Genomic DNA, 57,493 nt, shown 5'->3' on the forward strand with positions numbered 1-57,493 from the left:
GTGGCCCTCGTCAGAGGGCCACGGCGGCGGGGCCGTCGGGACCTGAGCGGTCAGTACGCTCCGCCGAGCGATTCCTTGGCGTTCGTGTCGTCGTACTCGCGGTCGCTGATGATGACGTTCTCGGGGATCTCCTCGCCGCCGTAGAACTTCTGGGCGGTCGCGAAGGCCAGCGGGCCGAAGCGGGGGTTGGACTCGATGACGGCGTTGTACTCGCCGTTGACCAGGGCCTGCACGGCGTTGCGCGTGCCGTCGACGGAGACGATCTTGACGTCCTTGCCGGGCTTCTTGCCGGCGGCCTTCAGCGCCGTGACGGCGCCGAGGCCCATCTCGTCGTTCTCCGCGTAGACGGCGGTGATGTCGGGCTTGGACTGGATGAGCTGCTCCATGACCTGCTGGCCCTTGTCACGGGCGAACTCGCCGGTCTGCTGGGCGACGATCTCGATGCCGGGCGCCTTGGCCTTGATCTGGTCGACGAAGCCCTTGGTGCGGTCGGTGGTCACGTTGTTGCCGGAGGCGCCGAGGAGGATGGCGACCTTGGCCTTGCCGCCGGTGGCCTTGATCATCGCGTCGGCGGCGCGCTTGCCCTGCTCGACGAAGTCGGAGCCGAGGAAGGCCACGTAGTCCTTGCAGGCCGTGGAGTTGACCTTGCGGTCGATGGTGAGGACCGGGACCTTCTTCGCCGCGGCGGCCTTGAGCGCCGGCTCGAGACCGTCGGAGTTGAGCGGGGCGACGATCAGGAACTGGGCGCCCTGGGAGAGCATGTCCTGGATGTCGCTGATCTGCTTGGAGAGCTGGGACTGCGCGTTGGTGACGAGCAGCTTCTTGACACCGATCTTCGCGGCCTCGTCCTTGATGGACTGGGTCTCGGCGATACGGAAGGGGTTGGCCTCCTTCTCCGACTGGGAGAAGCCGACCACGGCGTTCTTCAGGTCCAGTTCGGGCGCGCCGTAGGTCTTCAGCGAGCAGCCGGCACCGGAACTGGCCTCGGGGGTCTTGGCCGCCTGGGCTCCCTGGCTGCTGTCACCGCCCGCGTTGTCCGAGGTCTCCGACTTCGAGCAGCCGGAAACGGCCAGCGTGGCGGTGGCGGCGAGCAGGCAGGCCGCGGCGAGGGTACGGGATCGACGCTGGGTCATCATGCGCGGGACGCTCCTTGGCGGGATGACGGCACGCCGTTCGGCGTGCGGTCGGGCATGGCGGGACGGTGGATCGGCCGCTCGGCGGCAGAGGGTGCCGCTTTCCTCACGACCTGCGTCTGAAGGGGGCTCCAGCTGCGCAAACTGTGGTCGTGAGAGCCTGTGCGGCCTCTCGGCGGCTCCGGTTTACAACGTTATATAGGCGGGGTGGCGCAGGCGGCAAGAGAGTTGTCGATGCGTTTCCAAAATGTGTCGCCCCGGGTCGCGGTCTCCGGCGCGCGGCCGGCGGGGCGGGACGGCATCAGCTGTTGCGCCACCTATGGACACCGGCTTGACGGCGTGCTGTCATACCGCCGACATCAATTTTCCAACGTTGCAAGTGAGTTGGCGCGTCGGCACCCCCGTTCGCGGCAGCCGACTTCGCCATGCGCCGGCGCGGTCCGGGCCGGTCGCATCCCCTCCCTGTCCTGCAGAGCAGAAGCGGAGCCCCACCGATGCCCCTGAACCGCAGACAACTCATGGCCGGCGCCCTGGTCACAGCTGCAGCGACGACCGCAGGCGGCCGCTGGGCCACCACCGCGACCGCCGCCGGTGGCAAGGCACCGGCCGCGCGCGGCGGCCACTACTCCCCCAACGCCGCTCCGCTGCATCCGACGGCGTTCCTGAAGTTGCCGCCCGGCCGGGTCACCGCACGCGGCTGGCTCGCCGGCCAGCTCCGGCTCCAGCTGGACGGGCTCTGCGGCCGCTACGAGGAGTTCTCGCACTTCCTCGACTTCGACGCGTCCGGCTGGGTCCGCCCCGACCGGGGAGGCTGGGAGGAGGTCCCGTACTGGCTGCGCGGATACGCCGACCTGGCGATCGTGACCGGTGACGCGACGGCGCTCGCGGCCACCCGCCGCTGGATCGACGCGATCCTCACCACCCAGCAGTCCGACGGTTTCTTCGGCCCGAAGTCCCTGCGGACCTCGCTCAACGGGGGTCCGGACTTCTGGCCCTTCCTGCCTCTGATCCAGGCCCTGCGCTCCTGGCAGGAGTACAGCGACGACAACCGGATCATCCCGTTCCTCAGCAGGTTCTTCCGCTACATGAACGCCCAGGGGCCCGGCGCTTTCAACACCAGCTGGATAGCGCTGCGCTGGGGCGACGGCCTCGACAGCGTCTTCTGGCTCTTCAACCGCACCGGCGACACCTTCCTGCTCGACCTCGCCGACAAGATCCACCGGTACGGTGCCGACTGGGGCGACAGCCTGGTCAACCTGCACAACGTCAACATCGCGCAGGGGTTCCGGGAACCCGCCCAGTACGCCCTGCGCAGCGGCTCCCCGCAGGACACCCAGGACACGTACGGGACCTACGGCAAGGCCATGGACCAGTACGGGCAGTTCCCGGGCGGCGGCTTCGCCGGGGACGAGAACGCCCGTCCCGGGCACGGAGACCCCCGGCAGGGATTCGAGACCTGCGGAATCGTCGAGTTCATGGCGAGCCACCAGCTCCTCACCCGGATCACCGGCGACCCGCTGTGGGCGGACCGCTGCGAGGAGCTCGCCTTCAATTCGCTGCCCGCCTCACTGGACCCCTCGGGCAAGGCGGTCCACTACGTCACCAGTGCCAACAGTGTCGATCTGGACAACGTCCCCAAGAGCGGCCGGCAGTTCCAGAACGGCTTCGCGATGCAGGCGTACCTGCCGGGCGTCGACCAGTACCGCTGCTGCCCGCACAACTACGGGATGGGCTGGCCGTACTTCGTCGAGGAGCTCTGGCTCGCCACTCCGGACGGCGGGCTGGCCGCGGCCATGTACGCGGCCTGCGAGGTCACCGCCAAGGTCGCGGACGGTACGGAGGTCACCTTCACCGAGGAGACCGGCTACCCGTTCACGGACACCGTCTCGCTCTCCCTGAGCTCACCGAAGAGTCTGCGCTTCCCCCTGGTGCTCCGCGTTCCCGCCTGGTGCACCGAGCCCGACATCAAGGTCAACGGGCGCAGCGTAGCGGCGCCGGCGGGCCCCGCCTTCACCCGTATCGACCGCACCTGGGCCGACGGCGACAAGGTCACCCTGCGCTTCCCGCAGCGCACCGGCGTGCGCACCTGGGCGGACAACCACGGCTCGGTGAGCGTCGACCGCGGTCCGCTCACCTACTCGCTCCGTATCGGCGAGGACTACCGGCGCACCGGTGGGACCGAGCAGTTCCCGGAGTACGAGGTCCACGCCACGAGTGCCTGGAACTACGGGCTCGTCCTGGACGGCAACAGCCCGTCCTCCTCCCTGCGCCACCACACACTGCGCGCTCCAGGGGACAACCCGTTCACGCTCGAAGGCACCCCGCTGACCATGACCGCCCGGGCGCGCAGGATCCCGGAGTGGACCGCGGACGGCGAACACGTGGTGGCGCCCCTGCAGGACAGCCCGGCACGGAGCGCCGAGCCGGTGGAGGAGGTCACCCTCGTCCCGATGGGTGCCGCCCGGCTCCGCATCACCTCCTTCCCCACCGCGGATCCCCAGGGGACGCCGTGGCTCGCCGACCGCTGGTACCGGATCGGCAATCTGCACTCGGGCAAGGTCCTGGGCGTGGACGGCATGTCCACGGCCGACAGCGCCCATGTCGTCCAGTTCGGCGATACGGGCACCGACGACCACCTCTGGCGGCTCGTGCCCAACGGCGACGGCTGGTACCGCGTCCTCAACCGCCACTCCGGCAAGGTCCTCGGCGTCGACACCATGTCCACCGCCGACAGCGCCCACGTCGTCCAGTTCGCCGACAACGGCACCGACGACCACCTCTGGCAGCTGCTCTGACAGGCATGTCGGACGCAGCTGACGCACCGCTCCCCCGCACCGGTCCGGTGCGGGGGAGTTTCCCCCTGTGAAGGAGATCAGACCGATGAACTCCGTACGAGTCCCGGGCCGCGGGCCCTGGTGGCGCAGATTAGCCTCCGCAATCGGGCTGCCGGCCCTTGTCGCCACCGCACTGGTGGGCGTCGGCGCGGCTCCCTCCGGTGCCGCTGCCGCGGCGTGGACACCGAAGCCCTCCCCCATGACCACGCCCTGGACCGACCAGGTGCCCGTGGACAACCCGCTCCCCGAGTACCCGCGCCCCCAGCTCACCCGCCCGGACTGGGCCAACCTCAACGGCATCTGGGACTTCGCCGTGACCGGCCGGGATGCGGGGCAGCCCGCGGCGTTCCCCGATCAGATCCGGGTCCCGTTCGTCGCGGAGTCCGCGCTCTCGGGCATCAAGCGCAGGATCACCGAGAACGACAAGCTCTGGTACAAGCGCAGCTTCACGGTCCCGTCCAACTGGAACGGCCGCCGCGTCGAGCTCAACTTCGGCGCATCCGACTGGGAGACCACCGTCTGGGTCAACGGCACCCGGGTGGGAGCGCACAAGGGCGGGTACGACTCGTTCGCGTACGACATCACGCCGCAGCTCAACGGCGGTTCGAACACCGTCGTGGTCTCCGTGTACGACCCGACGCAGACCGGCGGCCAGGCCGTCGGCAAGCAGCGGATCAACGACGTGAACCCGCACCCGGGCGGCGGCATCTTCTACACCGCCGCCTCCGGCATCTGGCAGACGGTCTGGCTGGAGCCCGTCGCCACCTCGCACATCACCCGGCTGGACATGACGCCGAACCTCGGCAGCAGCACCCTGCGGGTGAAGGTCCAGGCGGCTTCCGCGGGCGGGCGCGGCGCGCGGGTCACGGTCTCCAGCGGGGGCACCGTGGTGGGCAGCGCGACCGGAACACCGGGCTCGGAGATCTCCGTGCCGGTGCCGAACCCGAGGCTGTGGAGCCCGGACGACCCGTATCTGTACGACGTGCGTGCCGAACTGCTCGACGGAACAGCCGTGGTGGACACGGTGGGCAGCTATGCGGGCATGAGGTCGATCGCGGTCGCGAAGGTCGACAACATCCTGCGGCCGGTCCTCAACGGGAAGTTCGTCTTCCAGAGCGGCACGCTCGACCAGGGCTACTGGCCCGACGGTATCTACACGGCGCCGACCGACGCCGCCCTGAGGTCGGATCTGCAGGCGCACAAGGACCTCGGGTTCAACATGGTCCGCAAGCACATCAAGGTCGAACCGCAGCGCTGGTTCTACTGGGCCGACAAGCTGGGGCTCCTCGTCTGGCAGGACATGCCCGCGATGGACACCGGCAAGACACCCGACGGCGCCGCCCGTACCCAGTGGGAGGCCGAGTACCACGCGATCATCGACCAGCACCGCAGCTCGCCCTCCGTCGTCATGTGGGTCAACCAGAACGAGGGCTGGGGACAGTACGACCAGGCCAGGATCGCCAATGAGGTGAAGGCGTACGACCCGTCCCGGCTGGTCAACAACATGAGCGGGGTCAACTGCTGCGGTTCCGTCGACGGCGGCAACGGCGACGTGGTCGACAACCACATCTACGTCGGCCCCGGCAACACCGCGCCCACCGCGACCCGGGCCGCCGTCCTCGGCGAGTTCGGCGGTCTGGGATACAAGGTCCCGGGCCACGAGTGGTATCCGGGCGGTGGCTTCAGTTACGAGGACCAGGCGAGCGTCGCCGCGCTGAACAACCGATTCGTCGGGCTCCTGGACGCCATCAGGATCGGTCAGTTGCCGGCCGGTCTCTCCGCCTCGGTCTACACGGAGATCACGGACGTCGAGAACGAGGCGAACGGGCTGCTCACCTACGACCGCCAAGTGGTCAAGGTGGACACCGCCCGGGTGAAGGCCGCCAACCAGGCCCTCATCCAGGCGTCGAAGAGCCCCGCCCCGCCGGTCACCCTGCCCACAGGTCAGTACAGGTCGCTCCGGGTCACCACTCCGGGGCACACGACCAAGTACCTGCGCCACTCCGAGGCACTCGCCTACACGGCGGTCGTCGAGAGCGGCAGCAGCGCGCTGCTGAAGAGCGACGCCACCTGGAAGGTCGTCACGGGCCTGGCGAACGGCAACTGCTATTCGTTCGAGTCCCGCAACTATCCCGGTGAGTACCTGCGTCACCGGGACTTCCGGGTCCGCCGCGACGCGAGCGACGGATCGGAACTCTTCAAGGCCGATGCCACCTGGTGCGCGGTCGCGGGTCAGGGCGGGGTACGGCTGTCGAGCGTCAATCTGCCCGGCAGCTACATGCGCCACATCGGCTCCGAGGTGTGGCTGGCCACTCCCGGTGGCGGTCACGCGTGGGACAACGCGGCCACCTTCACCGAGGACACGACCTGGGCGGTGGACGGCCCCTGGGCACCTTGAGGTGAGCCTCTGGGCCCGGCGGCCGGCCTTCTCCGGACGCCGCCGGGCTCGGGGCATCACGCGTCACCCATGACCAGGCCTTCGATGGTGTGCTTCTGGACGATGGGAGTCAGTTCCTCCACCACCGGGCAGTGCAGATGGGCCCGTACCCGCCCGGGCAGGGAGGCCCAGTACGCACGGGTCACCGCCATGTCGTGCTGGGCGTCGTTGCCCGCGCCGGGGGCGTCGACGCCCAGCACCAGGACCGGCCTGGCGTCGGACGAGTGGTTGGCGGTGCCCCGGTGAATCGTCAGGGCGGAGCGGGCCGAGATGTCTCCGCGCCTCGGGTACTTGCGCTCGGCGAGGGCGGTATAGCGCGGGTAGGCGTCGCGGGGCGGGAACATCCCGTGGGCGAAGCGGGGGTCGTCGTCCCACTGGGTGCCGGGCGCAATCTCGAACGGGCCCATGTCGTCGCGCGTGTCGACGGCGGTGAGGTTGAACGCGAGCGAGGTCAGCCGGCGCCGATGCCGGGTGGCGTCCGGCATGGGGAAGTCCCGGTGCCAGGGCTGGTTCACCGCTCCGGCCAGCGGGACGTCGAAGCCCAGCTCGACGATGCGGTAGTCGGGCCCCAGTACGGCCTCGGACACCGCACGCACCCACGGATGGTCGACCAGGTCCACGAAGCCCCGAAGCTGCTCGGGGTGGATCTCCACGTAGAAGCGGTGGGGCCCCCGTCCGACCGCTCCGCCTTCCCGGCCACGCGCCTCGGCGAAGGCCTCGTCGATGTCCTCGCGCATCGCGTCGGCCCACTGCGGGGCAAAGGCGCCCCGGCACGCGGTGATGCCTGCGGTGTACAGGTCCTGAACAGCTGTGTCGAGGTGCGGGGCGAGGGCGGCGGCGGTCGCGGCCTCGGTCATGGCAGCGGTCCTTTCGTCGGTGGGCGGCGGGGACAAGACACGGACCGGAAGGGTGCGTTCCTCTCGTCCCTGTCTGTCGACACTCATATTGCAACGTTGCAAGCAACGAGGCAATAGAGAGAACGCACCGTCCGGAACGGGGACTGTTACCGTGCTCAGCGCAGAGGGCGCGGCCACCGGCCGCCCCGTACGGAGGAACAGGAGCTCACCGACCTTGGCAGCGAGACTCAAGGACGTCGCCGCGCTCGCCGGCGTGTCCGTCCGGACCGTCTCCAACGTCGTGAGCAACGCCGCGGCCGTCGCGCCAGGGACGCGCGCCCGGGTCATGGCGGCGGTCGAGGAACTGGGCTACCGCCCCAACCTCGCCGCCCGCAACCTCCGGCAGGGGCGCACCGGACTCATCGGGGTGGTCGTACCGGAGATCCACTCCCCCTACTTCGGCGCACTGGCCGGTCTCCTCATCGACGCGGCGCGGGAGCGCGGATGGACGGTGCTCCTGGAGAGGACCGGAGGGCGGGCGGATCTGGAGCGGCGCCTTCTCGACGGCTCGGAGGGACACCAGGTCGACGGGATGATCATCAGCCCGTGGTCGACGTCCCCGTCCGAACTGGCCTCGCTCGCGGGTGATCTGCCTCTCGTCGTCCTGGGTGAGCTGGAGCCGGACGGGCCCATCGACCATGTTGCCCTGGACAACGTGGAGGCAGCGCGGGATGCCGCTCGCCATCTGGCCTCGCGGGGCCGTCGGCGCATCGCGGCGATCGGCCTGCAGTCCGGGCTGGGCCACGGTACGGCCGAACTGCGCGCCGAGGGTTTCCGGCAAGGGCTGCGGGAGGCCGGTCTGAGTCCGGTGGCCGAGGTGGAGGTGGCCGATCTGCACCGGGCGGAAGGAGCACGGGCTCTTCGTGAACTGCTGAAGGTGCCCGGTTCCGTCGACGCCGTCTTCTGCTTCAGCGACGAACTCGCCCTGGGCGCACTGCGTGCAGCCGCCGAGCAGGGTGTCCGGGTGCCCGAGGACCTGGCGCTGATGGGCTTCGACGACATCGAGGACGGCCGGTTCGCCGCACCGTCCCTCACGACGATCGCCCCGGACCGGGAGCAGATCGCCGAACGCGCGGTGCAGTGTCTGACCGAGCGCGTATTCGGCCGGCTCGACGCGCTGCCCGCCCGCCGCATCGTGGTCCCGCACCGCGTGGTGGCCCGGGAGAGCACGGGAGCCGCGGTCTCCCCCGTGTGACACGGTCGGAGTGCGGCCGTCGCGTACGACAGGGAGCTGCCCAGGTGGTGGCGATCACCGCACGCCTTCAGGGGCCACCGATCGACAACACGGGCGCTCCCGGCGGCGCGGACTCGTGCGCGCGCCGCCGGGAGCAGTCCTGTGTGGCCTTTCCTACGGCTGTTCGCCGTCGTGGAGCGCGGTCACCTCCTGGTCGGTGAGCGCCTTGTCGTAGACCTTCACCTGGTCGACGGAGCCGTTCCAGAAGTCGGTGTCGGCACCCGACCACTTGGCGCGGCCCACGGACAGCGCGCCGGTGCTGACATCGGCGGTGCCGGCCGCCGCGGTCGCGGCGAGCTTGCCGTCCACGTACAGCTTGATCTCGTCACCGCTGCGTACGCCGACCACGTGGTACCAGTGGCCGAGTTCGGGCTTCATCTCCAGCCGGGCGCGGTTGCCGCCCGGCGTGGAGAAGGCGAACGCACCCTGTCCGTACTGGAGGTAGAACGGGTTCTCCTGGCGCCGGCCGTCCTGGCTGACGAGGGTGGCGTAGTTGCCCGGGAGGGCGTCGAGCGAGGCCCAGGCCGACACGGTGTAGTCGCCGGTGGTGTCGACGACCGGACCGCTGGTCTCGGCGTACTGGCCCTCGCCGTTGAACTTCAGCGCCGAGCCCTGCACTCCGGGCGCCCAGGACGTCCCCTCGGAGAGGGTGAGGTCCTTGTGGTTCGGTCCGCTGTCGGCGGCCTTGGTGCCCGTGTTCTCGTCGAGGGACCAGCTGCCGCCGCCCTTGACCTGGTCACGCTCACCGGCTGCGGCGCCGGCCGCGATGACCTCCTGGTTGATCTTCCGCACCTTGGCCTGGTCGACCTTGATCTCCCGGCGGTCGTACGTCCAGAGCCCGTTGAGCTCGTTCTCGAGGTCGGTCACCTGGGTGTAGATGGAGCCGGAGAGTTCGGCGCCGGCTGCCGCCAGGTAGTGCGTGCGGGTGTTCTCGACGTACTTCGCGGTCAGGGCGTCCTTGTCCGCGACACCGCTGTAGATCGCGGTGGGGGCACCCGGCCACATGTGTCCGGGCATCCGCAGGGTGAAGCCGCCGTGCTCACCGTCCATCGCGGCGCGGGTGTCGTCCGGGAAGGCCGGGTCGGTGTTGTTGTAGTCGTGGTGGTCGATGATGTCGCCCTTGCCGGAGTCGCCCTTGGAGTTGCAGCAGTTGACACCGCTGTGGGCGTTCACGACACGGGAGGGGTCCGCGGCCTGGACCTTCTCGGTGATCTTGCCGGTCTCGGTGCGGTCCCACTCGCCCCAGCCCTCGTTGAAGACGATCCAGGCACCGATCGACGGGTAGTTGTGCAGCTGCTCCATCATCTCGGCACCCTGGTCGAGGAAGGCCTTCTGGCCCTTCTCACCGGTGATGTTGCCGGAGACGAAGTCCTGCCACACCAGGAGACCCAGCTGGTCGGCGTGGTAGTACCAGCGGGCGGGCTCGACCTTGATGTGCTTGCGGACGGAGTTGAAGCCGAGGTCCTTCTGCGTCTTCAGGTCGAAGACCAGGGCGGAGTCGCTGGGCGCCGTGTTGAGGCCGTCGGGGTAGAAACCCTGGTCGAGCTGGGCGAGGGAGAAGAACGGCTTCCCGTTGAGCACCAGCTTCTGGTAGCCGCCGACCTCGGCGACACCGAAGGAGCGCATCCCGAAGTAGCTGTCGACGGTGTCCTTGGAGCGGCCGTCCTTGAGGGTGACCTCAAGGTCGTACAGGTACGGGTCGTCCGGCGTCCACAGGTGCTGCTTGGCGACCGGAAGGCTCAGCTCGCTGTTGGCCGGGCCGGTGACGGTGCCGACGACCTTGCCCTTCTTGTCACGGGCGACGGCGGTGATCCGGGCGGCCTGCGAGGCGTCCTCGGAGTTGACCTTCAGTGCGAGCCGGCCCTTGTCGATGTCGGGCGTGGTCGTCAGGGAGTCGACCGCGGCGGGCGCGACGGGCTCCATCCAGACGGTCTGCCAGATGCCGGAGGAGGCGGTGTAGAAGATGCCGCTGGGGTTCGCGGACTGCTTGCCCGTGGGCTGGTCGGCCCCGGTCGTGTCGGTGACCGCGACCACGATCTCCTGGGGGCCGCTGCCCTTGAGGGCGTCGGTGATGTCGGCGCTGAAGGCGGTGTAGCCGCCGGTGTGCTCGGCGACCTGCTTGCCGTTGACCCAGACGCGCGCCTGGTAGTCGACGGCGCCGAAGTTCAGCTTCAGACGGTCGTCGCTGTTCCGCTTGCCGACCGACCAGCTCTTGGGCACGGTGACGAGCTTGCGGTAGAACATGTGGTCTTCGTGGCGCTCGAGTCCGGAGAGCTGGGACTCGACGGGGTAGGGCACGGTGATGCGCTCGTCGAGCGACTTGCCGAAGACGGGCTGCTCACCGGCGGTGGCTCCCGCGAACTCCCACGGTCCGTTGAGGTTCTTCCAGTCGTCGCGCACCTGCTGCGGGCGGGGGTACTCGGGCAGCGGGTTCTTGCGGTCGACCTTCTCGCCCCACGGGGTGATCAGCCGGTGCGTGGAGAGGTTCTTCGCCCTGCGGCTGATCTCCGGGACGGTCTCGTCGCCGGCCTTCAGGCCGCCCTTGCCGTCGTACGCGAACCTGACCTGCTGGTTCTTCTGCACGGCCGCGTCCAGCGTGACGATGAGCGCCTTGGGGTTGCCCTTCACCGCGGACACCGACTTCACGGGCATCGGCGTCGTGTCGGCCTCGACGGTGAGGTGCTCCTTGACGCCCTCGATGTCGCTGACAGCGTTGTCGAAGGTTGCCTGCAGCTTCCGGCCGTCCTCGTTGACGCTCAGCGCGACGGGGTAGACCTCGAAGTCCGCGGGCGGCGTGAACGCGGACTCGGGCACGATCTGCTTGGCGAGCTTCGCGCTCGACCAGCGCAGGAACATGTTGGCCCCACCGATGTCCTGGAACATCTCCAGGCGGAAGGTGTGCGGCTCGCCCGCCTTCAGCGCGACCGGGGAGCTGGTCTGCTCCTTGTCCCAGTCCGGCACCCAGTGGTCGATGACGGGCTTGTCGTCGATGAACAGCCGGAACCCGTTGTCGCCGATGGCGGAGAAGGTGTAGTCACCGGTCTCGGGGGCTTCGATCTGTCCGGTCCAGCGGGCGGTGGTGTGCTCGGTCCTGCCGGTGGCCGACTCGAACGCGCCGGTGAGCCCGGGGAAGTTGATCTCCGGGTCGAGCGCCACGGCACCGAGCTGGGCGAAGTCCCGTGCGCCCGGGGCGGACATGGCGAAGTACTCGCCCTTGAGGCCGTGGACCTCGGTGGACGGCTGCTCGGCCGTGAACGCGGAGGCTGCGGCGGTGCCGGCATCGGGCGCCGCGGCGGCGGCCGGGACCAGGGTGGCCCCGACGGGGAGCAGCAGCGCTGCCGTACAGGCCAGCGCTCTGAAGAGCGTGCGGGGGCGGGCTAGTTGTCGTATCAAGGCGTCGTCCTCGTCGAAGAAGCCGGAGTGCCCCGAACGGCGAGGCACTGCACATAGTCGAACATTGAGCCACAGCCTCAAACACTTAACAACGGTCGTGCACGCATAATTTTCAACGATATAAAAATCTGCTCCCCGACCGCCCTCCGAGCGCCCGACCGTCCGCCCCGCCGGTCCGTTCCACCCGGGCACACCCCGATCGCAAGGGATCCGGGTGTGCCCGGGCGGCGGCTACTGCGGCAGACCCGCAGGTCCGGTGGCCCAGCCGGTGTTCGGCCGGTCGGCGAGCCGGTGGTTCAGCGAACCGCCCCGGGTGACCAGTCGCGCGTCGGTCCACGACCGGTCGCTCGGACGGCCGTCGACCTCGACGGCGTCGATGTACGGATGTGTCGCATCGGCGGCCGGGGCACTGATGGTGATGTCCTTGCCCTGCGGCCGGTCGATCACCGCGGCAGGGAAGAGCGGGGCGCCCAGGAGCATCGTGGCGCTGCCCGGCGTCTGCGGGTAGAGGCCGAGGGCGGAGAACACGTACCAGGCGGACATGGTGCCGAGATCGTCATTGCCCGGCAGCCCGCGTGGACCTGTCCCGTACACCGTGTTCACGATCTCCCGCACGGTCTCCTGGGTCTTCCACGGCTTCCCCAGGGCGTTGTAGAGCCAAGGGGCGTGGATGCCTGGTTCATTGGTCGGGTCGTAGCGCAGCGCGTCGCCGCCCTTCACGGACCAGGAGCCGTCCGCCTTGTGGAAGAAGGAGTCCAGCCTCTGCGCGGCGGTGTCCCGGCCGCCCATCGCGTCCGCCAGCCCCTGCACGTCCTGCGGGACCATCCACGTGTACGTGGCGCTGGTGCCCTGGGCGAAGCCGCGGTCGCTGCCGGGGCTGAACGGGGTCACCCAGGAGCCGTCGAGGTTGCGTGCCTGGATGTAGCCGGTCGTCCCGGCGCCGTCGCCGGCCTCGGGGTTGAAGACGTTGCGCCACCAACGGCCGCGCGCGTCGAAGGCGTCGGCCTCCGCATCGCGCCCCAGCAGCCGGGCCCAGCGGCCCAGCGCTGCGTCGGCGACCGCGTCCTCCAGTGTCTCGGCGGCGCCGCCCCAGCAGTGGCAGACGTCCTGGGGTGCGTAGTGGGACTCCAGGTACTGGGCGAGGTTGGGCCGCTGGCCGGTGCACTGGCCGGGACATCCTGCGTCCGAGAGGCCGTCGGGGTGGGGCACGGTGGCCTGCCGGGCCAGGGACTCGAAGGCGCCCTCGTAGTCGAAGTTGCGTACGCCCATCGCGTAGAACGTGGCGAGGGTGGCCGCCGTGGGATCGCCCGTCATCACGTGCGTGGCGCCGTTGACGTGCACCCAGCGGTCCCAGACCCCGCCGTTCTGCTGGGCGAAGTTGTACAGGGACTGGGCGAAGTCGCCCGCGATCTGCGGCTTGAGGAGCGCGAGGAGCTGGATCTGGGCGCGGTACTGGTCCCAGCCGGAGAAGTTGCTGTACTGCGCCCCCTGCCCGCGCGTCACACGGTGCGGTTTCCCGTCCATGCCCGGGTAGCGGCCGTCGGTGTCGCTGATCAGGTTGGGCTGCATCAGCGAGTGGTACAGCGCGGTGTAGAACGTGGTGCGCTGCGCGTCGGTCCCGCCGCCCGTACGTACGGAGCTCAGCTCCCGGTCCCAGGCAGCGGATCCGGCCCGGGCGACGTCCTCCACGTCTGCCTTCGGCGCCATCTCCTTGCGGAGGTTGGCCTCCGCTCCGGCCTGACTGACGTACGAGATCCCGATCCGCATGCGGACGTCGTCGTCGGCGGCGGTGTCGAAGCCGACCCATCCGCCGGAGCCGCGTCCCGCCCGGTCGGCCCCGGTGGCGTACCCCTCGCCGCCGCTCGCGGTGGTCGCGCCGGGTGCGAGGGTGCCGTCCTTCCAGGTACCGGTGGAGGCGAAGTCCCGGTCGAAGGAGGCGCTGAAGTAGAGCCGGTAGTAGCTCTTGCGGTTGTTGGTGCCACCGTTGGCGCGCCGTCCGCAGAACGCACCGGTCAGCACCGAACCGGTCACCTTGCGGTGCGCGGTGTCGATCTCGACCTCGGCGTCCTCGCTGCCGTTGAGGGAGTTGGACACCCGGAAGAGCAGGTTGGCGGGCTTGCCGGCCGGGAAGCTGAAGTCGGCCACGCCCGCACGCTTGCTCACCGCGAGGTCCGCCGAGGCGCCGGAGTCCAGGCCGAGGGTGTAGCGGCCGGGCACGGCACGCTCGTTGTCGTGCGAGAAGTTCGCCGCGTACACGGCGTCCTTGGTGTCGGCCGACGGCGACGAGGTGACGTCGCCGACGAAGGGCATGATCGGCACATCGCCTGCGGCGCCCGGATTGCACCCGGCGCCGTTGACATGGGTGAGGCTCAGTCCGCGCAGACGGGTGGCCCCGTACTCGTAGCCGTTCGCCGCCCCGGTGCTGGTCTGGTCGCCGGTCGTACTGGTCGGGGACCAGGCGATCATGCCGTACGGGAGGGTGGCGCCCGGGAAGGTGTTGCCGCCGTTCGCGCTGCCGATCAGCGGGTCCACGTAGGCGGTGGGACGGGTGACGAGCGCGTCGGCCTGGGCGACCGGCGGCATGACGGCAGCGGCCAGCGCACCGGTGATGACGATCGCGGCGGCTCGCGCACCGAAGCGCCTGGCCGTGGGCGGTCTGGGGGGCATGTCGTACCTTCCGCAGTGTGGACAACGTTGTCGGACTCCGTTCCCCGGCGCCCACGTTGATCGTTGCGCGGCCGAGCGTAGGTCCCCGCCACACCTGGGGGAAAGCCCTGCGCGGACTCCCACCGGTGAACGGGTGGTGAACGACCGGGCGGGGCGGGCCCCTGGCACTATGACAGCACCGGCCATGGAACCCGACCTCGCTAAGGAGCAACGTGATCCGCTGGACGTACGCCCTCATCGACCGCCCGACAGCCGCCGCCGACCGCGCACGCGCATTCTGGACCGAGGTCACGGGGACGCACGAGTCCGTGCCGTCGGGCGACCGGGGCGAGTTCACCACGCTGCTCCCCGACGGGGCCGATGGGGCGGACGCCTGCCTGGTGGTGCAGGCCGTCGATGGGGCGGGCGGGGCCCATCCGGATCTGGCGGTCGAGGACATGCCGGCCTTCACCGCACGGGCCACCGGGCTCGGCGCCGTGGTGGAGGCACGGAGGCCGGAGCTGACTGTGCTGCGCTCCCCCGCCGGTCAGCGGTTCTGTGTCGTCCCCTGGCGCGGGCAGAAGGTCCGCCCGCCGGTCCTCGCCGCCCGCGGCGGTCCCGAGAGCCGGCTGGACCAGCTCTGTCTCGATGTCGCACCGGCCGCGTTCGACTCGGAGGTCGCCTTCTGGACAGCCCTGACGGGATGGGAGTCAACTCCCGGTGATCACAAGGAGTTCCATGTGGTGCGTCCGCACCTGGACCTGCCGGTGCACCTGCTGCTCCAGCGCCTGGACGAGGCGCGCCCTGCCTCGGCGCATCTGGACATCGCGTGCCCGGACCTCGACGGGGGGCAGGCCTGGCACGAGCGGTGCGGCGCCACGTTCGTCCGCAAGGGCCCTGTGTGGACGGTGATGCGGGACCCCGCGGGCGGCATCTACTGCCTCACCCGGCGCGACCCGGTGACGGGCGACTGACCGCGCGCCACCGGAGCCGGGTGGGCGAACCGAACGCCGGTCAGCAGCGAGTGGCAGGTGCTGGACGGATCGGCAGGGGAGACAGCCTCGCGCCGGAAGTCGCGGAGGTGCTGAACGATCCGAAGCAATGGACGTGCCGCAACCCTCCCGTGGGGAGGACGGGAGGGTGGCAAGCCCCGCCTGACTCGCAGCTACCCGCGGAGGCCGAGTGATCGCACCTCGGCCCGGGGACTCCCAGGGGGTGAATCACGTGAGCAACGATGCACCTGAATCGGCCACATGGCTAGATGTGCGACCGAGAGACGTCAGGGACATGCGCCCAGGTCGGCAGTGACCTGCGTGGGAGATTCCCTGCCTGTTCCGGCGACAATGAGCCCTGTGGACCATCTGCTGCACCTCGACCGCACGCTCGATGAGCTCGACCCACCCCAATGGGGGCCTCCTGCCTCCGACGCGACCCATCTGGTCCGCAAGGTCCACGAGTTGCGCCGTGTTCCGCTGGGCGAACTCGGGCCGGCGGATCTGCGCACCCTCATCCCTCAGCAGGTGGCGCTGCCGTACGTCCTTCCGCTCGCAGTGCGCTTGCTGCTCGACGAACCGCTGCTTGATGCCTGCTTCTACGAGGGCGACCTTCTGCTTGCCACCGTGAAAGCCCCCGCTTCGACCTGGTCCCTGTTCCCGGACCTCGGCGCGCGGTTGCGCACCGTGATCGCGGCCTTGCCGGAGGCCGAGATCGCCGGCCTGCCCCGCGGCGCCGCCGAGGACCTCGCCCGCTTCGTCGCCCGCCCCGATTCGCTCCGCTGACCGAACGCGACCTCTGCTCACAGGGAGATGGGGCCGAGATCCGCGGCAGTTCGGGCCAGCGCGCGGATGACGGGGCTGTCGTTGTCGGAGCGCCACGTCAGGGCGAATGCGACGGTGGGGGCGTCGTGGACGGGCAGAAAGACGACGCCGGGAGGATTGTTGTAGCGGGCAGCGATTTCGCCGAGCGGGTGGACGCAGTGTCCGGCGGTGACCAGGGAGAGAATTTCGTGGAAGGTCCGTGCGACGGGCCCGCGGGGGACGCGGCGGCCGAGCGGTGTGCGGGTGGGAACCATGCCCGACACCCAGTACTCGGGCGCCTCGGGGCCGAGGTCGACGACGCGGTTGTCGGCGAGATCCTCCAGGGACACGGTGCCGCGATCGGCCAGGGGATGGTTGGTCGAAACGGCCAGCACGCGGCCACCGGTGAGCACGGTGGGACCGACGGTGAGGTCCCGTTCGGCAACGGGCAGCCACAGCACGTGCACGTCATGGTCTCCGGTGCGCAGGGCGCCGAACGGGTCGCTGCCGTTGATTTCGCCGAACTGGACGTCGCAGCCGGGGTGACGGGCAAGGAACGCGTCGACGAGCGGACGTAGTTCGTGTCCGGCATGGCCGAAGACGCCCAGCCTCAGGGTATGGCCGGCGCCCAGGGAGGACGCTTCGGCACGTGCCAGTCCCGCGTGGAGGAGGTCGAGGGCCTGCTGGAGGTCTTCACGGAGGCGGCGGCCGACGGGAGTCAGGCTCACGCGCCGGCTGGTGCGGTCGAACAGGGCCACGCCGAGGCGTCGTTCCTGTCTGCCGATGGCCTGACTGACGCGGGCCTGGGACACGTGGAGTCGTTCGGCGGTCCGGCCGAAGTGCAGTTCCTCGGCCAACGTCAGGAAGATCTCGATGTCGCGCAGCTCCATGGATAACTCCCATGTTATGGATCTCTGCGCGAACCTTACATTGATCCACCGCTGAGCTGCATCGATGCTGAGTACACCACCACCGGACGGGCTGCGCATCGCCTGCCGTACGCATCGACAGGACAGGGGAATCCGATGAGCGATATGCAGGCGATTGCCGATCGCGTCGAGATCGAGGCACTGCGCGCCGAGCTCACCGACGCGGTGATGATGCGTGACTTCGACCGCGTTGCCTCGCTGTTCACACCTCGGGGCGTGATGCGGTGGCCGCACATCGACAAGGAGTTCACCGGCCGCGAGCAGATCCGTGCCGGGGTCGAGTGGGGGCAAGGCCTCTGGGAGTTCTTCGTCCAGAACGTTCACCCGGGCGTCATCCGGCTGGACGGCGACGCCGCGACCGGCCGCGCGTACATCCAGGAGTTCGGGCGCATGCGTGACGGCACCTCGCACCTGAACTACGCCCTCTACCACGACCACTACCGGCGCACCCCGGACGGCTGGAAGTTCAGCGAACGCGTCTACGACGTCAGGTACGTGGACTCCACCCCGCTGGCAGGCGCGCCGCTGCCCGCCGCGCCCCGGGGCTAGCGCTCCGCGCCACCGGCCCCGAACCGAACGATCAGACCCCCCTCTTCCACCGGATCAGGAGTACCTCATGAACCTCGCACTGTGGATAACCGCCGGGCTGCTGGCCACCGTTGCCCTGCTCGGCGGCATCACCAAGACGTTCGTCCCCAAGGAGAAGCTGGCCGCGCAGCATGGCGGCGAGTGGACCGGAAATGTCGGCGCCGGCTTCGTGAAGGCTCTCGGGATCCTTGAACTGCTCGCCGCGGTGGGCCTGATCCTGCCGGCCGCACTGGACATCGCCCCGGCGATGGTTCCGGTGACCGCCCTGTGCTGGGTCCTTCTGATGATCGGCGCGATGGTCACCCACGGCCGACTCGGCCAGTACAAGCTCGTCATGCTGAACTCTGTCTATCTCGTGCTCGCGGCCTTCGTCGCGGGGGGACACCTCGCCGCCTGAGCACGGACCGAGCGCCGAGAGACGGGGCGCCGCCCCTCCCCCACCTCTCCGTCACAACTCTGTCACTACCGGAACATCTTGCTCCCCCTGTCGCATAACGCACCGCTACGGTCATGCCTCCACGAACCACCCTTGGGGGACCATGAACACCCGCGCACTCACCGCCGCCCTGGCTTGCCTTGCCGCCGTGACGCTGGTCGCCTGCGACCCTGCCACCACGGATCCGAAGCCCGCAGAACCTGCCGCCCCCGAGTCCTCCACCGTCGCCTCTACCGCGCCGCCGTCCCGGAAGTCCGACAGGCCGGCCGAGCCCAAGGCCGTCCCGGACTTCGTCGGCATGGGCCTGCAGTCGGCGCAGGACAGGGCCCAGGCGGAGGGGTTCTACCTGCTGACGTCCCACGACAGTGCCGGCCGCGACAGACTGCAGGCACTCGACCGGAACTGGAAGGTCTGTTCCCAGAGCGTCAAGGCGGGGAAGACGGTGTCCACCGGAACCGAGTTGGACTTCGGCGCGGTGAAGCTCGAGGAGACCTGCCCCGCCGGTGACGCCGAGGCTCCTGAGGTGGTGGGCGGAAAGATGCCGAACCTGGTGGGGAAGTCCGTCAAGGCAGCCCGTGGCGCTCTGGACTCGGGTACGTCGATCACCACGACGGACGCGGCGCAGGATCGCATGGTTCTGCTGGAGAGCAACTGGCAGGTGTGCACCCAGTCGCCGGCCCCGGGAGCGGCCCTGAAGGGACAGCCCGTCACGTTCACAGCCGTGAAGTACGAGGAGAGCTGCCCGTAGGAGGGGAAACGCAGCGTGGGGTGCCCGAGATCAAATCGGCTGGGGAACAAGGTGCTCTGCCACTGAGCTACGGAAGCCCTGAGGCTCCGACGGGATTCGAACCCGCGACCACCCCATTAACAGTGGAAGTATCCCCTGCCTGCGCACCGGGCACCCCCGACGCTGTGCCTCCCGAGATCAAGACGGCTGCGGCTCTGCGGGGTTCGATCCCCGCCCACCGAAGTGGTTCTACCCAAAAGAAGTAACCGCCGCCTGCGCACCGGGAGGTGCTTGACGTTGTGGCCTCACTCTAACCGGTAGGAGCGGTACCAGCGTTTCGATTTATCGGCCCGATCATGGATTCGGCGGCTGCGAGGAACGCCCTTGCAGCCGCCGCCCCCATGAGCGGGTGACTACGTCTTCTACGGTGTGGTGATCGTCGGCCGCGGTGCGGTGGCCATTCCGCTGCCGATGGCGAAGCTGGGGTGCGGCGGCTGGTTGTAGGCGGTGTTCTGCCAGGCCAGCGCGGTGCGGTACATGGTGTCGTGGAGCAGCGTGGTGATCTTGGTGCCGGTCTCGTACGGCGTCGAGTAGATCCGCAGCGCCGTGTTGTTGGTGGTCGGCCAGACGACTTCCTCGCGCCAGTCACCGAAGATGTCGCCGGAGATCGCCGGAGTGGCCTTGGTGCCGTTGCTGCTGTGGACCGAGGCACCGGTCAGCTGGCGTGTGTCGCCCGAGGTGCCGTACTTGTCGATGTGGGTGCCGTCGAGGAGTTCTCGGGTCGTGTCGCCGTCCCACCAGGACAGGAAGTTCGAGCTGGACGGTTTCCGGCTGGAGACCTCGGTGCCCTGCGGGTTGCGCACTCCGGAGACGGCGGAGGACCAGGATTCGGCTCCGGGGCTTCCTGACCAGATGTCACCGGACACCCCACGGCCGTTGTCGCCGCTCGCCGGGGTGGACCAGAGGATCTTGCCTGATTTCGCCTCCGCCATCCAGGAGGACGGCTTCGAGCTGTCCTCGTCGACCTTGAACTCCTCCAGTCCCGCCCGGGAGGGGTCGAGGTCCCCGACATGCATGGCGTCGCCGTGGCCGTTCTTCGTCGTCCACAGTCCATTGCCGTTGTCGTCCACGGCCATGGCCCCGTACACGATTTCGTCCTTGCCGTCGGCGTCGACATCGGCGACCGACAACTGGTGGTTGCCCTGACCGTCGTACCCCTTGCCGGAGTTGGTCGAGCTGTTCGTGTCGAAGGTCCAGCGCCGGGTGAAGGCGCCGCCTCGCCAGTCCCAGGCGGCGATGACACTGCGCGTGTAGTAGCCGCGCGCCATGATCAGGGAGGGTCTGGCCCCGTCCAGGTAGGCGGTGCCCGCGAGGAAGCGGTCGACCCGGTTGCCGTACGAGTCGCCCCACGAGGACACCGTGCCGCGTGCGGGAACGTAGTCGACGGTGCCCATCGCGGCGCCGGTCCTGCCGTTGAACATGGTCAGGAACTCGGGTCCGGACAGGATGTATCCGGAGGAGTTGCGGTAGTCGGCGGAGGAGCTGCCGATCACCTTGCCGGTTCCGTCCACACTGCCGTCGGCCGTCTTCGTGGCCACCTCGGCCTGGCCGTCGCCGTCGTAGTCGTACACCTGGAACTGGGTGTAGTGCGCGCCGGAGCGGATGTTGCGCCCGAGGTCGATCCGCCAGAGCCGGGTGCCGTCGAGCCGGATCCCGTCGATGATCGTGTTGCCCGTATAGCCGGACTGGGAGTTGTCCTTGGCGTTGGTGGGCTGCCATTTCAGTACGAAGTCGAGTGCGCCGTCGCCGTCGAGGTCGCCGACGGACGCATCGTTGGCCTCGTAGGTGTAGGCGACCCCGTCGGGTGTCGTGCCGCCCGCGGGCGGGCTGATGGGCACGTCCTTGTAACCGGTGCGGAACTGGATGGCGTTGACCGAGTCGCCCTGCTCCGTCCCGTTGACGACGGCCCGCACGGTGTAGTCGGCGGTGGCGGGTGCGCCCGAGTGGAAGTAGTTCGTCGAGGCGGTGACGGGTGAGGCGTTGACCTTCGTACCGGCCCGGTAGACGTTGAAGGACACGCCGTCGGGGTCGGTGCCCAGCCAGCGCCAGCTGATGAGGTTGCCGCTGTCGGTGTGCACACTGACGACGCCGCGGTCGAGCGCCTCGGCCTGCCGGGCGGTGGCGGCGTGCGAGGTGGGGCCGAGGGCGACCAGTCCGGCAGCGGCGAGAAGGCCTGCCGTCAACGAGCCGAGCAGTGCCCGGCTACGGGTGATCCGCCGTCGCGTGCGGGGGGAGCGGGGATCGGGGTGGGGGAGCAGAGGGTCCACGGTACGCACCTTCTGGCCGGGGATGGCTTACGTCACGTCAGTTGCTCCCGGACGCCGAAAGGTTGCCGCTTCATCGGCCCGTTTTCCGCCCCGCGTCCCCAGCCCGGCGGCGTGCGCGGCGGTGTGCAGCGAGCGCAGGGCCAGCAGCAGGAAACCGATGTCGTCGAGGTACACGGGATCCGGCAGCAGGTCGACGGGCGACACCGTGTAGATCACCGCGGCCCACATCAGGGCCTTGCTGCGCAGCGGGACCCCCGCATCGAGGAGCAGCTTCCTGGCCCGGAACACCCGTACCAGGAGAACGACGGCGACGCCCGCCGCGAGCAGGGCGAGGAGCCCGCCGAGGACGAGCCAGAAGGAGGTGTCCATGACCTATCGTCCGCCTGTCCGGCCGCCGGAGCTCCCGGGCACGCCGTCCCCGCTCCCGGCCCGACGGCTCGTGGGCGTGCCTCGTTCCGGGGCACGCTGCCTGCCCGACTCGTTCAGGGGCCAATTGTCCATGTGTCCTTCTCCTCTGCTCCGGATCGTCCTATGGGGTGGTGCCGGACAGTGGCGGGTCCGCACAGCGCGGGTGACCGGCATCGGGCGTCCGAAACCAGAGGGGACCCTGCCCGTCGGCCCGTCGGCCCTCATCGGACCTCCGGCAGGGGGGATCCCGGGTGCGGAGCCGCCGCGCAGGCGGCGTCCAGCCTGATGCGGAGGTCCATCACCGCTCCCGGCTCGTCGATGATGTCCACCCGGCCCCCCGGGGCCTCGAGAACCGCCCGGTCGCCGATCTCGGGAGCGGACACCCGCAGGAGGTGCAGCGGCGGGACAGCGGTCATGGGGTGCGGCGGGGAGTCGAGGGGCATCACCTGCACCGTGAGGTGCGGCCGGTGCGCGGCGTCGGCGAGCGCCGCCCACTGCTCTGCCATCACCTCGGGACCGCCCACCCGGGTGTACAGCGCCGCAGCCGGGACCAGGGCCCACAGGGCCGCGCCGCGGTCCTCCAGACGCCGCTGCCGCTCCCGCAGGAGCTCCAGGCGCCGGGTGAGCTGCGCCCCGGTGTCCGCGGGGTACAGGGTCCGGTCCAGGGCAGCCGCGTAGGCCGGGGTACGCAGCAGTTCGGGGATCAGCGCGGGATGCCAGGTACGGACGAGTGAGGCCGAGGACTCGAGGCCGATGACCTCCTGCCGCCACGGCTCCATCGCGTCCCGCCAGCGGTGCCACCATCCGGGCAGGTTCGCGGCCCCGAGGCCCGTGATGATCGGTTCCGCCTCCGCTTCGGGAACCTCGTAGCGGTCCAGCAGGACCCGGACCTGGCGGGCGTCCAGCCCGGTCTCGGCGCGTTCGATGCGGCGCACGGTGGCCGGGTGTGCGTCGAGGGCCCGGGCGGCCGCCTGCAGGCTGACACCCGCACGTTCCCGCAGTATCCGCAGTCGTGCCGCGAGGACACGGTGCTCGACCGTGGGACCGGATCGGGGCCTCATGCGCCCGCCTTCCTCATGAGAGCTCCGAAACAGAGCAACCCGGACATTCTGTCACTTGCAAAGTATGCACTTTGCGCCGAGAGTACATACATGCCGGAAATAGACACCCGCTCGCGCCTCGCTCCGGAGGACCCGAGCGGGAGGAGCGCACAGAGCTGGTGGATCCCCCGTCTTCCCGAGGGGGTGCCCGAAGCGCGCCACCGTGTCCAGGAGGCGATGCGGGACTGGGGAGAGTCCGACGAGCGTGTCGAGACAGCCGCCCTGGTCGTGACCGAGCTGGTCACGAACGCGGTGCAGCACACCTCGGGCCGGCGGGTCCGCTGCAGACTCCTGCGTTCCTCCGGCGGGGTGCGGATCTGCGTGTGGAACCGCGGCCGGGCCCGTGTGCCTGCTCCGACGCGGCCCATGGACGCGAAGTCGGCCTCGCACGGTTCCCACGGTTCCCACGGTCCTACGCCGCGCCGCCCCGAGCTGTCGCACTCACCCGGGGACGGACCTCATGGCCAGGGCGCCGGGTCCGGCGCGCACCACCGGGACCTCGCCGGAGCCCTCGACGGCCCCGACTCCCCCGACATCACGGATATCGACTCCCTCGCCGAGGACGGCCGGGGTCTGATGCTCGTGGACGCGCTGGCGACCCGATGGGGAACACGCACCAGCCTTTCCAGCCGGCTGGTCTGGGCCGACATCTGAACCGCTCAGGCGGCGGCCGTCCGGCACTCCGGGTGGCCCCAGCCCTTCGGGTTCTTCGCGATCATGTCCTTCGCCGCATACGGCTTTCCGCAGTGGCACCGGCCCGAGAACTTCGCCCGGATCGTCGCGGTGGGGCGTGAGGCAGCTCCCTCGGTGCCCGCACTCGAGGTCCTGCCCTTCGTCGAGCGGGCAGGAGCCGGCACCGGCACGGCCGAACCGTGCGCGCTTCCCGCGACCTGCTGCGAAACAGCGGCCTCGCTCGCGGCCTGATCGGCGAGCGCGTTGAGCGGATCACCGTTCACCTGGTGCGCGGGCACGTAGCGAAAGGTCACGCTCCGGCCGCCGAGCAGCGCATCGATGCCGACCACCAGCTCACGGTTGGCGACCGGCTTGCCCGCCGAGGTCTTCCAGCCGTTGCGCTTCCAGCCCGGCAGCCACTTGGTCACCGCGTTCATCGCGTACTGGGAGTCCATCCGCACCTCTACCGGCACGGCCGGATCGGTGGACTTCAGCAGCTCCTGCAGGGCGGTGAGCTCCGCGACGTTGTTGGTGGCGGTACCCAGCGGACCGGCCTCCCACCTCTGCGGGCGGCCCTCGGCATCCGCCACGACCCATGCCCAGGCAGCAGGTCCCGGATTTCCTTTGGATGCCCCGTCACACGCGGCGATGATGCTCTCGTTCATGCCCTTGATCATGCCAGCACAGGGGCTCAGGGCACGATCGAGTCGATGTAGCCGCCGTCCACCCGCACCGCGGCACCCGTGGTGGCCGATGCCTGCGGAGAGCTGAGGTAGACGACCATGTGCGCGATCTCCTGCGGCTCGATCAGCCGCTGCAGCAGGGACTGCGGGCGGTGCAGCCGCATGAACTCGCGCTGCGCCTCGTCCCACGGCAGGCCCTTGTCGACCAGCTGGTAGACGAAGTCCTCGATGCCGCCGGTGTGCGTCGGACCGGCGATCACGGAGTTCACGGTCACCCCGGTGCCGGCGGCCACTTTGGCGAAGCCCCGGGAGACCGACAGCAGCGCCGTCTTCGACATGCCGTACTGGATCATCTCTGCGGGGACCACGATCGCGGAATCGCTCGCGATGTTCTGCACGCGCCCCCAGCCCCGCTCGGTCATTCCCGGCAGATAGCCGCGGATCAGCCGTACGGCGCTGAGGACGTTGGTGTCGAAGTAGGTGCGCCACTCCTCGTCGGTGATCTCGAGCGGCGGCCTGGCACCGAAGATGCCGAGGTTGTTGACGAGGATGTCGGCGGCCGGCACGGCCTCGTACAGCTCGGCCGCTCCCTGTTCGGTGGTCAGGTCGCAGGCGAGCGTGAGCACCGTCGCGTCCGGTACGGTCCCGCGCAGGACGTCCGCGGCCGTCTCCAGACGGTTCTGGGCACGGCCGGTGAGGACGACGTGCGCCCCCGCGTCGGCGAGCCCGGTGGCGATGGCGAGGCCGATGCCCTGTGAGGAGCCGGTGACGACCGCGGTCCTACCGGCAAGATCGATGCGCACCTTGCGCTCCTTCCGTCGCCCGTCAACGGTGTACGGGGCCGTATCCACCCTGGCACCCCTCGGACCTGGACGCCTTCCGGGGCGCGGCGGTGTATCAGCCCGCGGCCGCCGGGCGCCGACGTGCCCAGCCGAGAAGCACGACCGAGCACACCGCCGCGAGGGCGCACCAGGTGGAGATAAATTCCGTGCGCCACAGCGCGACGCACACCGCCGCACCCACCGCGACCAGGACGCCCAGCAGCACGAGCCACCGGTCTCCCGAGAGCAGGAGGGCACCCACGGTGGCGAGCAGGTATCCCGCCACGAGCAGTTCCGGGAGGGCCAGGTCGAGGACGTAGCCGAGCGTGTGGCCGCGGATGTCGGCCGTGACGGGACGGGTGGCCAGGCTGTACGACAGAGCGGCGGCGGTCGCGATGCCGGCCGCGAGAGGGACCGACAGCCGGCGACGGGCCGTGGGCGGTGCCGCACACAGCACTCCCAGCGGCACCCACAGTGCCAGCAGGGGCAGCGCGATGACGGCCCAGACGAGGGTGGCGGTCCCGCTGCCGCCTCCGGAGCGCCAGATGACCGATTCGACGACCTGGTGTGCCCCGAGCAGCAGCGGTAGCGAGGCGAGCGGCAGATCGCGGGCCCTTGGCGGTCGCGCGACGCAGGCCACCCCGATCGCGATGACTCCCGCGCCCGCGACGAGATCGGCGGTCGCACTCCAGCACATGGCGCCACCCCGGTCCGGAACCGCACGCGTCAGCGGTTGCCCGCGCCACGCTACGGTTCCGCGGGCCCGCGATCGGGCCGACACGGCGGCCGCGCCGTCTTCACCGGCGGCGTGCGGGGCCCCGGCCTGCGGGAAGCGCGGCCGGGAGCCCCGTTGCGAGTGTCAGAGGACCCCGGACGCGGAGACGGCGATCTGGGCCTTGGTCCGGCCGGTCGACGAGCCGTACGACTCGATCTTGCGGACCAGCTCCATGCTGGGCTCGTCGGCGACCTCACCGAACACGACGTGCTTGCCGTCGAGCCACGGGGTGAGGACGGTGGTGATGAAGAACTGCGAACCGTTGCTGTTCGGGCCCGCGTTGGCCATCGAGAGCAGACCCGGCTTGTTGTGCTTCAGGGTGAAGTTCTCGTCGGCGAACTTCTCGCCGTAGATGCTCTTGCCACCGGTGCCGTCACCCCGGGTGAAGTCGCCACCCTGCAGCATGAAGTCGGGGATGACACGGTGGAACGGCGAACCGGCGTAGCCGTAGCCGTTCTCGCCCGTGGCCAGGGCGCGGAAGTTCTCCGCGGTCTTGGGCGCCACGTCGTCGAAAAGGTTGAACACGATCCGCCCGGCGGGCTCGTTGTCGATGGTGATGTCGAAATACGCCTTGATGGTCATGAGGCCATCCTGACATCACCGGCCGTCCCCCGATGCACAGCCCCCGCCCGACGCGGCTCGCCCTCCGCCGAATGCGGGTCGCTCCCCCGCCCGTCGCGGCTCGCCCCTGCTGTCGCCGGTGGAACGAACTGCGGCGTACCACGGCCCCGAAGCCGTGGTACGCCGCATCAAGCCGTCGGATCAGCGGTTGCCGCCGCCACCGTTGTGGTGGCCGCCGCCGTTGTGGTTGCCACCACCGTTGTGGTGGCCGCCACCGTTGTTGTGGCCGCCACCGTTGTGGTTGCCACCACCGTTGTTACCGCCGCCGTTGTGCCGGCCCCAGGACTTGGAGTCGACCCTGTGGCCACGGTTGTCGCGCAGGGTCGCCGTGTCCCTGGAGTCCCACACGTAGTGGCGGCGGTCCTGGTACACGTCGTGCCTGCTGTCGCGGCCCACGCCGGTGTGGACCCGGACGGAGGAGCGGCCGGGCAGGCGGAGGTCGAAGCGGTAGGAGCGGTTGCTCTCGTCCGTGAGCGTCCAGCCACGGAGGTTGACGGCACGGCGTCCGGTATTGGTCACGGTGACCCACTCCGCGTTCAGGCTGCGGTTGGACGCGTTGTCCCGGCCGGGACTGTCGTACTGGATCTTGCCCAGGACGACAGCCGAGCGCTGGGCCGGCCTGTTGTTGCCGTGGTCCCGGCCATCGGCGCTGGCAGGGAGTGCCGCTGCGGCGAGCAGTGCGCCTGAGGCGAGAACGGTAGCGGTGATCCGTCGTGCGGAACGGGACATGGAAACCCCTCATCATGCAGGCCCGGAACGAAGTGCCGGGCGTTGTTCGGCCCCGGCGTGGTGCCGGGAACGCAAACTTTGTCCCGCTTTCGCTCTGGCCGGAAGATGCCCTGGTTCGTGTGACAAAGTACGGACATTTCTGTCACACACGACTGCAATCGGCACCGATCCCGACGGTCGTATACCTGTCAACCGTTGATCCTTGCACCGACCCTTTCAGGGGGCCGTTCCCCTGGTCACAGCGCCCCCGTCGCGCCTCGTTCCGCTCCCCGCGCACCCCCGTCCTGCCCGTGCGCATCGTGTAACGAAAGCGACAGCGCTTTCCTGGACAGGAGTTCCATTACGTCGGGAAAGAAGTTCACGCGTTCGAGCGTTCAGCGCCCAGCCCGCCGGTCCGATGCGGGCACGCTGGCCGCCACTGGTGACCAGCGCGTTGACAGAGGTCATCGGATCGAGCGCCATCGTCCTGGCCAGCAGCACCCCGGCAGCCAGCGGAAGCAGGGTCACGGCCAGGGCCGTACCGGCACTCGTCAGGTTCTGGATGCGGGGGCGCCGCGGCGCGTCGGGGAGCATGGCTCCCATTCGATCAGCGGCGGTCCGCCGCGGGATCGGGCAACGTACTCAGGCCGGCGGCTCCCCCGTACTCATTCGCCGCCGCCCGTCATGCCTGGACCGGTCATGCCCCGGGCGCGGCGGGCGGGCCCCAATGCGAGTACCTGGGCAGCCACTTCACCCGGTATTCGGGGTGCCCGGCGTACTCCGCGGCCATCTGCCGGACGACGAACCCCAGGCCCACGGCACGGCCGGAGACGAAGTCCTGGCCAGGACGGTCCGTGTCCATGGACGCGATCTCCTCGTACTCGTCCAGCAGGACCCTGTTCGTCTCGATGCGGCGCAGCGTGCGCGCGGGGTCCTGCAGGGCGATGTGCCGGTCGTAACCGCGGTTCCGCACGACGAACGCGATACCGCTCGTGCGGTCATGCACCTCGCCGGGTGCCTCCGCAGGGCACCGCCAGCCCTCGCCGCCGGCTTCCTGCGCAGTGCGCTCCTCCTCGGAGAGGCGCGCCCGCACAAAGGCCAACAGGTCCGAGTTCTCTGCCATCTTGTTCCAAATCCCTCGCCGTCACAGGCCCGTACCGGCTGCGCACCGGACGTGCGCCTGCCGCTGCGGGCCCGTTCTACCCAACCAGCAGAGGATGCCTCACGAGCACGTCCCCGGCGCAGTCCGCTCCGCACGCGTCCGTATGACGGACACGGGCGCGTCAGGCGCCGACGGGAATCAGCAGTGCCGTGACGTTGTCGTGCCCTCCCGCGTCGAGGGCGAAGTCCACCAGGGACCGCGCGTCCTCGATCAGGCCGTCGCCCCGGGCCGACACCTCGCGCCGCCGGTGGGGCAGCGCCGACCTCAGTGCCCCGGCGTCGGGCAGGTACCGCCACAGCCCGTCGGTACACAGCAGGAGGCGGCCGGGCACCGACGGCCGGTAGCTCCGCACCCGCGGCGCCGGCTCCCCCGCATCCGCTCCCAGCCAGGCGGAGAGCGCTTCGTGCTCGCCGGTGTCGTCCTCGGTCAACGCCATTCCCGGTCCCTCGTCCGGGAGCCAGTAGGCGCGGCTGTCACCGATCCAGGAACTCCAGATGCCCTGCGGACCCGCGATGCCGGCGACATAGGTGCAGGCCGGGGCGGCGTCCTTCGTCGCGGCCAGGGCCGCAACCGCGTGCGCCGCGCGGACGGCGGCGTCGTGGAGGGCGGTCTCCGGCAGGACTCCGGCGCTCAGACGCATCGTCAGCCACCTCGCGCCGACATCGGCCGCGACCTTCGCGGCGCGCTCGGCGCGCGGTGACATCGACACGCCGTCGCAGACGACGCCGATCGTCCACCGGCCGGCCGTGGTGAGCACCATGGCGTCCGCATTGATCGCGCGCCGCCGGCCGCGGTCGCTGACCGCCGCCGCACCCGTGTCCTGAGTGATCTCCACATGCGAACGGAACGCCGGCTGCGCCGCACCGCAGTCCCAGCAGTGGCCGTCGGGGGCGACCGTGCCCCCGCACGCGGCACATCCCGGAGTGGTGACACCCCGCACGGTTCGTGCGCGCTCCATACCCATCGGGCGAACCTATCCGGCCCGGTCAGCCGGGCGACACCCCGCAGGCGGCCAGCAGGAGCGCGATGTCGTCGGGCCGGTCCTCGTCCTGGATCGCCTGCCCGATGACCCGGTCCGCCATCTCGGCGAGGGGCGCGTGGTCCACCTCGGCAAGGGTGCTGCGGAGACGCTCGATCCCCTCGTCGATGTCCTCTCCCGACTTCTCCACGAGTCCGTCGGTGAACAGGGCGAGCACGACGCCCGGGGCGAGATGCAGATCGGTCACCGGATACGACGCCCCGGGGTCGACGCCCAGCACGACGCCGCCCGGGAGGTCCAGGACCTCGGTGCGGCCGTCGGGGTGGCGCAGTACCGGCTGGGGGTGGCCGGCCCGTACGGCCTGGGTGAAACCGGTGCCGGGGTCGAGAACGACGTAGCAGCAGCTGGCGAACTGGCCCGGATCGAGGTCGATGAGCAGCCGGTTGGTGGCACTCATGATCTCCTGTGGGTCGTGCCCGCTGAGGGCGAACGCCCTTACAGCGCTGCGCAGTTGGCCCATGGTCGCGGCTGCTGCGACACCGTGCCCCTGTACGTCCCCGATGACCAGGGCCAGCCCGCTGCCGGTCTCGATGACGTCGTACCAGTCTCCGCCCACCTCCATGCCCTGGGTGCCGGAGAGGTAGCGCCCGACGGTGTCGACGCCTTCGACCACGGGCAGCCGGTGCGGCAGCAGGGCGTCCTGCAGTCCGCGCGCCAGGGCGGCTTCGGTGTCGTAGCGCTGGGCCCGTTGGAGCGCCTGGGCGATGAGGCCCGCCAGGGCGGTGAGCACGGTGCGCTCCTCGGGGCTGAAGCCCCGCGGCTGGTCGAAGCCGAGGATGCACGAGCCGACCGGCCGCCCGGAGGCGATGAGCGGCAGGAAGGCGCGGGCCCCGACACTCGTGTCCATGGGGATGCCGGGATAGGCGGCTCCCAGCTTCTCCATGGACTCGAAGAACAGCGGCCTGCCGGTCGTGAGCGTGTCCACTCCGGGGATGTGGGCGTCGAGCCCGACGCCGTCGAAGCGGTCCAGGAAGCCCTTCGGGAAACCTGTCTCCCACGCCAGGTAGAGGCGCCCCTCGTTCTGCAGGTAGATGGCCAGCTGTCTGCCGCCGAAGGCGGGCAGCAGTTCCTCCGTGACCACGGCGGACACCTGCCGGGCCGTGACGGCCTCCGTCAGCGCGATGGCCAGGGCGACCGGGCGGTACAGAACGGTTGCGCGGTCGGCGGCGGAGCCGAGGCCCGCACCCGGTGCGCCGACGGAATGCGGCGTGTAGTCGGGCTGCGGGGCGGGGATGACGGTGACCGTCACCCCGTCGCGGCCCGGGTACATCGCTACGGACAGCCATTCGGTCGGGGTGCGTTTGGCGCGGAAGTGCACGGGGGCGTCGGAGAAGAGGGCCGCCCGGTGGTGGTCCTCGTAGGCGGGGTGCGCGAGCCAGGGCAACACGTCCCACAGGAGCCGGCCGACCAGTTCCGCCCGTCTGTGCCCGAGGATGTCCTCCCCGAGCCGGTTGACGTACGTGATCCGTCCGAGCCGGTCGTGGGAGAGCACGCCGCGCGGGATCCGGTCGGCCGCCTCCGGGACGACGGGCTCGGCACCCGGGTCGAGCAGGACACCGGTCAAATGGTGTGCTCGCCCGGCGCCCGCCCCGTGGCCCGAGAGCTCGAGCAGGAGGGACCGGCCGTCGGGGCCGCGCAGCCGCATCCGGCGTACGTGCGGCTGCGCCGACCGTGCGGCCCGGCTGCCCAGGGTCCACAGTCCGCACACGTCCTCCGGCAGCAGCCGGGCGGTCAGCGCTTCCACGGTGTGCGGCGGGAGGTCCGCGGGCTCGGTTCCCAGGATCAGGCACGCCTCGTCGTCCGCGGTGACCGCTCCGGTGGCGAGGTCCCAGTCGAAGTGGCCGATCCGCATCGGCTGCGCGGTTTCCGCGGGCAGCCGGACGGTCATGGGGTCGCCTTCCCACTCGGCCCGGTGCCCGTTCCTCTCCAGCTCCGCGATATCGGCGCCGAGATGTTCCGCGATGCCCTGCAGCCTGTTGCGGTCGGCCCCGCCCACCGGCTCCCCGCGGGTGGCGTAGCGCAGCACGACGAGCACGCCGACGATGGTGCGCCCGCTCCTGACAGGTACGTACAGCGAGCCGAAGGGGAACGGCAGACCCGCCATGAGCTGCGGAAAGCGCCGCATGGCGTCCTCGGCGTCGCCGAGGTACACGGGCCTGCCCGAGCGGTACGCCTCGGCCACCGGGAAGGGACGGTTCACGTGCATGCGCCACCAGGGGCGCATCAAGGGGGCGGGGAGCCCGGCGAGGACCGCCATCAGCAGGAGCCCCGGGGTGCGGGAGCGCAGGTAGATGCCGCCGGCATACCCGCCGGCGGCCTCGATCGCACTGACGACGGCCTGGGCGAGCACCAGAGACGGGCCGCCCGGTGCCCGGCCGACATCGGGTCTCCAGGTCACCCCACCAGCATGCGCCACCCCCGTACCACCGGCACTTCCGTGGCAGCGACGCGAGGCGCCGGTGGGGACGAAGTTCCCCGGTGCCTGCTCCTCGTAACACACGTCCTGGGCGTTCGGGTCGGAAACGGCAGGACAACGTCTCATTCCGCACCGTACGACCGGCTTTCGGCCAACGATCCGTGACTCATGAGCCGCCGGACAACCTCCGGGGCCCTTCCTCGGCTCTCACAGGAAAAGATCCTCCACTGCCCCCAGGGCGCTCGGAAATCGAGGAACGATGACCACCAGAACCCCCCGCAGCCGGCTGTGGCGGCCGGCCGTCGCCGCCGCCGCGGCGATCACCGTGATCGCCGGCGTCGTCGCCGCGGCGCCCGATGCCAAGAAGGCACAGCCCGTGCCGGAGCTCGGCCTGATCGCCGCTTCGGCATCGGTGACGCTCGACTCGTGGAAGGAGGAGCCCGGTGTCTACCTGGATCTCGGTACGTACCTCACTGCCACGAAGGCCCCTCTGGAACTGAAGGTGACCCGCGCGTCCTACAACGACCCGGTCGTCGCCACGCAGATCATCCGCGAGGGGAAGAAGACCCGCACCAAGGTCCTGCCCAAGGGGCTCGTGAAGGACTTCACGGGGCTGGCGGACTTCGTCCGGGTCACCGTCACGGACGCCGCGGGCAAGACCGTGCTCAACAAGACGGAGTCGTTCTGCCCGAACAACGCGTCGGGACGGGTCCGCCCGGACGCGCCGGCCACGTCGAAGTATCCCGAGAGCTGTCCCGTGAATCCGTTCACGCTCGGCTCGGTCTGGGGTGTCGAGAACGGCTGGGCGGCCAACACGTACGCGGGCTACTCCTCGACGCCGGTCGCACTCCCCGCCGGGAAGTACACGGCGAAGGTGTCGGTGACCAAGGCCTATCGCGACCTGTTCGGCATCGCCGACAAGCCGCAGACGGTCAAGGTGACCGTGCGCGAGCGCAGCTGGGAGGAGAACGCGGGCGCCCGGTCCGCCGGCGGCCATGCCTCCCACATGGCCGGGCACTCGGGTCATGCGGCTGTGCGCACGCCCGCGCCCGCGGCGGCCACCAGCGGCGCGGGTCCCTCGTACAACGTGGGCCACGGCCCTTACGCGCCCGCGCCGGCGGCGCTGCCCTGGGCGGTCAAGCGGGAGGGCTTCCGGTCCGCGCAGGCGGGTGACGGGCCCGGGCGTACGGACGGTTCCCGGCAGGCGCCCGCCGCCCGCCCCCACGCGAAGCGGCCGGCCGGCCGGGCCGCGGTCCCGGACGTACCCAAGCCCGACCTCCGTTCGCTGCCCGCCTACGGCATCACCATCGCCGAGGGCGAAGCGGACGCTCCGGGCAAGGACTACCTGGCGTTCAGCGCCAATGTGTGGAACGCGGGCCCCGCGCAGCTGGTCGTGGACGGCTTCCGGGCCCCGGGCAAGGCACTGATGGACGCCTACCAGTACTTCTACGACGCCTCGGGCAAGCAGGTCGGCTACACACCGACGGGCACCATGGAGTGGGACCCCCGTCCGGGTCACGAGCACTGGCACTTCACGGACTTCGCGAGCTACCGGCTGCTCAAGGCCGACAAGAAGGAGACCGTCCGCAGCGGCAAGGAGGCCTTCTGCCTGGCCAACACGGACGCCGTCGACTACACGGTGAAGAACGCCAACTGGCACCCGGACAACACCGATCTGTCCACCGCGTGCGGTCAGGAGAACTCGATCTCCGTACGGGAGGTGCTCGATGTCGGCTCCGGTGACACGTACACGCAGGATCTTCCCGGTCAGTCCTTCGACATCACCGGGCTGCCCAACGGCACCTACTACATCCAGGTGCTGGCCAACCCCGAGAAGCGGCTCAAGGAGACGAACCTCGGCAACAACAGCGCGTTGCGCAAGGTCGTCCTGGGCGGCCGTGCCGGCGCCCGTACGGTGACCGTGCCGGCGCACGGTCTGGTCGACGCCGGCTGACGGCGGCCCTGTGCGAGCCGGCTCCCGGGAGCGTCTCCCGGGAGCCGGTGTCCGCTCCGGACAGCGTCAACGACTGCTGATCGCGGCGGAGTTGCTGTGGCAGAATTCGCAGGTGGAGCGGTTCACCCCATCTGCAACGGAGCTCGTCATGACGACTGGGACGCCTCAGCCCCCGATCGACACCAGCAGGCCCCATTCGGCGCGTGTCTACGACTCGCTCCTCGGCGGCAAGGACAACTACCCCGTGGACCAGGCGGTGGCCGAGCTCCTGCCGATCGAGGCGAAGACCGGTGCCTTCCAGAACCGCGCGTTCATGAACCGCGCGACGGCCTGGCTGGCCGGCGAGGGCGTCGACCAGTTCCTCGACATCGGTACGGGGATCCCGACCGCGCCGAATCTGCACCAGATAGCCCAGGAGATCAACCCGGCCTCGCGAGTCGTCTACTGCGACAACGACCCGATCGTCCTGAGGCATGCGGAAGCCCTGCTGATCAGCCGTCCCGAGGGGGCGACCGACTACGTCCACGCCGACGTGCGCGAGGCGGGCACGATCATCGAGGCCGCCCGCAAGGTCCTGGACTTCGACCGCCCCGTCGCGCTCTCGCTCCTGGGCCTCCTCCATTTCCTGCCCGACGACGACGACCCGTACGCCATCGTGCGCACCCTGACGGCCGCGTTGGCGCCGGGCAGCTTCGTGGTGCTGTCCCAGGGCGCGTCGGACGTGAACCCCGAGCGGGGCGAGCAGGGTACGCAGGAGTACAAAAAGGGCGGCATCCGGCTCGCGCTGCGGACCCGCGCCGAGTTCGGGCGCTTCTTCGAGGACCTCGATGTGGTCGAGCCCGGAGTGGTGACGGCACCCGAGTGGTACCGCGGGACGCCCGCGCCCCGGCCGGAGGAGAGCGGCCTGTACGTGGCCGTCGCCCTGGTCCCGTAGAACCGCACCGAAGGGAGCCGGATATGACTGACAGTCATCAGAAGCCCGCGGCAGAGGTGTTCGATGCCATCGGTGCCGACTACGAGCGTGCGTTCGCCGGTTCGGCCGCGCACCGGGACTCGCTGACGCGGCTCCTGGGCCGGCTCGCACCGCGCAGCCGCGTCCTGGACGTCGGCAGCGGGACGGGGCTGCCGACCGCGCGGACCCTGGCCGACGCCGGGCACCGGGTGCTGGGGGTCGATGTGTCGCCGGTCATGGTCGACCTGGCGTCCCGCCAAGTGCCCGAAGCGTCCTTCCGTTGCGCCGACATCCGTGAACTCCCGCTGGAGGAGGAGAGTTTCGACGCGATCTGCGTCTACTTCTCGCTCCTGCAGATGTCACGGGACGAACAGACCGCCCTCGTGCACCGGCTGACGGGAGCGCTGCGGCACGGCGGCCGCATGGTCCTGGCCACGGTTCCGTTGGACGTGCAGGATGTGAGCACGGTCTTCATGGGCCAGCAGGTACGGGTGAGCAGCTTCGCCCCCGAAGCCTTCGCCGCTCTGGCGGCCGGTGCGGGGCTCTCGGCGGAGTGGGAGCACAACGCGGTGTTCACGCCGGCCGGCGGCGGGTCGGTACCCGAACCTCACATGTTCCTGCACTGCCTGCGGAGCTGAGGTACCCCGGTCCGGTCAGCGTTCCGGCGGCGTGGTGGGCGACAACAGCTGCTCCGTCCAGATGACCTTGCCGCCGTCGTCCGTGTAGCGCGTGCCCCATCGCTCCGCGAGCTGCGCGACGAGGAAGAGCCCGCGGCCGCCCTCGTCCGTGGTGGCCGCCTGTCGCAGATGGGGCGAGGTGCTGCTGCGGTCGGAGACCTCACAGATAAGGGTGCGGTCACGGACCAGCCTGACGCGGATGGGGCCGGTGGCGTACCGGATGGAGTTGGTGACCAGTTCGCTGAGGATCAGCTCGGTCGTGAACGCCTCCTCGACCAGGTCCCACTCCGCCAGCTTGCGGGACACCTCGGCGCGTACGCGGGACACCGCTGCGGGGTCGGAGGGCACCTCCCAGTCGGCCACGTCCTGCGCGGCGAGCCGGCGTGCGCGGCCGACGAGCAGCGCGATGTCGTCGCGGGCACGGGCGGGAACCATGACGCGCAGGACCGCCTCGCAGGTCTCCTCGGGTGTCCGGTCGGCGTAGTCGGCGAGGGTGCCGCGCAGGAGTTCCAGTCCTTCGTCGATGTCCCGGGTCCGGTCCTCGACGAGCCCGTCGGTGTAGAGCACCAGCCGACTGTTCTCCGGCAGCTGTACGTCCAGTGTCTCGAAGGGAAGGCCGCCGAGGCCCAGCGGCGGCCCGCCGGGCACGTCGGCGAACTCGGCAACGCCGTCCGGGTGGACGATCACCGGCTGGAGGTGGCCGGCCCGTGCCATGGTGCAGCGCCCGGACACCGGATCGTAGATGGCGTAGAGGCAGGTGGCCCCGGTGACTCCCCCCGCGAAGTTGTCCGCCGTCTCGTCCTGGTCGATCCGGGCCACCAGTTCGTCCAGGTGCCAGAGCAGCTCGTCGGGGGGCAGGTCCAGCGTGGAGAAGTTGTGGACCGCGGTGCGCAGCCGTCCCATGGTGGCGGCCGCGTGGAGCCCGTGGCCCACGACGTCGCCGACGACCAGTGCGACCCGGGCGCCGGGCAGCGGAATGATGTCGAACCAGTCCCCGCCCACCCCGCCGAGTCCGCCGACTCCGGCCTGCGCGGGCAGGTACCGGTAGGCCGCGTCGATGGCGGTCTGGTCGGGGAGACCGCGTGGCAGCAGACTGCGCTGGAGGGTGACCGCCACCGTGTGCTCACGTGAGTAGCGGCGGGCGTTGTCGATGCTCACGGCGGCGCGGGCGACGAGTTCCTCGGCGACGGACAGGTCCTCGTCCTCGAACCGTTCGGGCCGCTGCGCCCGCCAGAACATGGCCACGCCCAGGATGACGCCGCGGGCCCTCAGCGGAACGGCGATCATCGAGTGGAAGCCGCACTCGACGAGGCGCTCGGCCCGTGCGGGATGCTGCTCCTGCCATCCCGACAGGGCCGGCAGGTCCGTGTCGATGACCGCCTCGCCCCTGAGGAGGCCGGCGCCGATGGCGGTGCTCGGCATGAAGCGGATGACCGACCCGAGCGGGTAGAGGCCCGTGTCGTGCCGGGTGCCGCTGAGCGCCGTGCGCCGCATGTCGGCGACCGTACGTGCCGCAGTCGGCTCCTCGCCGCGCAGTACGGTCTCCGCCACGTCGACGGTCGCGTAGTCGGCGAACCTGGCCGTGGCGAAGTCCGCCAGTTCCTCGCACGTCCGTACGACATCGAGGGCGGTGCCGATCTCCGTGCCGGCGTCGTACAGCAGTTTGAGCCTTCCCCGCGCCACGTCGGCCTTGCCCGTGAGTGCCTGCAGCTCCGTCGTGTCGCGCAGGGTGGTCACGCTGCCCGGCGGCCCGCCGTCCTGATCCGTGGAGCGCTGGCTGACCGCGAGAATCCGGTTGCCCACCGAGAGCACCTCGTCCGTGGCGATGCGCCCCGAGGCCAGCAGATCGGTGGTGTGGGGGTCGAGACCAAGATCGGTGACCTCGCGGCCTTCCACCTGTGCCGGCAGGCCGAGCAGCCGCCGTGCCTCGTCGTTGGCCAGCAGGAGCCGGCCGTCCCCACCGACGATGAGCACGCCCTCCCGCACGGCGTGCAGGACGGCGTCGTGGTGTTCGTACATCCGGGTCATCTCGGTCGGGCCGAGGCCGTGGGTCTGGCGTCGGAGCCGTCTGCTGACGAGCGCCGTTCCGCCCATGGTGAGGAGCAGGATCCCCGCGGCGGAGCCGAAAAGGAGGGGGAACTGGTCCTCGACGACGCCGCTCACCCGCTCGATGGTGATTCCCGCGGACACCATGCCGATGACTTTGCCGTTCGCGCCGAAGACGGGCACCACGGCCTGCACGAGGGGGCCGATCGTCCCGTTGACCCTCTCGGTGACGACGCGGCCCTCGAGTGCGGGCTTCACGTCGCCGACGAACTTCTTTCCGATGCGGTCGGGCAGCGGGTGGGTGTAACGGATCGAGTCGAGGTTCAGTACGACGATGAAATCGACGCCCGAGCCCTTCCGGGCCGCCTCGGCCTTCGGCTGGAGCACCGCGCTGGGGTCCGGGCTCTCCAGGGCCGCTTCCATGCCCGGGGCGTTCGCGAAGGTCTCGGCGACGGCGACGGAGCGATTGCGGGCTTCCCGTGCGCTGTCGGCCCGGGACTGCAGAACGAGCGCGGCCACGGCGGCAGCGACCAGCAACACCACGATCGCCAACTGCAGGAGAAAGACCTGACCTGCGACGGTCCTCATCTTGAGAAACGAACGCGGGCGGCCGTAGCGTCCGGCCATGGTCCCCTTTTTACACCCTCGCCATGGACCGGGCGAGCCGTGAGCCGCGATGCGCCGCGGCCGGGAACGCCCGGATCTGTACCCTACGGCTGCGCGGCCGGTGCCTCCGGCCTCCTCGCTGCGCCCCCGTCCTCACGGGCGAGCCGGTGGGGCCACCACACGCGGGGGCCGATGTCCAGGAAGAGGGAGGTGACCAGCACGGACCGTACGACGAAGGTGTCCAGGAGCACGCCCAGGGCGACCGCGAAGCCGATCTCCGCGAAGGCCACGACCGGCAGGGTCCCGAGTGCGGCGAAGGTGCCCGCCAGGACCAGTCCGGCCGAGGTGATCACGGCCCCGGTGGCGGCGAGGCCCGTCAGCACTCCGGCCCTGGTGCCCTGGTGGAGTGCCTCCTCGCGGATCCGTGTGGTGAGGAAGATGTTGTAGTCGATGCCGAGGGCCACCAGGAACACGAACACGAAGAGCGGGAAGTCCGTCGTCTCGCCCGCGTAGTCGAACACGTAGCGGAAGACGAGCGCGCTGATGCCGAGGGCGGCGGCGAAGGACAGGACCACGGTCGCGACCAGCAGCAGGGGCGCCACCAGTGCACGCAGCACCAGCATCAGGACGATCAGTACCACCAGCAGGACCAGGGGAATGATGAGCAGGTTGTCGTGCCTGGTGGCGGCGTCCATGTCGAGCAGCGCCGCTGTGTCGCCACCCACCTGGGCATCCGCGTCCGGCACCTGATGCACCGCGTCGCGGACCCGCTCCACGGTCTGCTCGGCCTGCTCGCTGTCGCCGGGGTCGTTCATCGTCGCCTCGAAGATCACCCGGCCCTCGTGCACCGACTTGGCACCGGGCGGTACGACGAGGGAGCCGGGCACCACACCGGGGGTCGCCTCGACCGCGCTGCGCACCTGTGCGCCCTTGCCGAGGTCAGCGATGACGACCAGCGGGCTGCCGCTGCCTGCCGGGAAGTACTGGTACTGGATCTCCTGGCCGACGATGGAGTCGGGCTTGTCGGGGAAGGAATCGGCGTTGCTGAGACCGGCGGCGCGCAGCTGGATCAGGCCCAGGGAAAGGGCGGCGAGCACGAGGGCGGTGGCCACCCAGACCTTGCGCGGGCGCACGGCGAGCCGCTCCCCCGTCCGTGCCCAGAATCCGTGCTCGGTCGGCTCGTCGCTGCCGAAGTGCGGGATGACCGGCCAGAACACCCACCGGCCGAAGATCACCAGCAGGGCGGGCAGGAGCGAGAGCATTGCGATGAGGGCGACGGCCACTCCGATCGCGGCGACCGGACCCAGGCCCCGGGTGGAGTTCATCTCGGCGAACAGCAGGACGAGCATGCTCAGCACCACGGTGCCGCTGCTCGCGAGGACCGCGGGCCCGGCGCGGTGCAGCGCACGCGCCATCGCCTCGTGCCGGTCCTCGTGCCGGCGCAGTTCCTCCCGGTAGCGCGCGACGAGGAGCAGGGCGTAGTCCGTTCCCGCGCCGAAGACGAGGACGGTCAGGATGCCGGCACTCTGTCCGTTGACGGTGAGGCCGGCATGCGCGGCGAGCAGGTAGATGAGGGCCTGTGCGGTGAGCAGGGCGGCGACGACCGCGAGCACGGGCAGCACGAGCAGGGTCGGACTGCGGTAGGTGATGAGCAGCATGATGATCACCACGGCCAGCGCGGCGAACAGCAGGGTCGAGTCGATGCCCGAGAAGGCGTCGGCGGAGTCCGCGGCCACGCCGCCGGGCCCGGTGATGTGGACCGCGAGACCGCCCTCGCTGCCGCCCACGACGTCCCGTACGGAATCGACCGCCGGACCGATGCGCTCCCATCCGTCCTCGTCCATCGTGATGGGGACGAAGATCTGGGCGGCCGCGGGTGCGTTCTGGCTGTCGTAGAGCGGTCCGCGCGTCTCCGCGCCCCGCACACCGTGCGCGCGCAGCGTCATGAGCTGCTGCTTGTCCTCGGCGATCCGGGTGCGGTCGGCCCCGGTCAGGCCGCCCTCCCGGGCGTACACGACGATCGCCGTGATGATCTCGGGCCGGAATCCCTTGGATTCCTCCCACACCTGGGTGGACTCGGCGCTGCTGGGCAGCCAGGACGTGGCGTCGTTGTCCTGGGCGTCGGTGAGCTTCCCGGCGAGTGGCGCCGCGACGACGAGGACGATCAGCCAGAACGCCACGATCAGCCACTTGGTGCGCCGCCCGCAGACCAGCCGGGCCACTCCCTGCCGTTGACGCTGCTGTACGTCCGGCATGCCACTCCCACCGCGTCGTCCTGGTCCGTGGCGGCGACAGTAGAGCGGTGTCCCGCGGGTCGGGCACGCGACATGCCGCACGGCCGCGGCATGAGCCTCGGTCGGACCACCGCGCAGCCGGTTTACGGGGTGGGGATGCCGCCGGGCCGGGACGGACGGCCGAAGCGCACGGGGACGCCGGGCGAGTACAGCACGCTCGCCGGCTCCCCTGCCGGTGCGGCCAGGCCCGCCGCTGTCACCAGGTTCTCGTCGCACTCGATGAGCCGGGCGTGGTGCAGCGGCCAGCGGGGATGGGTGTTCCGGAGATACGTCTGCCGTCCGAAGAAGGTGTAGTGCATCCCCCAGCGCGCGGTGAGGAAGTGCTCGAGTTCGCTGGGCTCCCCCACCTGGTCCCCGACGCGCAGGACCATCCGGCTGTGCGCGCCCCGCGGGCCCGGCCGTCGCCTGCTGGTGTAGGTGATGGTGTCCGCGTCACGCCGGATCGCCATCCGCGACCACCTGTACGGCAGCCGGAACGCCGTCCGTGCAACGGCCACCGGAATGAGCCGTGAGGCGTCGAGCGAGCGGAAGACCACGCCCCGCCGCCCTTGGGAGTCCAGGGAGTACAGGCGGACATTGGTCTCCGGGAACGTCCCGAGGTAGGGCACGCCGGGGAGGCGGAACCAGCCGACGCGGTGCATCCGGAAAGCGACGAGTCCGATGTAGGTGACACCGTCCAGGGTGTCGGGAACCGTGCCGACCGGCAGGAGCGGCGCCACGTCCAGAGGGTCGGCCGGCCAGTGCAGGAAGGCCAGATCCAGCCAGGACTGTGTCATCAGCGGGTTGATACCCGGGTGGGGCGAGTCGGCCGTGATGGCTTGCGGGGCTCGGGACGAGGGCGTCACCGGGCCAGCATCGCAGAGCGGGTCCGCGGTCCGGAACCGGGCGGGCGGGGGTGGCACCGGGTCGCGCCTACTGCAGGGCGTGGACCGCGGTCTCGAACACCCGGGGCAGGCGGTTGGCGGCAGGGACGATCAGCCGGGCGATGCGGGGGTGCCGGGCCGCAGCCAACAGGCCCTGGGTGAGCACGCGGTGACGTCGTGTCAGCCGGGCCCATCGTGCGGGGTAGGCCTCCGGTCGGTCCGCGGTGAGGCACGCGACCGCCGCCGACGCGGTCGCCATGGCCAGGGCGATTCCTTCACCCGTAAGGGCGTCGACGTAACCCGCCGCGTCACCGACCAGCAGGACCCGACCGGCCCTCGGGCTGCGCGCGTCCTGGCGCAGGGGTCCCGCGCCGCGCACGGGACCCGCTTCCAGGCCCCGGAGCGCACCGGCCAGGGCGGGGAACGAGGACAGGTGCTGTTCGTAGGACCCGCGGTCGCGGCTGAGTACGGCGACACCGACCAGCCGGTCCCCGAGGGGTGTCACATAGGCCTCGCCGCGGCGGGACCAGTGGACCTCGACGAAGTCCGTCCAGGGGGCGAGGCGGTAGTGCCGGCGCAGACCGTAGCGGCGCGGGGCGGATCCCGGGCGGTCGAGGCCGAGTTCGCGGCGCAGCGGGGAGTGCAGTCCGTCGGCGGCGATCAGCCAGCGCGCCGTCAGCCCCGCCGTGCTGACGCTGCCGTCGTCCTGCCGGATCGCCCCGGCCTTCCCGGGGACGATGCGTACGCCGAGTTCCACGGCCCGCCGGTGCAGAGCCGCATGCAGTGCGGTGCGCCGTACGCCGAGCCCGGTGTCGCCGCGGAAGGTCGCCTCCGCGCTGCGTTGGCCCTCGACGTACCGGATCCCGCGCAGGTCGTGGCCGGCCACGCCGACACCCAGCGCCTGCAGGGCCGCCACTCCGCTGGGCATGATTCCCTCGCCGCAGGCCTTGTCCACGGGAGCGGCGCGGGGTTCGAGCACGACGACTTCCCGGCCGGCTCCGGCGGCCCGGATCGCCGCTGCCAGACCGGCCGGGCCGCCACCGGCCACCAGGACGTCGATCACGGGCGCGCCGCAGCCGGCCGGACCGTGGCCAGTGCCCGGTCCTCGCACCGGACGCGCACGGCCATGAGCACGGCGTTGAGTGCGGTGAAGACGACGGCGGTCGTCCAGGCACCGTGGACCAGCGGCAGCGCCAGCCCTTCGGCGGCGACCGCCACGTAGTTGGGGTGACGCAGCCACCGGTAGGGCCCGCCGGTCACCAGGGGCAGGTCCGGGACAACGATGACCCGGGTGTTCCACCGGTGTCCGAGCGTGCGGATGCACCACCAGCGCAGCCCCTGCGCCGCGGCCACCACCGCCACCATGGTCCAGCCGAACCACGGCAGGAACGGGCGCCCGGCCAGCCAGGTTTCGGCGAGGCATCCCGCCAGCAGGGCGGTGTGCAGGGCCACCATCGCCGGATAGTGTCCGCGCCCGGCTTCGGTGCCGCCGCGGGCCAGGCTCCAGCGCGTGTTGCGCAGGGCCACGGCGAGTTCGGCGAGGCGTTCGCCCGCGACGGCCAGCACCAGGGCCGTGTACCAGATCATGTGTTCCTCCCGACTACCAACGCAGCAGCACCAGTTCGCAGCAGAAGCCGGGGCCCATGGCCAGCAGCAGTCCGGGCGTTCCGGGTTCGGGCCGCCTCTGCTGCATCGTGTCCCTCAGGACGTGCAGCACGGAGGAGGACGACAGGTTGCCCACGTCGGCCAGCGAACGCCAGGTGACGTCGAGTGCGCCCTCGGGCAGTGAGAGCACGTCGGAGACGGCTTCGAGGACCTTGGGGCCGCCGGGGTGGCACACCCAGTGGGCGATGTCCTTCGGCTTCAGCCCGTGTTCCTCCAGGAACCCGCGGACGTCGTCGGCGAGATACCGGCGTACGACGTCGGGGACCGCCGGATCGAGCACCACCTTGAAGCCGGAGCTCCGGATGTCCCAGCCCATCACGCGTTCGGTGTCGGGGTACAGCCGACTGCGGGTGTCGATGACCTCGGGTCCGTCCGCCGACGCGCGGTGCTCGCCGCCGACGGCGACGACGGCCGCCGCTCCGTCGCCGAACAGTGCGGTGGCGACCAGGTTGGCGGGCGTCCGGTCGCCCCGCTGGAAGGTGAGGGAGCAGAGCTCGACGGACAGCAGCACGGCCACCTGGCCGGGTCTGCCGAGCAGGTAGTCGTGCAGTCGCGCCACCCCTGCCGCTCCGGCGACGCAGCCCAGGCCGAAGACGGGGAGCCGTTTCACGTCGGGCCGCAGGCCGAGGCGCCCGACGAGCCGGGCGTCGATGGAGGGAGCCGCCACGCCCGTGACGGAGGTGAACATCAGCAGGTCCACGTCGGCGGGCCGCAGCCCCGCCGTCCGCAGGGCCCCGCGCACCGCCTGCCCGCCCAGGTCGACGGCGGCGCCGATGAACACGTCGTTGGCCGCCCCGAAACCGTCCAGTTCGCCGTAGCGCTCCAGGGGCAGAACCATGTTCCGGGTGCGGACCCGGGCGTTCTCGTGGATCCGGTCCAGGACGCGGCGGTCGGCGCCCGCGGGCAGGCAGGTGCGCGCCACCATGTCGGTGACATCCCGCTGGGTGTGGCGGTGCGGTGGCAGGACCCCGTGAACGGCTGCGATCCGGGTCATCCTGGCCCCTGCTTCGGAGAGGTCATGACCCTCATCCTGCCCACATAACAGGGTGAAACCCCGCAAATCAGACGTGCGGCTGGCGTGTTCGTGAGATCCGGAGTCCTTACGATCCCCTCGTGGACACCACTGACCGGCCACAGGTGTACGAGTCCGTGACACGGCAGCCCCGCCGCGCGGTGGGGCTGGCGCTCTCCTGCCATCCGGGGCCGGTGGCGGCGGTGACCGTCCTCGTCGTCGCACTGTCCGTCAGCTCCGGGCTCGGGGCCGCCCGCTGCGTCCTGGTCGGCGGGGCCGTACTGACGGGCCAGCTCTCGGTGGGCTGGTGCAACGACGCCTTCGACGCCCGGAGCGACGCGGCCGCCGGGCGCCGCGGCAAACCGGTGGCCGACGGCGTGGTGTCACGGAACACCGTGTGGCAGGCGGCGTTCACCGCGTTGCTGCTGTGCGTGGCGCTGTCGCTGGCGTGCGGCCCCGTCGCCGGTGCGGTGCACCTGGCCGGGGTCGCGGCGGCGTGGATGTACAACCTGAAGCTCAAGACGACGGCGCTCTCCTGGCTACCGTACGTGATCGGCTTCGGCGGCCTGCCCGTCCTGGTCGCCCTGAACCTGCCCGGTCGCCCCTGGCCCGCATGGTGGGTGGTGACAGCCGGGGCCCTGCTGGGTGTCGGGGCCCATCTGGGCGATGTGCTGCCGGACATCGACGGGGATCTGGCGGCCGGAAGTCGCGGCCTGCCCCAGCGGCTGGGCGCCTCCCGTACGCGGATGCTGCTCCCCGTCCCCCTGGTGGCGGCGTCGGCGGTGCTCGTCCTGGGGCCTGGGGGACCGCCCGGCTGGTGGGGAGCGCTCACGCTGGCGGCGGTGGTGCCGACGGCGTTCGCCGGGTTCGTGCCCCGGCGCATCTGGCGCAAGGCCGCCCTCGCGGGGGCGGTGGCGGCGGCGTCGGCGGACGTGGCGCTGCTGCTGATGCGGGGCACGTCCATCGCTTGACGGTCCATCGTTCGACGTCCGTCGCCTGACCGTCCGCCGCACCCGCGGGACGTACGGCCGGGCGCGGGACCGCCCGGCCGTACCGCCTCGCGTGCCCCCTACTGACCGGCCAGACCGGTGTGCGCGATTCCGCGCACGATCTGCCGCTGGAAGAGCGCGAAGACGATCAGGAGCGGCAGCCCGGCGATCACGAGCGCCGCCATGATCTGTGCGTACCGCACCCCGAAGGACGACTGGACGTTGACGAGGCCGACGGGCAGGGTCATGCCGTTCGGGTCGGTGGTGACGAGGAACGGCCAGAGGAAGTTGTTCCAGGTGGAGATGAAGGTGAAGATCGCCACGGCGGCCAGCACCGGCCGGGACAGCGGGATCACGATCGTCCAGAACACCCGCCAGCGTCCGGCGCCGTCGACGAAGGCCGCCTCCTCCAGCTCTCTCGGTACGCCTTCGAAGAACTTCACCAGGATGAACACCATGGCGGGCACCGCGACCTGGGGCAGGATCACGCCCCAGTAGGTGTCGACGAGGCCGAGCTGCACCATCTCCTGGAACAGCGGCGCGATGAGTACCTGGGGCGGCACCATGATGCCGGCGAGCACCAGCCCGTAGAGCAGTCTGCGTCCGCGGAATTCGGTACGTGTGAAGCCGTACGCGGCCATCGCGCAGGTCAGGACGGTCAGCACGGTCGTCATGAGCGAGATGTACGCCGAGTTCATGAGCCAGCGCATCAGTTCGCCGGATTCCCAGACCTTGGAGTACGCGTCGAACGTGATGCGCGAACCGATCCACTCGAGCGGCGTCCCGGTCGTCTCCGCCTCCGGCTTCAGGGAGGTGGCGACGGCCCAGGCGAGCGGGACGAGCCAGGCCACCGCGAGGACCAGGGCCATGACGAGCAGGACGACCCTGCCGGGCGTCCAGCGCGGGCGCCGGCCCCCGGATCCGCCCGGCTGCTCGCTCCGGAGTACGCGGCGGGTTCTGACGGTGACGGAACCGCTCACTTGGCGGCCTCCTCAGCTCGGCGCCGGGACAGCAGCGGCTGCACCAGGGAGACGGTCAGGATCAGGGCGAAGAAGATGTACGAGACGGCCGAGGCGTAGCCGATGCGGTAACCGGTGAAGCCCTGCTGGTAGACGTACTGCAGGATCGGCCGGGTGGAGTCGTCGGGGCCGCCGCCGGTCATGAGGTAGATCTGATCGAAGATCTTCAGCGAGGCGAGTACCTGGAGGACCACGAGGAGTCCCGTGGTCCGGCGGAGCATCGGCATGGTGATGTGCCACAACTGGTGCCTGCCTCCCGCTCCGTCCAGCTCGGCGGCCTCGTACAGATGGGCCGGGATGGCCTGCAGAGCGGCGAGGTACAGCAGGAAGTTGAACCCGACGGTCCACCAGAGGGTGGTGGCCACGACGGAGAGCATCGCGTAACGCTCGTCGCTCAGCCATCCGATACCCGGCTCCAGGCCGACGGAGGCGAGCATCTGGTCGGCGAGGCCGAAGCCGGAGGGAAAGATCATCTGTCCGAAGAGCAGGCAGACGACTCCGGACGGCAGGAGGAACGGGGCGAACCAGCTCAGCCGCCACAGCCACTGCACCACGCGCAGCTGATGGGCGAGCAGCGCGAGGCCCAGCCCCACCAGGACGAGCGGGACGGTGGACAGGACGGTGAACCAGACGGTGTTCCAGAGCGAGGACCACACCTCGGGGTCGCCCAGGGCCTCGGCGTAGTTGTCGAGACCGACGAACTCCCCTCCGGATCCCGTGATGTTGTCACTGGTCAGGCTCATGCCAATACCTGATACCAGCGGCCAGACCAGGAACATGGCGTACACGAGCAGGAACGGGGCGATGAAGACCAGACCGTGCTCGGTCCACTTCCTGTGCACGGAACGGGCCGTGGGGCGGCGGACGACATCCGTCGGCTTCGTCACGGGTGGCGGTGCCGCCGCGGTGGTGGAGGTCATGACGCGGCTCCCGGAAGGGGGTTGCGGGTGTCGAGGAGAGTTCTCAGGCGGGCCTTGCACTCGGTCAGCGCACCGCGCGGGGTGCGGGATCCGGTGAGTACACCGGAGAGCACGGCGCCGAGCTCGATCCACATACGGGAGGCGGAGCCGACGAACCAGGCGGGCTCGTCCAGCGCCACCTCGTCGATCACGTCCCGGTACTCGGACTGGGGCTTCAGCTCCAGGTAGGCCGGATCGTCGAGCACCGGGAGATAGGCGGGTACATGGCCGCCCTCGGCCCACGCGACGGAGTTCTTGAGCATCCAGGCGACGAGGCGGTGCGCCGCCTCATCGGTCGCGCCGCCGCGGTCGTTCTGGTGCGGCAGGACGAACGAATGGCAGTCGGCCTGCGCGGCGGCGCTGCCGAAGAGCGCGGGCACCCGGGTCATGGAGAAGGGGATCCCGGCTGTCCGGAAGGTGGTGATCTCCCATTCGCCGTTGAGGTGGAAGGCGGTCTTCCCTTCGTTGAAGATGCCCACGGAGGCGCCGTAGTCGCACCGGCGCACCATCAGCCCCTCCTCGGAGAGGGCCGCCATGTACTCCAGTACGCCCAGGGCCTTGGCATCGTCCAGCGCGAGGCGTTTGCCGTCCTCCGACAGGACCTTGCCGCCGGTCTGGGCGTAGAACGTGGAGAAGAGGCGCCAGGGGGTGATGCAGTCGGGGCCGAGCGTCTCCGTCACCAGGCCCGGCTGTCCCGTCACCTTCTTGGCGGCGCGCAGCGCATCGGCGAACTCCTCGGCGCCGCTGATCGGCTTGAGCCGGCCGCCCGCCATGAGCCCTGCCTTCTCGCACACCTCGGTCTGGTAGTAGAGGACGAAGGGGTGGGTGTCGAACGGAACGGCGTACTGCTTGCCGCCCGCCCGGCCGCGGCTCCAGATCTCCGGCGGGAAGTCCTTTTCCCGTACCCCGTACTCGGCCAGCAGATCGAGGTCGAAGGGGTCGACGAGCCTGCCGGGGGCGAATCCGGCGAGCCGCGCAAGGTGCAGTACGGCCAGTTCGGGTGCCCTGCCTCCGGCGCCGGCCATGCCGAGCTTCGTGTAGTACGGCGCACCCCACTGCAGGGTGGCGGCCTCCAGGGCTATGTCCGGGTGTCCGGTGCGGAAGTCGTCCAGCATCCCCGCCATGTTGACGCCGTCACCGCCGCCGAAGAGATGCCAGAACCGCAGCCGGGTCTGCCCCGGCCCGGCTGCGGTGGCGGGCGCGGCGCAGCCGGACAGGGAGCCCAGGGCTCCGGCGGCTGCGAGGGCGCCGATTCCGCCTGCGAGGGCGCGGCGCCGACTGGGGTGGTGTGGGTGCATGGCGGCTCGTCTCTGAGGGGTACGGGTCGTTCACTTCGGGCCGCGTGTTCGATATATCGAATCCCGCCCGTCACTTCGGACGGGACCGTAGGCGCGGGGCAACCCGGCGTCAATGACTCGCGCTGAAATTGCGAACGATGTTCGAGACCCCGGACAGCCTGTCCTGTTGGCGGACCGGAGACCCCGCACACCGGTCCACCGCTGTGCCCGGCGGCCTTCCGCGGCAACTCCGGCACGGAGTCGCGACGAGGCGAACCAGCCACGCCTCCACCGCGTCCATCGGTACATGGCGAGCACGTCGTCACATCTGCGCAAAGGTGCAACCGCGGCGTAAGGGGCAGCAGTTGACGGAGACGGCCGACACCGACGGCAGTGCGGCGGAGCAGCGCGCGGCCGACGCGGCCAGGCCCGGCGCGCGATTCCGTCCGGCCATGGCATCTGTGAGGGCTGCGACCAGGAAAGCAGCGGTCGTCGCCCCGGCGGCCGTGATCGTGTCGTACGGCGACGCCTCGCTCGTCCGCGCCGGCACCGGGGGGACAGCCTGGCTGTTCGGTGCGGAGTTCTGGCTCATCGCCCTGGTTCTCGCCGGGCTGCGCGTCCAGGGGTGGACGCGGGACGACAGCCGCCGGGTCGGGCTGTTCGTCCAGGGCGCCCTCGTCGTCGGGGGTGTCGCGGGTCCGGTCCTCCTCTTCCACGGTGCGCTCGCCGCTTCGGCCGTGGCGGTCGGCACGGCGGCACTGGGGGCGTCGGCGGCTGCCCTGGCCCGGCCGTTCGGCTTCGGGCCGGGCGGCGGGGGCACCTGAATCCACGGTGGTAAAACTCCGGTAACGACTCACTCCCAGCCTTCCGGGACAACCTCTCCCCCGCGCAGCCGACCCGGGCCTCCCGGGACCGGGGTCGGCGTGCTTGACGCGATCACGGCGGCAGCCCTCGGCGGTTCTGTGCCCTGCCGAAGGGTGCGGAACGGGCCGTTAGAGTGGCTGCTCTCATGGCAGAGGCACATCCGTACGAAACGGCACCGAGCACTCCGGACAGGCCCCCGGTGCTTCGCGTGTACCTTTTCGGAGGATTTCGGGTGGAGCGCGACGGTGGCGTCCCCCTCGCCGACAAATGGCCGCGCCCCAGCGCCCGCTCCCTGGTCAAGCTCCTCGCCGTCTCCCCCGGACACAGCCTCCACCGTGAGCAGGCCATGGAGATCTGCTGGCCGGACGCCGATGCCCAGGCGGCGCTCGGCAGTCTGCGGGTCGCCCTGCACGCCGCACGCCGCGCCATCGAACCGGAGCTTGCGCCCCGCGCCTCCTCGTCCTATCTGACCGGCGAGGGCACCCTGCTGCGGCTCGATCCGCACACCGTGGTCATCGACGCCGATGTCGCGGAGGCTCTTGCCGAGCGCGCGCTGGCCGGAGGGACGGCCGCCGCCCTGGCCACCGCACTCGCGTCGTTCACCGGGGACCTGCTGCCGGAGGACCGGTACGCCCCGTGGGCCGAGGTCCGGCGCGAAGAGCTCAACGCGCTCCGCGACCGGGTACGCCTCGCACTCGCCGAGGCCCACCTCGCGGAGGGCGAGACCGAGCTGGCCACAGAGGTGGCACTGCGTGCCCTGGCCGCCGCGCCAGCCGAGGAACGCGCCCACCGGGTCCTGATCGACACCTATCTGCGCCAGGGACTGCGCCGGCAGGCCGTGCGCCAGTACCACCTGTGCCGGGAAGCACTCGACGCGGAACTCGGCATCCGCCCCGGGCCCGCCACCGAGCAGCTGCACCTGCTCGCACTGGACGCCGCCACGACCGTGCTGCCCGCCACCTCCGCACCCGTCCTCCCGGCCGCGATCCGCACCCCGCCCGGGACGCCGCTTCGCGGCCGGTCCGAGGAGCTGGGTGCACTGCTGGCCGAGGGGGGACCGCCGGTGCGGCTGGTCCGCGGTGAGGCCGGGGTGGGCAAGACACGGCTGACGGCGGAGGCGGCCCGGCGGGCGGCCGAGGCCGGGACGACCGTGCTGTGGGGCGCGGGCCACGACGCCGAGGGGCACACCCCGTACGGGGTCTTCGTCGAGGCCCTGGATGCCTGGCTCGCCGACCGGACGTCCGCAGAGCGGGCCAGAATCGGCGGCGAGTACCCAGAACTCGCCTCACTGATCCCCTCGTTGGGACAGATCGGTGCGAATTCGGAGCGCAGCCCGGAAGAGGAGCGCGACCGGTTGTTCCGGGCTGCGGCGGGGCTGCTGGGCGATCTCGCGGCGACCACCCCCGTCCTGCTGGTCCTGGATGATCTGCACGCCGCCGACACGGGGTCGTTCCAGCTGCTGAGCCATCTGGCCCGGCGTGCGGTGACCACGCGGACGGACTGGCGCTTCGCCGTGACCTACCGCGCGGAGGAGATCGGGAGTACGGATCCCCGACGCACCTCGCTGGACTCCTTGGTACGCCAAGGACTGGCCCATTCCCTGGAGTTGGGAAGGCTGGGACGGGCGGAGTGCCTGGCGGTCGCCGAGGACGCGGGCGCCAGGAGCGGGCTCGACCGGGTCTGGGAACTGTCGCTCGGCAATCCCCTGTTCGCCCTGGAACTGGCCCGCACCGCCGACGGGTCGACGGAGCCCGCCGAGCTCAGCGCCCCGGAGGGCGTACGGCAGTTGGTGGCCGCGCGGCTGTCCCGGCTCGGGCCCGCGGCACGCCGGGTCGTCGAGGCGATATCGGTGGCGGGCGGGGGCGCCGCGCTGTCCGAGGTGGTGGATGTCGCCGGGCACGGACTGCATCCGCGGCTCTCGCCCGCCGAGGCGACGGATGCCGTGGAAGCCGCTGTCCAGGCTTCGGTCCTGGAGGAACGGAACGTCGTGGTCGGCGGGCAACCGATGCCCGGGCTCGTCTTCCGGCACCCGCTGGTGCGGCTGACCTGCTACGACGGCTTGTCCGCAGCCCGCCGCAGGCAACTGCACTCGGCGTACGCGGAGGCGGTCCTGCGCCGCCGGCCCGACGCGGTCGACACGCTGGCCTCGCATCTGATGCGCGCCGACGACCCGCGCGCCACGCAGTATCTGCGGCAGGCAGCGGAGCGCGCCGCCGCACTGTGCGCGAACGACACGGCGGACCGGTACTACATCGAACTGACCGCCCGACTCGACGCGTTGGCCGCCGACGCCGCTCAGGCCAGGATCGACAGGGGCGCTGTGCTGCGCCGGATGGCCCGGTACCGGGATGCGGCGGCGGTGCTCCGGGAGGCACTGGAGGACATGGTGCGGCGCGGCGACGTCCACGGCCAGGTCCTGGCCGCGGCACGGCTCACCGAGGTGCTGGTGAAGTACCGCTCCACGGACGAGGGCGAGGAACTGCTCCGCAGGTTCCCTCCCGGCCCCGGCACCCCTGCGCTCACCGCGGCCACCCACCATCTGGCGGCAGCGGTCCTGAGGTTCGTCACCGGGCGGTACGAGGAGGCGCATCTGTACGCCTGCACCGCACAGCAGGCCGCCGACGCGGTGCCGGGCAACGGCAGGCGCGGGCTGCTGGCCCGGGCGCTGGCCATGCAGGCCACCTCTCTCGGACTCGCGGGCCGGCTGGCCGAGGCACGCCCGGCGGCCGACCTGGCGCTGCCGCACGCCGAGGCGTACGGCGATCAGGAGCTCATGGTCACGATTCTCTCCGTACAGCGGGAGCACGCCCGCCGCTCCGGACGGCTCGCCGAGGCCGTCTCCACGGGGCAGCGCGCCCTGCTGCTCGCCGAGCGCACGGGGGATCCGACCGCAGTCGCCTTCGAGCGGGCCAATCTTGCCGAACTGCACCTCCTCCTCAGGGAGTTCACCGAGGCTGCCGATCATGCCCGGGGTGCGGTGCGCGAGACCGGCGAGCGGTCCGAGTGGTGCACCCCTTACGCCCTGGCAGCGCTGGCCAGGGTCCTGACCAGGACGGGTGAGCGGGGCGCCGCGGAGCTCCTGGCGCGCGCCGGCGAGGCGGCCGAGGCGCAGGGAGACCAGCAGGCCGTGAACGAGGTACGGACGGCGGAGGCGGAGATGCTGGTGCACGAAGGCCGTCCCGCCGAGGCGCTCGCGCTGCTGGCCCACGGCGGCGGCCCAGGTGCGGCCCCTCTGCGGGCATGGGCGGAACTCGCGTCGGGCCGACCGGAGCACGCGGCCCGGTACGCGGCCGAGGAAGCGGTGCGCGCGGAGCGGGCCGGCGAACGCCTTTCGGAGACGGACGCCCGTACGGTGCACGCTGCCGCCCTCAGGGCGCTCGGCCTGGAGCGGGAGGCCGCGGAGGAGTTCGACAGGGCCGCGAGGCTGGCCGCGGAACTCCCGTATCCCGAAGGCGCGTTCAGGGTCGCGCGGGCCCGCGGCGCGAAGTCCGGCCCCCTGGGGGAACAGCTCTCCTGACGCAGGCCGGCCCCCCTATCGGCCCGCCTGCGTCTTCCGGATCACCGCGGTGCCGCCGTCGAGGTCCACCGTTGTCCGGTTCGGCGGCGCCCCGTCCTCCTCGTCGTCCCGCATGAGCAGGGCGGACTGCCGCTCCTTCAGTTCGCTCTGCTTCCCCGGCGAAAAGCTCGCATGCAGCTGTTCGAACCCGGTTGCCGATATCTGGCCCTGCCGGGCTCCGTTGCGCCACGGCAGAACCCCTGCCCGCCCGGCGCGCAACAGCAGCTGGTCGACGAAGGCAAGGACGGTCAGCACGACGACCAGTCCGGGCAGGGTCATGAAGACAGCGAATTCCATGGCCCGATTATCCGCCTCGGCGGCCGCCTGGGGTGTACTCCGCCCGGCCCGCTCACCCCGTACTGCAGGAGCACGCCCCCCCCCTCGCGACAGGGACGGTGCTGGTGCTCCGTGGAGAGCTCGTGCCTATTTCCTACTCAGGGGTAGGCCTGCGCACCCCTCTTGTTATACCTTCCGTCCAACAGCTTGCTAGACGTGACGTCTAATAAGCGCTTACGGCGCTCGCAGCCACCGGTCCCGTCGAACGGGCACGGGACAGGACACGGTCGGGGCGGCGTCGAGTCGATCTCTCGATTCTAGGAGCGGCAGCATGGCAAGCAGCACCGTTCGGCCGGATGACAGGAACCACCAGGACCGGCTCGCCGAGCAGGAAGTCGCCCGGCGGCTGCTCGACTCGGCCGCGAAGCTCTCGTACGACCCGGCCACCGAGGTGGACTGGGAGACACCCCTCAACACGGACGACCACGGCGCGAGCCCCGAGTGGAGCACGCTCTACGGCACCGCGTACTGGCAGGAGTTGTCCGATGCGCAGCGCAAGGCGCTGACACGTCAGGAAGCGGCGTCCGTCGCCAGCACCGGCATCTGGTTCGAAATGATCCTGCAGCAGATGGTGCTGCGCGACATGTACGCCAAGGACCCGACGGACCCACGGTTCCAGTGGGCGCTCACCGAGGTCGCCGACGAGTGCCGGCACTCCATCATGTTCGCCCGGGGTGCCGCGAAGCTGGGCGCACCGGCCTACCGACCCCACCGCATGGTGATCGAGCTCGGCCGGGCCTTCAAGACTCTCGCCTTCGGCGAGGCCGCGTACGCCGCGATCCTCGTCGCCGAGGAGGTGCTCGACGTGATGCAGCGCGACTGGATGCGGGACGAGCGGGTGGCGCCGTTCGTGCGGACGATCAACAACATCCATGTGGTGGAGGAGTCACGGCACATGAAGTTCGCCCGTGACGAGACCCGCAAGCGGCTGCGCGGCGCGGGCCCGCTGCGGCGGCAGGTCAACTCGCTCGTGGTCGCCATCGCCTCCTACTACATCGTCACCAGCATGGTGAACCGGAAGGTCTACGCGCACGCGGGCCTGGACACCGAGCGGGCCCTGGCCGAGGCCAGGACCAATGAGCACCACAAGTCCCTGATGCGTTCCAGCTGTTCGGGACTGATGGAGTTCCTGGCCTCGGCCCGCCTCCTCACGAAACCCGCCCTGTTCTTCTACAAGCGCGCCGACCTGATCTGACCCGAGCCGACGACCTGAGCTGACGAGATGACCTACGCCATCACCCAGACCTGCTGCAGCGACGCCACCTGCGTCGCCGTGTGCCCCGTCAACTGCATCCACCCGACCCCCGAGGAACGGGAGTTCGGCAGCACGGAGATGCTCCACGTCGACCCGGCGACCTGTATCGACTGCGGTGCCTGCGCCGACGCCTGCCCGGTCGACGCGATCTTCCCGGTGGACAGCCTCTTCGGGGCGCAGAAGGAGTACGCGGCCATCAACGCCGCCTACTTCGCGGACAGGCCGGCCGCCCCGGCCCCCGCGGGACCGAACTTCCACGCCTGGGGCGAGCCCTCGTTCACGCGCGGCGTGCCGTCCGACTTCGCGCCGATCCGGGTGGCGGTCGTCGGCACCGGGCCGGCCGGCATGTACGCCGCCGAGGACCTCCTGCTGCACACCAACGCCGAGGTGACGCTGATCGACCGGCTGCCGGTGGCGGGCGGCCTCGTCCGGTACGGAGTCGCACCCGACCACCCCGCGACCAAGGGGGTGGGCGAGACCTTCGCGCGCTTCCACTCCCATCCCCGCGTCCGCATGCAACTGGGCCTCCAGATCGGCAAGGACATCACCGCCGGTGAACTCGCGGCGCACCATGACGCGGTGATCTACGCCGTCGGCGCCTCCACGGGCCGCCGGCTCGGCATCCCGGGCGAGGACCTGCCGGGCAGCATCGCGGCCACCTCGTTCGTGTCCTGGTACAACGCCCACCCGGAGGTCGAGCCGGAAGCCGTGCGCCTGGCCACCGAGCGGGTGGTCGTCGCCGGCAACGGGAACGTGGCTCTCGACGTCGCGCGCATCCTCGTGGCGGATCCCGCCGCGCTGGCCCGCACCGACATCGCCGAGCACGCGCTGGCCGTCCTGCGTGACTCGAAGGTGCGCGAGGTCGTCGTGCTCGGACGGCGCGGTCCCGAGGATGTGGCCTGTACAGCCTCCGAGTTGCTCGCCCTCAAGCATCTGCCGGGCGTGGAGCTGGTCGTCGACGACCACGATCCGAGGACCGGTGCGCGGATCGACGCGGCCGCGCCCGGCGAGAAGGCCGCCCTGCTGCGGGACGTCGCCCGCGAGAGGACCGACTGGTCGCGTCCCCCGGCCGCGGGCCGGCGCATCGTCTTCCGCTTCCACTCGGCCCCCGTGGAGGTGCTCGGCGAGGACGGCGTCGCCGCCGTGCGTGTGACGGCTGAGACGGGCGAGCAGGACATACCGGCCGGCCTGCTCCTGCGGGCGGTCGGCTACCGCGGCGTTCCGGTACCGGGCCTGCCCTTCGACGACGTGACCGGTACCGTGCCGCACGAGGACGGCCGGGTGACGGGCATGCCCGGGACGTACGTGGTCGGCTGGATCAAGCGCGGTCCCTCCGGGGGCATCGGAGCCAACCGCACCTGCGCGGCCGAGACCGTCGGCGCTCTTCTGGCCGACGCCGTCGAGGGCCGGCTCCCTTCCCCCGCGCAGCCGCCCAAGGCCTTCCGCCGCCTCGCCCAGCAGCGCTCCCGTCATGTCGTCGACGCCCGGGGACTGGCCGCCATCGACCGTGCCGAGCTGGCACGCGGTCGCGCCCTCGGCCGCCCGCGCGTCAAGTTCGGCACCGTACCGGCGCTCATCGCGGCGTCGAAGGGCGGACGTGGGCGACCGTCCGGCTGAGGCCGTCGGGAGGACACCGGGAAGGGGCGGGCCGGTTCGTCGGCGAGTGCCGTTGAGTCGTGCCCGCCCGGGTGTCCGGCGAGGGCCGCGATCTGGAGCAGGGTGGCCCTGCCCCCGACGGTGACGGCGCTCCCCGGTCCTCGGGCGGCGGACCGTCCGGCACGGCGGCTCAGCCGCTGAACCGGCGTGCCAGGTAGTCCGCCGTCCGGCTGCCGCCCGCCCTGGCCACGTCGGCCGGCTGTCCGGAGGCGACCACCTGGCCTCCGGCGTCGCCGCCTCCGGGCCCGAGGTCCACGATCCAGTCGGCTCCGGCGACCACGCCCATCTCGTGCTCGACCACGAACACCGAGTGGCCCGCGTCGACGAGCCCGTGCAGCTGTCGCATCAGGAGCTCGACATCGGCCGGATGCAGCCCGGTGGTCGGCTCGTCCAGCAGGTACACGGTGTGTCCGGTACGGCTCCGCTGGAGCTCCGACGCGAGCTTGATGCGCTGGGCCTCGCCGCCCGACAGTTCGGTGGCGGGCTGTCCGAGCCGCAGGTAGCCCAGGCCCACCTCCCGCAGGGTGCGCAGGCTCCGTGCCGCGTGCGGGACGTCGGCGAAGAACTCCGCGGCCGCGTCCACGGTCATGCCCAGTACCTCCGCGACGTTGCGGCCCCGGTAACGGACCTGCAGGGTCTCCTCGTTGTAGCGGGCGCCACGGCATTGGGGGCACGGCGCGTAGGTACCGGGCAGGAAGAGCAGCTCCACGGCCACCATGCCCTCGCCCTGACACGTCTCGCACCGGCCGCCGGCGACGTTGAACGAGAAGCGGCCCGCGTTGTAGCCGCGCTGCCTCGCGTCATCGGTGGCCGCGAAGAGCTTGCGTACGGAGTCGAACAGGCCGGTGTAGGTCGCCAGGTTGGAGCGCGGCGTACGGCCGATGGGCTTCTGGTCCACCTGGACCAGGCGGTCCACCGCCTCCATCCCCTTGGCCGCGAAGCCCGCACCGGCCCCGGTCTCCCCCGCGTCGCGTGCGTCACTCGCCTCGCCCGCGTGGTCCGGCGGGACGTCCGTGCCCAGGTGCTCGGCGAGGGCCCCGGCGAGCACCTGTGTGATCAGGGTCGATTTCCCCGACCCCGATACGCCGGTGACGGCCGCGAACACACCCAGGGGCAGGTCCACATCGAGGTCGCGCAGATTGTGCCGGTCGATGCCCCGCAGATGGAGCCAGACCGTCGGCTCCCGCGGGGTTCGTCCTGCCGCGGGGTCGGGACCCGAGGCGAACAGGAACCGGCGGGTTGCCGACTCGGCTACGGCTGCCAGCCCGTCCACCGGGCCGCTGTGCAGGACCCGGCCGCCGAGCTCGCCCGCGTGCGGGCCGACGTCGACGATCCAGTCCGCCCTGCGGGCGACGTCCATGTCGTGCTCGACGACGTACACCGTGTTGCCTGCCTCCTTCAGCCGCACCAGCACCGTCAGCAGGGCCTCGGTGTCCGCCGGGTGCAGCCCCGCCGACGGCTCGTCCAGGACGTACACCACACCGAAGAGGCCCGATCGCAACTGGGTTGCCAGGCGCAGCCGTTGAAGCTCCCCGGGCGAGAGCGAAGGCGTCGTGCGGTCCAGGCTCAGATATCCAAGGCCCAGTTCGGCGATCACCGCGATGCGGTCGACGAGGTCCGTGCAGAGCGCTTCGGCGACCTGCCGCCGGGGGCCTTCGGGGAGTTCGCCGCTCCCGCCCCGGGCGACGGGCCGCAGCACTTCGGCCAGGGCGGCGAGCGGCATCGCGTTGAG

Annotated in this window: 44 protein-coding genes and 1 tRNA gene (1 of these 45 cut by a window edge); 17 read left to right on the top strand and 28 right to left on the bottom strand. The window is 70.8% G+C overall.

Annotation, left to right across the window (positions count from 1 at the left end; genetic code table 11):
* Nucleotides 1–50 precede the first annotated feature (50 nt).
* The gene (locus ACFQ6X_RS31835; RefSeq protein ID WP_329214163.1) at nt 51–1,136 is read right to left on the bottom strand and encodes an ABC transporter substrate-binding protein; all 1,086 of its coding nucleotides are present in this window, start codon (nt 1,134–1,136) and stop codon (nt 51–53) included.
* A gap of 491 nt (nt 1,137–1,627) precedes the next feature.
* Between ACFQ6X_RS31835 and ACFQ6X_RS31840 the strand changes: the two genes are divergently transcribed.
* Together ACFQ6X_RS31840 and ACFQ6X_RS31845 are read left to right on the top strand one after the other, a co-directional pair.
* Nucleotides 1,628–3,928: a beta-L-arabinofuranosidase domain-containing protein gene (locus ACFQ6X_RS31840; RefSeq protein WP_383186623.1), complete on the top strand. Its 2,301-nt coding sequence runs from the start codon at nt 1,628–1,630 to the stop codon at nt 3,926–3,928.
* Nucleotides 3,929–4,013: 85 nt separating this feature from the next.
* On the top strand, nt 4,014–6,365 hold the full coding sequence (locus ACFQ6X_RS31845; RefSeq protein WP_383186625.1) for an AbfB domain-containing protein: 2,352 nt from the start codon (nt 4,014–4,016) through the stop codon (nt 6,363–6,365).
* A 56-nt stretch (nt 6,366–6,421) separates the two neighbouring features.
* Here the strand turns inward: ACFQ6X_RS31845 and ACFQ6X_RS31850 are convergent, their stop codons facing one another.
* A complete protein-coding gene (locus tag ACFQ6X_RS31850) occupies nt 6,422–7,261 on the bottom strand; it encodes a phytanoyl-CoA dioxygenase family protein (protein ID WP_383186627.1) in 840 nt (279 codons plus the stop codon).
* 214 nt (nt 7,262–7,475) lie between these two features.
* Between ACFQ6X_RS31850 and ACFQ6X_RS31855 the strand changes: the two genes are divergently transcribed.
* Nucleotides 7,476–8,495: a LacI family DNA-binding transcriptional regulator gene (locus ACFQ6X_RS31855; protein ID WP_383186629.1), complete on the top strand. Its 1,020-nt coding sequence runs from the start codon at nt 7,476–7,478 to the stop codon at nt 8,493–8,495.
* Nucleotides 8,496–8,648: 153 nt separating this feature from the next.
* Here the strand turns inward: ACFQ6X_RS31855 and ACFQ6X_RS31860 are convergent, their stop codons facing one another.
* Entirely contained in the window at nt 8,649–11,975 is a 3,327-nt protein-coding gene (locus tag ACFQ6X_RS31860) for a LamG-like jellyroll fold domain-containing protein (RefSeq protein ID WP_383186631.1), read from the bottom strand.
* A gap of 183 nt (nt 11,976–12,158) precedes the next feature.
* Nucleotides 12,159–14,594 (bottom strand): GH92 family glycosyl hydrolase, encoded by a 2,436-nt coding sequence (locus ACFQ6X_RS31865; RefSeq protein ID WP_383186633.1) that lies wholly within the window; start codon nt 14,592–14,594, stop codon nt 12,159–12,161.
* A gap of 212 nt (nt 14,595–14,806) precedes the next feature.
* Between ACFQ6X_RS31865 and ACFQ6X_RS31870 the strand changes: the two genes are divergently transcribed.
* Nucleotides 14,807–15,547, top strand: a complete 741-nt coding sequence (locus tag ACFQ6X_RS31870) for a VOC family protein (protein WP_383186635.1) — start codon at nt 14,807–14,809, stop codon at nt 15,545–15,547.
* Nucleotides 15,548–15,916: 369 nt separating this feature from the next.
* Complete coding sequence (locus ACFQ6X_RS31875) at nt 15,917–16,351, top strand: contact-dependent growth inhibition system immunity protein (RefSeq protein WP_383186637.1); 435 nt, start codon at nt 15,917–15,919, stop codon at nt 16,349–16,351.
* A 17-nt stretch (nt 16,352–16,368) separates the two neighbouring features.
* Here ACFQ6X_RS31875 and ACFQ6X_RS31880 read toward each other — a convergent pair whose 3' ends face one another.
* Nucleotides 16,369–17,259 carry a LysR family transcriptional regulator gene (locus ACFQ6X_RS31880; RefSeq protein WP_383186639.1) on the bottom strand — a complete coding sequence of 297 codons (891 nt, stop codon included), beginning with the start codon at nt 17,257–17,259 and terminating at the stop codon, nt 16,369–16,371.
* 135 nt (nt 17,260–17,394) lie between these two features.
* On the opposite strand from ACFQ6X_RS31880, the gene ACFQ6X_RS31885 reads away from it, so the two are divergent.
* The 3 genes from ACFQ6X_RS31885 (at nt 17,395) to ACFQ6X_RS31895 (ending at nt 19,070) form a co-directional block, all read left to right on the top strand.
* Nucleotides 17,395–17,847, top strand: coding sequence for a nuclear transport factor 2 family protein (locus ACFQ6X_RS31885; RefSeq protein WP_383186641.1), 453 nt, complete (start codon nt 17,395–17,397; stop codon nt 17,845–17,847).
* 67 nt (nt 17,848–17,914) lie between these two features.
* Nucleotides 17,915–18,283, top strand: coding sequence for a DoxX family protein (locus tag ACFQ6X_RS31890; protein ID WP_383186643.1), 369 nt, complete (start codon nt 17,915–17,917; stop codon nt 18,281–18,283).
* 142 nt (nt 18,284–18,425) lie between these two features.
* Nucleotides 18,426–19,070, top strand: coding sequence for a PASTA domain-containing protein (locus tag ACFQ6X_RS31895; protein ID WP_383186644.1), 645 nt, complete (start codon nt 18,426–18,428; stop codon nt 19,068–19,070).
* Nucleotides 19,071–19,151: 81 nt separating this feature from the next.
* Here the strand turns inward: ACFQ6X_RS31895 and ACFQ6X_RS31900 are convergent.
* The 4 genes from ACFQ6X_RS31900 to ACFQ6X_RS31915 all read right to left on the bottom strand — a co-directional run bounded on the left by ACFQ6X_RS31900 (nt 19,152) and on the right by ACFQ6X_RS31915 (nt 22,845).
* Nucleotides 19,152–19,210 (bottom strand) — tRNA-Ser (locus ACFQ6X_RS31900).
* 261 nt (nt 19,211–19,471) lie between these two features.
* Entirely contained in the window at nt 19,472–21,376 is a 1,905-nt protein-coding gene (locus tag ACFQ6X_RS31905) for a rhamnogalacturonan lyase (protein WP_383186646.1), read from the bottom strand.
* 27 nt (nt 21,377–21,403) lie between these two features.
* On the bottom strand, nt 21,404–21,745 hold the full coding sequence (locus ACFQ6X_RS31910; protein ID WP_383186648.1) for a YkvA family protein: 342 nt from the start codon (nt 21,743–21,745) through the stop codon (nt 21,404–21,406).
* A gap of 260 nt (nt 21,746–22,005) precedes the next feature.
* Nucleotides 22,006–22,845 carry a helix-turn-helix domain-containing protein gene (locus ACFQ6X_RS31915; protein ID WP_383186650.1) on the bottom strand — a complete coding sequence of 280 codons (840 nt, stop codon included), beginning with the start codon at nt 22,843–22,845 and terminating at the stop codon, nt 22,006–22,008.
* Between the two features lie 216 nt (nt 22,846–23,061).
* On the opposite strand from ACFQ6X_RS31915, the gene ACFQ6X_RS31920 reads away from it, so the two are divergent.
* On the top strand, nt 23,062–23,538 hold the full coding sequence (locus ACFQ6X_RS31920) for an ATP-binding protein (RefSeq protein WP_383186700.1): 477 nt from the start codon (nt 23,062–23,064) through the stop codon (nt 23,536–23,538).
* Between the two features lie 5 nt (nt 23,539–23,543).
* Here the strand turns inward: ACFQ6X_RS31920 and ACFQ6X_RS31925 are convergent, their stop codons facing one another.
* From ACFQ6X_RS31925 to ACFQ6X_RS31960, 8 genes are all read right to left on the bottom strand, one after another.
* The gene (locus ACFQ6X_RS31925) at nt 23,544–24,221 is read right to left on the bottom strand and encodes a ribonuclease H (RefSeq protein ID WP_383186652.1); all 678 of its coding nucleotides are present in this window, start codon (nt 24,219–24,221) and stop codon (nt 23,544–23,546) included.
* 26 nt (nt 24,222–24,247) lie between these two features.
* Nucleotides 24,248–25,042 carry an SDR family NAD(P)-dependent oxidoreductase gene (locus tag ACFQ6X_RS31930; RefSeq protein ID WP_383186653.1) on the bottom strand — a complete coding sequence of 265 codons (795 nt, stop codon included), beginning with the start codon at nt 25,040–25,042 and terminating at the stop codon, nt 24,248–24,250.
* Nucleotides 25,043–25,136: 94 nt separating this feature from the next.
* Nucleotides 25,137–25,757, bottom strand: a complete 621-nt coding sequence (locus ACFQ6X_RS31935; protein WP_383186655.1) for a DUF6629 family protein — start codon at nt 25,755–25,757, stop codon at nt 25,137–25,139.
* A 162-nt stretch (nt 25,758–25,919) separates the two neighbouring features.
* The gene (locus ACFQ6X_RS31940) at nt 25,920–26,417 is read right to left on the bottom strand and encodes a peptidylprolyl isomerase (protein WP_329214127.1); all 498 of its coding nucleotides are present in this window, start codon (nt 26,415–26,417) and stop codon (nt 25,920–25,922) included.
* A gap of 180 nt (nt 26,418–26,597) precedes the next feature.
* Nucleotides 26,598–27,185: a lamin tail domain-containing protein gene (locus ACFQ6X_RS31945; protein ID WP_383186657.1), complete on the bottom strand. Its 588-nt coding sequence runs from the start codon at nt 27,183–27,185 to the stop codon at nt 26,598–26,600.
* Between the two features lie 676 nt (nt 27,186–27,861).
* The gene (locus ACFQ6X_RS31950; protein ID WP_383186659.1) at nt 27,862–28,287 is read right to left on the bottom strand and encodes a DUF6221 family protein; all 426 of its coding nucleotides are present in this window, start codon (nt 28,285–28,287) and stop codon (nt 27,862–27,864) included.
* A 160-nt stretch (nt 28,288–28,447) separates the two neighbouring features.
* Complete coding sequence (locus ACFQ6X_RS31955) at nt 28,448–29,290, bottom strand: PP2C family protein-serine/threonine phosphatase (RefSeq protein WP_383186661.1); 843 nt, start codon at nt 29,288–29,290, stop codon at nt 28,448–28,450.
* A 22-nt stretch (nt 29,291–29,312) separates the two neighbouring features.
* Complete coding sequence (locus ACFQ6X_RS31960) at nt 29,313–31,763, bottom strand: SpoIIE family protein phosphatase (RefSeq protein WP_383186663.1); 2,451 nt, start codon at nt 31,761–31,763, stop codon at nt 29,313–29,315.
* A gap of 277 nt (nt 31,764–32,040) precedes the next feature.
* Between ACFQ6X_RS31960 and ACFQ6X_RS31965 the strand changes: the two genes are divergently transcribed.
* From ACFQ6X_RS31965 to ACFQ6X_RS31975, 3 genes are all read left to right on the top strand, one after another.
* Nucleotides 32,041–33,735, top strand: a complete 1,695-nt coding sequence (locus tag ACFQ6X_RS31965) for a lysyl oxidase family protein (RefSeq protein WP_383186665.1) — start codon at nt 32,041–32,043, stop codon at nt 33,733–33,735.
* 148 nt (nt 33,736–33,883) lie between these two features.
* Complete coding sequence (locus ACFQ6X_RS31970) at nt 33,884–34,669, top strand: SAM-dependent methyltransferase (protein WP_383186667.1); 786 nt, start codon at nt 33,884–33,886, stop codon at nt 34,667–34,669.
* A 23-nt stretch (nt 34,670–34,692) separates the two neighbouring features.
* Nucleotides 34,693–35,325 carry a class I SAM-dependent methyltransferase gene (locus ACFQ6X_RS31975; RefSeq protein WP_383186669.1) on the top strand — a complete coding sequence of 211 codons (633 nt, stop codon included), beginning with the start codon at nt 34,693–34,695 and terminating at the stop codon, nt 35,323–35,325.
* A 15-nt stretch (nt 35,326–35,340) separates the two neighbouring features.
* Here the strand turns inward: ACFQ6X_RS31975 and ACFQ6X_RS31980 are convergent, their stop codons facing one another.
* The 6 genes from ACFQ6X_RS31980 to ACFQ6X_RS32005 form a co-directional block, all read right to left on the bottom strand.
* Entirely contained in the window at nt 35,341–38,037 is a 2,697-nt protein-coding gene (locus ACFQ6X_RS31980; protein WP_383186671.1) for a SpoIIE family protein phosphatase, read from the bottom strand.
* Between the two features lie 83 nt (nt 38,038–38,120).
* Nucleotides 38,121–40,271, bottom strand: coding sequence for an MMPL family transporter (locus tag ACFQ6X_RS31985; protein ID WP_383186673.1), 2,151 nt, complete (start codon nt 40,269–40,271; stop codon nt 38,121–38,123).
* 122 nt (nt 40,272–40,393) lie between these two features.
* Nucleotides 40,394–41,086 carry a YqjF family protein gene (locus ACFQ6X_RS31990; RefSeq protein WP_383186675.1) on the bottom strand — a complete coding sequence of 231 codons (693 nt, stop codon included), beginning with the start codon at nt 41,084–41,086 and terminating at the stop codon, nt 40,394–40,396.
* A gap of 136 nt (nt 41,087–41,222) precedes the next feature.
* Nucleotides 41,223–42,236 (bottom strand): NAD(P)/FAD-dependent oxidoreductase, encoded by a 1,014-nt coding sequence (locus ACFQ6X_RS31995; protein ID WP_383186677.1) that lies wholly within the window; start codon nt 42,234–42,236, stop codon nt 41,223–41,225.
* Nucleotides 42,233–42,760: an isoprenylcysteine carboxyl methyltransferase family protein gene (locus ACFQ6X_RS32000; RefSeq protein WP_383186679.1), complete on the bottom strand. Its 528-nt coding sequence runs from the start codon at nt 42,758–42,760 to the stop codon at nt 42,233–42,235. Before ACFQ6X_RS32000 ends, ACFQ6X_RS31995 begins: the two co-directional genes overlap by 4 nt.
* A gap of 13 nt (nt 42,761–42,773) precedes the next feature.
* Nucleotides 42,774–43,832, bottom strand: a complete 1,059-nt coding sequence (locus ACFQ6X_RS32005) for a type III polyketide synthase (RefSeq protein WP_383186680.1) — start codon at nt 43,830–43,832, stop codon at nt 42,774–42,776.
* A gap of 119 nt (nt 43,833–43,951) precedes the next feature.
* On the opposite strand from ACFQ6X_RS32005, the gene ACFQ6X_RS32010 reads away from it, so the two are divergent.
* Nucleotides 43,952–44,821, top strand: a complete 870-nt coding sequence (locus ACFQ6X_RS32010; RefSeq protein WP_383186682.1) for a UbiA family prenyltransferase — start codon at nt 43,952–43,954, stop codon at nt 44,819–44,821.
* Between the two features lie 98 nt (nt 44,822–44,919).
* Here ACFQ6X_RS32010 and ACFQ6X_RS32015 read toward each other — a convergent pair whose 3' ends face one another.
* Genes ACFQ6X_RS32015 through ACFQ6X_RS32025 form a run of 3 tightly spaced genes read right to left on the bottom strand, consistent with a single transcriptional unit; the run spans nt 44,920 to nt 48,115 of the window.
* On the bottom strand, nt 44,920–45,819 hold the full coding sequence (locus ACFQ6X_RS32015) for a carbohydrate ABC transporter permease (protein WP_383186684.1): 900 nt from the start codon (nt 45,817–45,819) through the stop codon (nt 44,920–44,922).
* Nucleotides 45,816–46,778, bottom strand: a complete 963-nt coding sequence (locus ACFQ6X_RS32020; RefSeq protein WP_383186686.1) for a carbohydrate ABC transporter permease — start codon at nt 46,776–46,778, stop codon at nt 45,816–45,818. The genes ACFQ6X_RS32015 and ACFQ6X_RS32020 overlap by 4 nt, the downstream gene beginning before the upstream one ends.
* Nucleotides 46,775–48,115, bottom strand: coding sequence for an extracellular solute-binding protein (locus tag ACFQ6X_RS32025; RefSeq protein ID WP_383186688.1), 1,341 nt, complete (start codon nt 48,113–48,115; stop codon nt 46,775–46,777). Before ACFQ6X_RS32025 ends, ACFQ6X_RS32020 begins: the two co-directional genes overlap by 4 nt.
* A 344-nt stretch (nt 48,116–48,459) precedes the next feature.
* On the opposite strand from ACFQ6X_RS32025, the gene ACFQ6X_RS32030 reads away from it, so the two are divergent.
* Nucleotides 48,460–48,918 (top strand): hypothetical protein, encoded by a 459-nt coding sequence (locus tag ACFQ6X_RS32030; protein ID WP_383186690.1) that lies wholly within the window; start codon nt 48,460–48,462, stop codon nt 48,916–48,918.
* Between the two features lie 272 nt (nt 48,919–49,190).
* The gene (locus ACFQ6X_RS32035) at nt 49,191–52,475 is read left to right on the top strand and encodes an ATP-binding protein (protein WP_383186692.1); all 3,285 of its coding nucleotides are present in this window, start codon (nt 49,191–49,193) and stop codon (nt 52,473–52,475) included.
* A gap of 15 nt (nt 52,476–52,490) precedes the next feature.
* Here the strand turns inward: ACFQ6X_RS32035 and ACFQ6X_RS32040 are convergent, their stop codons facing one another.
* Nucleotides 52,491–52,811 (bottom strand): DUF6191 domain-containing protein, encoded by a 321-nt coding sequence (locus ACFQ6X_RS32040; RefSeq protein WP_383186693.1) that lies wholly within the window; start codon nt 52,809–52,811, stop codon nt 52,491–52,493.
* Between the two features lie 310 nt (nt 52,812–53,121).
* Here ACFQ6X_RS32040 and ACFQ6X_RS32045 point away from each other — a divergent pair, with 310 nt between their 5' ends.
* Nucleotides 53,122–54,045, top strand: coding sequence for a diiron oxygenase (locus tag ACFQ6X_RS32045; RefSeq protein WP_383186695.1), 924 nt, complete (start codon nt 53,122–53,124; stop codon nt 54,043–54,045).
* Nucleotides 54,046–54,072: 27 nt separating this feature from the next.
* Nucleotides 54,073–55,722: an FAD-dependent oxidoreductase gene (locus ACFQ6X_RS32050; RefSeq protein WP_383186697.1), complete on the top strand. Its 1,650-nt coding sequence runs from the start codon at nt 54,073–54,075 to the stop codon at nt 55,720–55,722.
* 169 nt (nt 55,723–55,891) lie between these two features.
* On the opposite strand, the gene uvrA is transcribed toward ACFQ6X_RS32050, so the two are convergent.
* On the bottom strand, nt 55,892–57,493 hold the 3' portion of the coding sequence (uvrA, locus tag ACFQ6X_RS32055) for an excinuclease ABC subunit UvrA (RefSeq protein ID WP_383186699.1). 891 nt of this gene lie beyond the right edge of the window; the window shows 1,602 of its 2,493 coding nt (coding positions 892–2,493); its start codon lies off the right edge, out of view; its stop codon occupies nt 55,892–55,894.

It is taken from the genome of Streptomyces sp. NPDC056452 (assembly GCF_042796085.1).
Classification (GTDB): Bacteria; Actinomycetota; Actinomycetes; order Streptomycetales; family Streptomycetaceae; genus Streptomyces.

Excerpts from the sequence above, each read along its gene's own strand:
- ACFQ6X_RS31835 (WP_329214163.1), bottom strand. The coding sequence starts at position 1,136 with ATGATGACCCAGCGTCGATCCCGTACCCTCGCCGCGGCCTGCCTGCTC.
- ACFQ6X_RS31840 (WP_383186623.1), top strand. The coding sequence starts at position 1,628 with ATGCCCCTGAACCGCAGACAACTCATGGCCGGCGCCCTGGTCACAGCT.
- ACFQ6X_RS31845 (WP_383186625.1), top strand. The coding sequence starts at position 4,014 with ATGAACTCCGTACGAGTCCCGGGCCGCGGGCCCTGGTGGCGCAGATTA.
- ACFQ6X_RS31850 (WP_383186627.1), bottom strand. The coding sequence starts at position 7,261 with ATGACCGAGGCCGCGACCGCCGCCGCCCTCGCCCCGCACCTCGACACA.
- ACFQ6X_RS31865 (WP_383186633.1), bottom strand. The coding sequence starts at position 14,594 with ATGCCCCCCAGACCGCCCACGGCCAGGCGCTTCGGTGCGCGAGCCGCC.
- ACFQ6X_RS31875 (WP_383186637.1), top strand. The coding sequence starts at position 15,917 with ATGAGCCCTGTGGACCATCTGCTGCACCTCGACCGCACGCTCGATGAG.
- ACFQ6X_RS31880 (WP_383186639.1), bottom strand. The coding sequence starts at position 17,259 with ATGGAGCTGCGCGACATCGAGATCTTCCTGACGTTGGCCGAGGAACTG.
- ACFQ6X_RS31885 (WP_383186641.1), top strand. The coding sequence starts at position 17,395 with ATGAGCGATATGCAGGCGATTGCCGATCGCGTCGAGATCGAGGCACTG.
- ACFQ6X_RS31890 (WP_383186643.1), top strand. The coding sequence starts at position 17,915 with ATGAACCTCGCACTGTGGATAACCGCCGGGCTGCTGGCCACCGTTGCC.
- ACFQ6X_RS31895 (WP_383186644.1), top strand. The coding sequence starts at position 18,426 with ATGAACACCCGCGCACTCACCGCCGCCCTGGCTTGCCTTGCCGCCGTG.
- ACFQ6X_RS31910 (WP_383186648.1), bottom strand. The coding sequence starts at position 21,745 with ATGGACACCTCCTTCTGGCTCGTCCTCGGCGGGCTCCTCGCCCTGCTC.
- ACFQ6X_RS31915 (WP_383186650.1), bottom strand. The coding sequence starts at position 22,845 with ATGAGGCCCCGATCCGGTCCCACGGTCGAGCACCGTGTCCTCGCGGCA.
- ACFQ6X_RS31920 (WP_383186700.1), top strand. The coding sequence starts at position 23,062 with ATGCGGGACTGGGGAGAGTCCGACGAGCGTGTCGAGACAGCCGCCCTG.
- ACFQ6X_RS31925 (WP_383186652.1), bottom strand. The coding sequence starts at position 24,221 with ATGAACGAGAGCATCATCGCCGCGTGTGACGGGGCATCCAAAGGAAAT.
- ACFQ6X_RS31935 (WP_383186655.1), bottom strand. The coding sequence starts at position 25,757 with ATGTGCTGGAGTGCGACCGCCGATCTCGTCGCGGGCGCGGGAGTCATC.
- ACFQ6X_RS31940 (WP_329214127.1), bottom strand. The coding sequence starts at position 26,417 with ATGACCATCAAGGCGTATTTCGACATCACCATCGACAACGAGCCCGCC.
- ACFQ6X_RS31945 (WP_383186657.1), bottom strand. The coding sequence starts at position 27,185 with ATGTCCCGTTCCGCACGACGGATCACCGCTACCGTTCTCGCCTCAGGC.
- ACFQ6X_RS31950 (WP_383186659.1), bottom strand. The coding sequence starts at position 28,287 with ATGGCAGAGAACTCGGACCTGTTGGCCTTTGTGCGGGCGCGCCTCTCC.
- ACFQ6X_RS31955 (WP_383186661.1), bottom strand. The coding sequence starts at position 29,290 with ATGGGTATGGAGCGCGCACGAACCGTGCGGGGTGTCACCACTCCGGGA.
- ACFQ6X_RS31965 (WP_383186665.1), top strand. The coding sequence starts at position 32,041 with ATGACCACCAGAACCCCCCGCAGCCGGCTGTGGCGGCCGGCCGTCGCC.
- ACFQ6X_RS31970 (WP_383186667.1), top strand. The coding sequence starts at position 33,884 with ATGACGACTGGGACGCCTCAGCCCCCGATCGACACCAGCAGGCCCCAT.
- ACFQ6X_RS31975 (WP_383186669.1), top strand. The coding sequence starts at position 34,693 with ATGACTGACAGTCATCAGAAGCCCGCGGCAGAGGTGTTCGATGCCATC.
- ACFQ6X_RS31980 (WP_383186671.1), bottom strand. The coding sequence starts at position 38,037 with ATGGCCGGACGCTACGGCCGCCCGCGTTCGTTTCTCAAGATGAGGACC.
- ACFQ6X_RS31985 (WP_383186673.1), bottom strand. The coding sequence starts at position 40,271 with ATGCCGGACGTACAGCAGCGTCAACGGCAGGGAGTGGCCCGGCTGGTC.
- ACFQ6X_RS31990 (WP_383186675.1), bottom strand. The coding sequence starts at position 41,086 with ATGACACAGTCCTGGCTGGATCTGGCCTTCCTGCACTGGCCGGCCGAC.
- ACFQ6X_RS32000 (WP_383186679.1), bottom strand. The coding sequence starts at position 42,760 with ATGATCTGGTACACGGCCCTGGTGCTGGCCGTCGCGGGCGAACGCCTC.
- ACFQ6X_RS32005 (WP_383186680.1), bottom strand. The coding sequence starts at position 43,832 with ATGACCCGGATCGCAGCCGTTCACGGGGTCCTGCCACCGCACCGCCAC.
- ACFQ6X_RS32020 (WP_383186686.1), bottom strand. The coding sequence starts at position 46,778 with ATGACCTCCACCACCGCGGCGGCACCGCCACCCGTGACGAAGCCGACG.
- ACFQ6X_RS32025 (WP_383186688.1), bottom strand. The coding sequence starts at position 48,115 with ATGCACCCACACCACCCCAGTCGGCGCCGCGCCCTCGCAGGCGGAATC.
- ACFQ6X_RS32040 (WP_383186693.1), bottom strand. The coding sequence starts at position 52,811 with ATGGAATTCGCTGTCTTCATGACCCTGCCCGGACTGGTCGTCGTGCTG.
- ACFQ6X_RS32045 (WP_383186695.1), top strand. The coding sequence starts at position 53,122 with ATGGCAAGCAGCACCGTTCGGCCGGATGACAGGAACCACCAGGACCGG.
- ACFQ6X_RS32050 (WP_383186697.1), top strand. The coding sequence starts at position 54,073 with ATGACCTACGCCATCACCCAGACCTGCTGCAGCGACGCCACCTGCGTC.